We start from the raw sequence: 55,238 nt of genomic DNA, 5'->3' as shown, positions 1-55,238 counted from the left end.
GCTCGTCGCGCGTGTGCCACGCTCCGGCCCGGGGCTGCGGCCGTTGTGCGGGGGCCGGCTGCCGCGCGCGGTGACGGCGGCCGAGCACGACGGCGCCGACAAGGATCCCCACGACGATCACGCCCACGAGCAGCGGCACGATGCCGACCACGAGGTCGTGCGCGACGGCAAGCTGAAACTCGTTCATCGATCCCATCCGTCGCGGCTACCCGTCCCGCATCACTCAACGCCGTTTCCCCGAGGGGGGCTTGTGCTTAGCGAGCATGCTGTCGATGCCGGGGTCGCCGTGGGCCGGGGCGTCATGGACCATGGAAGCGGAGCCTCGTACGGGCCCCGGTGGGATCGCGGTACTCGCACCGGCCGACGAGGCGAGGCTCCGGACAGGACACGGACTCGGCAGACCCCCGGGAGCGCAGATGCCCACCCTTGACCGCCAGGACAACGTCTTCGTGCTCGACATCGGGGACGGCGAGAACCGCTTCCATCCCGACTGGCTGGCCGCCGTCGGTGCCGCTCTCGACGAGGTGGAGAAAGCGGAGGGGCCGCGCGCCCTGGTGACCGCCGCGACGGGCAAGTTCTTCTCCAACGGCCTGGACCTGGAGTGGCTCGGCGCCCATGCCGAGCAGCAGGAGGGCTACCGGAACTCCGTCCACGAGCTCTTCGCCCGCGTGCTGTCCCTGCCGATGGTCACCGTGGCCGCGCTGCAGGGGCACACCTTCGCCGCCGGCGCGATGCTCTCCCTCGCCCACGACTTCCGGGTGATGCGTGCCGACCGCGGCTTCTGGTGCCTGCCCGAGGCCGACATCAACATCCCGTTCACGCCCGGCATGTCCGCCCTGATCCGGTCCCGCCTGGCGCCGCAGACCGCGCACGAGGCCATGGTCACCGCCCGCCGGTACGGTGGCACGGACGCCGCGGCCGCCGGCATCGTGGACCGGGCGGTGGAGGAGGACGCCGTACGTTCCGCCGCCCTGGAGATCGCCGCGGCGCAGGCCGGCAAGGCGGGCGACACCCTCGGCACCATCAAGGAACGGATGTACGCCTCGGCACTGGCCGTCCTGCGCGGTGCGACCGGCTGAGCGCTCACGCGGCGGGCAGGCCCTGCTCCGCGTGCAGGACGAAGAACAGGAAGCACAGGAACCGCGGCTTGGCCGCGATGGCCTCGGGGAACAGTTCGCGGGCGGCGGGGTCGGGATCCGGCTCGCTGACGACCGTGATCCGGAAGCCCGCCGCGATGAAGGCGTCGGTCATCGCGTGCAGGGGTCGGTGCCAGAGACTCATCAGGGCGGTACGGCCGCCCATGGTCCATTCCTCGGTCCAGTTGGTGGTGTCGAAGTAGTTGTACTCGGCCTGGCGGCCGGCCTCGCGGTGCATGAGCGTGATCACGAAGGGGTGATCGACGGAGACGAGCAGCCGGCCGCCCGGCTTCAGCACGCGCCGTAGCTCGGCCAGCGGCGGGCCCCAGTCCTCCAGGTAGTGCAGCACCAGGGAGGCGACGACGACGTCGAAGGTGTCGTCGGCGTAGGGAAGGGGCCCGGCCAGGTCGGCGACCTTCAGGTCGGCCTCCGTACCGAGCCGGCGCCGGGCCAGCTCCAGCATCCCGGCGCTCGCGTCGAAACCGCTCATGACGGCACCGCGCTCGCGCAGCGCCGCGGACAGTGCTCCGGCGCCGCAGCCCGCGTCGAGGATCCGCCGGCCGGCCACGTCCCCGGCGAGAGCCAGCATCGCGGGCCGTTCGTAGTGGGCGTTGACGAGGTTGGTCTCGTTCTCGCTCGTGTACGCCTCGGCGAAGGCGGTGTAGTCGTTGACCGCGGCACGCCCCGCGTCGCCCGTGGGGGCCTGCTGATCGTCGGACGTCATGGAGCGAGGGACGTTCGCCGCGGCCGTTCGGTTCCCCGCCCCCATCGATGCGGCCGCGCACCCACGCATGCCCTCGACCGCGCGATCTTCCCGCAGTTCCGCGCGGCCGAGAACTTTCGGCGTCGCGGGTGCATCTGAACGGATCAACAGGTGCGCCAATGATCAACGGCGCCCCGCGGCTTGTACGGCGAAGGGCAGGGGGCGTGGCGTGCTGGGGGTCTTCCGCAGAAGACGAACGTGCCCGCTGCCCGGGGTCGGGGAGCCGCGTCGGGCCGGGCCGCACGGCCCGGCTTCAAGTGGAGAGGATTCATGGACGCGTGAGCAGATTCATGTCGCGGGACCGAATCGCGCGGATGCGGGGAACGTTGTCGAACCGCTTCGCCAAGGTCTCGCTGGTGGCGGTGGCCGCCGCGGCACTGACCGCCGCCACCCTGCACCCCGGGCTAGCCGCCGCGGCCTCGTCGCCGCCGCCGTCCCCGGTACCGGTGCCGACCGGAACGGCCGGCGTGCCGTCCAACGCCCGTGCCAACAGCGGGGAAAGCGTGACCGCGCTGCGCCAAGCGGTGGGCAGCGGCCGGCTGCTGGACTCGCACGGTGTGCGTTCGGTGTGCCCCCGGTGCCATGCCGAGGTGGTCACGGAGCACAAGGGCAGTGACGCGCCGCTGCGTTCCCCGCTGCCCGCCGGCTACGGTCCCGCCGACCTGGGCAAGGCGTACAAACTGCCCCGTACCTCGTCCGGCAGGGGCATCATCGCCGTCATCAACGCCGGCGTGGACCCGGCCCTGGAGAGCGACCTGGCCACCTACCGGCGGACGTACGGACTGCCGCCCTGCACGACGGCGTCCGGCTGCCTGCAACTGCTGGACTACACCGGCGGTCCGCAGCCCGCCCCGCAGACGGACGCCCACGGGGCCTTCGTGGAGGAGGAGGTGGCGCTGGAGACCTCGCTCGACCTCGACATGGCCTCGGCCGCCTGCCCGTCCTGCCGCCTGATGGAGATATCGGTGCCGTGGCAGGACGCCGAGGACGACAACGACGTGTCCACCGGTGACTTCGCCCGGGCGGTCAACACCGCGGTCGCCCACCACGCTTCGGCGGTCAGCATCAGCTACGGGTACTCCGCGGACGTGACGAACACCAGCGGCCGCACGCTCGCCGCGCTCCGCCACAAGGGGGTGGCGATCACCGCGTCCACCGGGGACTCCGGCTTCAACGGCGGCATCCACCAGTCGTGGCCGTCCAACCTCCCGTCGGTCATCAGCGTCGGCGGCGTCACCTTGCCGGCTTCCGGCCCGGCGACCGCCTGGTGGGCCGGCGGAAGCGGGTGCGAGACGCGGTTCCCCGCGGCCAGTGGACAGCCGTCCTCGGTGACCGCGGCCTGCGGCGGGCACCGAGCCGCGGCGGATGTGTCGGCGGACGCCGACGCCGCCACGGGCGTAGCGGTCTACGACACGTACGCCCCCAGCACGGGCGAGCCGTACACCTGGGTGATCGCCGGCGGGACGAGTGCCTCCGCGCCGTACATCGCGGGCCTGTTCACCCGGGCGGGCCACCTTGCCTCGGTCGACGGACCCCGGACCCTGTACCGCTCCCCGGCCGCCGCCTTCACCGACATCACCACCGGCAACAACGAGGCGTACCACACGTGCGCCGACTACCCCGGGCTCAGCGCGTCGGTCTGCAACGCGCGCGCCGGCTGGGACGGTCCGACCGGCCTCGGCATGCCGCACGGCCTCGGCGCCTTCTGAACACCCCTCTCCCACCCCTAGGAACTCCCATGCGTCGAATGACCCTTGCCGCAGCGGGCGCGGCGGCGATCGCCGCGGCCGTACTGACGGTTCCCGGCATCGCGAGCGCGAAAGTCACCGGTACGTCGGCGACACCGCGGCCCTGCCGCACCAGTGACGTCTCGTTCTATTTCGGCGGCCTCACCTCGGGCCTGAGCCGCCGCGCCTTCGACATCACCCTGCTGGCGCACGACGGCATCGCCTGCACGCTCAGCGACACCCCCCAGGTGACCTTGAGCGGACCTCCCGACCAGACCGCGGCAATCCCGCTGTACGTCAGCGGCCGGGGCGGCACGCTCGTCCTGCGCCCGGACTCCCCTCTGCACGCCACCGTCCGCTACAGCAAGCCGGACCTGCCGGAGCACACGCTCAAGGTCAACGCTCTGCATCTGTCGATGCCGGACCACAGCTCGTTCTCCACGTACTTCTCCGTCCCCGGGGAGACCGACATCAGCCAGGGCGGCGTGGTGATCACGTCCTGGACGACGGGCATCGGTCTGGGCCAGGGCGAGGAGTTCGAGTGACGGGGCCCCTCGACGGGCCGGCGTGACATGCCCGCGGACGCGGAGGGCGGCATCGGCCTCCGCGTCCGCGGGCGCCGGGGTCTCAGGCGGAGGCCTTGGCGACGACGCCCTCGATCTCGTCCCGCCCGAAGGCCCGCATCGTCGTGCTGCGGACGTTGCCCACCACCCCTAGGCGCAGCAGCGCGGCGGCGGCGGTCTCGTCGTCGGGCGCCTCGACGATGGCCACGAGGTCGTGCGGCCCCACCGTCCAGTAGATGGCGACGAGCCTCGCCCCGGCCCTCTGCAGCGCGGCACCGAAGGCGTCGGCGCGCTCCGCGGTGTCCGCAGAGGCGCGGATCCCCTGGTCGGTCCAGTTCAGCAGCGTGATGTAGGTCGGCACGGTCACTCACCCCGGAAAGAGAGACAAGTCCGGCAAAAGCCTATATGTGCCACCGGGCCGTCGCATCCGACGCGGGGGGGTCCTGCCTAGCACGCCGGCGGCCGGGACGGCGCCCATAGGATCTGCGCCATGGCGAAGGACAGCGGTCACGAGGGCAGACTCAGCAACTGGATGTACTGCACCGACGTGTACGACTTCCTCGACCAGATCCGCCGCCGTCCCGACATGTGGCTGCGCGACGGGTCACTGCACCATCTGGAGTCGATACTCCTCGGCTACCGCGTCGCGCTCGGCGTGCATGCCGCGGAAGAGCCTTTCGCGTTCTGGCCCGAGGACTCCTTCGTCTCCTGGCTGCGCGAGAACGGTGGACACCACAGCTCCCTCGGTTGGGCGACCGACATCGAGCACGGCACGCCCCGCGGCTCCACGCCCCTCACGGAGTTCTTCCGCCTGCTGGATGCCTACCGGGCCGAGGGCTCCCGTCCGGATGCGGGGACCGGGAACCCGGCGAGCGAGCGGACGACGGAGCACCCCGGTCTGCGCATCGTCCGCGTCGAGCTCGCCCGTCACGCCTGGGAACAGATGCGCTGCGGCTGCGGCGAGTCCGCGGGGCACATTCCGGCAGAACTCCTTCGCGTGATCACCGCGCGCACTCCGGGGGAGGCGACCATGGCCGGGTTCGACGGCCACGTGCTGATCCAGTCCAACCTCATGCCGCCGGCCCCGGCCGCCACCGCGGTCGTCCTCGCCGCCCTGGCCGACCCCACGCTCACGGCGCCTTTCGCCCGTGCCACCCTGCTCGGCCTGCTGCTGTCCTTCAGCGGCGGCGACACCGTCGAGCAGGAGGAGTGCGTCTCCCTCATCCGCGGTGGAGTCTGGACCCTCTACCGGGAGTTGGCCGATCATCCCTCCGTCGAGGTGCGCGAACTCGCCCATGACGTCCTCGCCAATCTCGGCACCGAGGACGACCGGCTCGCCGCCTTCCGCGAAGGCCTGCGCGACCGCTTGCCCGAGTACCTGGACTGACCCGCGCGGGCGTCCCGTGTCAGGCGGCCGGGCGTGGGGGGAAGCGGGTTCTGGCGTCCTTGGTGTGGGCGCGCATGACGCGCTGGGCGCGGGCGTCGTCGCGGGCGGCGATCGCGGCGATGAGCTCGCGGTGCTCGGCCCAGGCCTGGTGGACGATGGGCGTGTAGTAGCGGCGCACCCGGTTCTCGACACGGGCCGCCAGGTCCGCGAGGACCGCGTTCCCGGCCAGTTCCATGACGCACGCGTGGAACGTGGCGTTCGCGGCGACCGCGCCGTCCACGTCGTCCGCGGCCACCGCCGCCTCGCCCGTCGCGCACAGCTCGCCGAGTCGCTCGATGCCCTCGGCGGACGGGCCGGCCGCGGCCAGCCGCGCCCCCTCGGTCTCCAGCAGCGTGCGGACGACGAAGAGCTGGTCGGTCTCCTCCCCGGTCGGCTCGTGGACGAAGGCGCCCTGCGCGGGGCGGAGGTCCACCCAGCCTTCGCTGCTCAGCCGTTGCAGTGCCTCGTGCACGGGCTGCCGGGAGACCCCGAGCCGGGCCGCGAGCTCGCTCTCCACCAGGTGCTGGCCCGGACGCAGCGACCGTGAGCCGACGAGATCCAGCAGGGCCTGGTAGACCTGCTCGCGCAGCGGTCCGGGGCGCTCCAGCCTGGGCACGGATCCGTGCGGCAGCCCGTTGAACGGCATCGCGGCCTCCACTGTCCCTACTCCCCCGCCCTCACCCGGCGTTGGGCAACGTACCGACCCCTGGCACCTCAGCTCAAGCGCGGGGACGGCTGCGTGCGGTGCTCGTCCGCGGCCCGTGCCCGGGCCCACGTCACCAGCGCGTCGACGTCGACGCCGTGGGGTGCCGTGCCGGCGTAAGGACTGAGCCCGTCGGCCGCCCTGGACAGCAGGGCCGTGGCCCCCTTGGCGTTCCCGCGCGCGGCGTGCGTCAGGCCCACCGCGAGCTGGGCGAGTGCGCGCCACAGGGCCCGTTCCTCGCGCGGCGCGGCCTTCCACATGTCCTCCAGGACCTCGTGGGCGTGGAACGGCCGGCCGGCGTCGAGCAGCCGTTGCGCCTCCACGAGGGTCTCCTCCGGGGTGCGGGGCACTCCCTCCGGTTGCCGGGCGACCCCTTCGGCGCCGTACGGCAGGGGCCTGCCGAGACCGTCCCTCGGCCGGGCGTTGCGTGCCCGGCCGGCGCTGTCGCGGTCGCGGTCGGCCGCGTCCCCGAGGCGTACGCCGCAGTGCTCGCAGACGGCGCTGCCCGGCCGTTCACGGACCCGGCCGCACTCGGGGCACACCAGGTGCAGCATGCAGGCGGGCTCACCGCCCTGGCGCCACGGCTCATCACTCATGAGCCCATTGTCGCGCGGTCCGCCCGCAGTGCGGCACCCGGCCGGCGGGCCGGGCGCCGCGACCGCGTTCGTCAGGCGGGCGAGGGGACCGTCCGGCCGAAGTGCCGGGCGAAGAAGCGGACCGCGCTGTCGGCCTCGAAGCGGGGCAGTTCCTTGTGCCGTCCCGCGTTGGCGTGCAACGTCTTCTCCTTCGAGGCGAAGGCGTCGAACAGCGCGAGACCGGCCTCGCGCGGGATGTGCTCGTCGTCCCACTGCAGGGCGAACTCGACGGGGACGGTGATCCGCCTCGCGTGCGCGGCCAGGGCATCGGGCCAGTGCTGGCCGAAGACCGCGGCCGTGACACGGGGTTCGGCGGCCACGAACGGGACTCCGATCGCGGTGCCCATGTTGATCCCGTAGAAGCCGACGGGCCCGTCCGCGCCGATCTCGGGAAGTGCCTGGAGGGCGTCCAGGGTTGCCCGCCATTCGGGGACGGCGAGATCGGCCAGGTGGGCGTTGTAGCGGACGACGACCGGCCCTTCCGGTTCGCCCGCCGCCCTGGCCCGGTACAGCTCGGCGATCTCCGCCTCGTCGTGGGCCGTGCGCGGCCGGTCGCCGTGACCGGGCGCGTCGATGACGGCGACGTGGAAGCCGCAGCCGCGCACCAGGAGCCGGGCGCGGCCCGACATCGCCGCGTGCTTCTTGTGGGTGCCCCCGCCGTGGCCCATGAGGATCAAGGGTGCGCGGTCGGCGCCGGAAACCGGCGACCAGAGGACTCCGGGGACGTCGCCCACGGTGAAGTCCCGCTCGCGCATGCCGTCGGACAGGACGTCGGCGGTGAACTGGGGAGAATGCACAGGTGTTGCCTTTCGGGAGTGCCTTGGTGTCGAGGCGCTCCCGGCGACGCCTGCGTCAGTCGCCGGCCATGACGGGAAGGGGGAGCACCCATGCCGATACAGCGTTCACGGGTCTCACCTCCTCGGGCGGTGTCACGGTCAACTGCACGGTAGCAGGCCGGGCCTGGTCCGCTCCACCGCCTTTCCGGCAGCAAGTGCACTGCCCTTGCGGGGAATTCCGAGCCGCGGACGACCACGGAACGCTACCCTGGGGATCTCGTTCAGTGACCGGACGCAGTGCGGCAACGGGGGCCCTCGGTGGATGCAGACGTGACGCGACGCGTCGTCAACCGCTTACGGGCGCTCGACGACTGGTTCCTGTCGGCCGAGGGCTGGCTCGACGTGGGAAGATTGCTCGGGGAACTGGACGCGGCGGTCGCCGCCGACTCCGCGGGCGCGGTCGACGAGGCTCTCACCGGGTTGCAGGCGCTGGAGTCCGCCTACCGCGCCCAGGCCCTGCCGGGCGCGCGCAAGACCCTCATCCCGCCGGACCGGCGCGAGCAGCGCAACGTCCTGGTCGGCAGGCTCACCCTCGACCTGGACGGCCCCGGGCGGCGGGGCGGCACGACGGACACGACACCCTCCGCCGACTGAGCGTCTCCCGCCCCCGCCCGGAAGCAGGTAACGCCTGGTGCACGGCATCGTGAAACCGTCGCTGATCATCACCTGCTTCGTGCCGGCCGTCCCGGAGCCGGGGGAGGCCGCGCCCCTCGACCACCTCGCTCGCCTGTGGGACGCGTGCGGCCGGCTCGGGATGACCTCGGCGTTCGGCGGCCTGCCGCTGCCCGACCGGCCCTTCCCCGATCCGCCCGCCCCCGCGGCGGAGTTCACCGTCCTGGCCGCGGCGGCACGGGACGACGCCTCCTCCGGACTGCACGCCGCCTTCTTGTTCGCCGAGCACGACGTGCTCGGGCTGGTGGCCCTCCTCGCGCCCAACGACCTGGCTGCCGGACTGCCGCAGTGGACCACCCTGCTCGAAACGTGGACGGCCGCCGCCACCGGGGCAGGTGTCACCGGGCCGCCGCCCGACGGGATCCTGGGCGAGTTCCGGGTGTTCACCGCCCTGTACCGGAACGAATCGCCCCGCTCCCGCCAGTCGATGGCCGAACTGGTCCGCCGCCATGCGCCGTTGCCCGGCGCGAGCGATGACAGCTGGTGGCGTGGGCACGACGCGACGGAGCACGGGTTCTCGGTCTGGCGCACCGGCCGGGGAGATCCGCGGGACGCTCTGGCGCACTTCTGCGTGCTGGCCCCGATGCGGGCGGAGCGCGCACTGGACGAGTGGGCCTGGGCGGCGGAGGGCGAGAGCGGCCTGCGCCCGCTGACCCACTATCTGATGCACGCCTCCAAGGCGGGCTACGAGGCCCGCCGGTACGAGGAGTACGTCTCCGGCGAGCCCCTCCACGCGCGCCGCGCCCGCAGCGACCGGGAGGCGCTCGCGCTCCTGCGGGCCCTGGAACCCAGTGCGTCCGGCAAACCGGTGAGTCTGCGCGCCGTCCTGGCCGCGGCCGCCGTGCTCGACCGGACCCAGCTCGGGCCGCAGGGCGCGCTGTGGACGATCACCCGCCACCGGGAGCTGGCCCGCACGGTGGCCATCGCGATCGCGAACATGCGCCTTCACACGCCCCGGCTGCGCCGCGTCGGGGAGGGGAGTTCCTGGCCCGCGCGCGACCTGGCCGCCGCCGACGCTCTCATCACCCAGATCGAGAACGACCAGGAGTACCTCACGGCCGCCCGCGAACGGGCCGAGGCGGCACGCGCGGCGGCCACCGCGGTCACCGACCGGGCGCTCAACGAGTACCGGAACCGGCTGAGCCTGGTGCAGACCTCGGTCCTGGGCTCCGTGCTCACCGCGCTGACCGTGGTGCAGACCCTCGGCTACCGCCTCCCGCTCCCCCACGCCGCCCAGTCACCGACGATCCTCGTCCTCGCGGCCGTGGCGCTCTTCCTGCCGCTGGCCGTGCTCAGGCAGGCCGCGATCCCGGCGGTCGCCCTCCCCTACCGCTGGATCGACACGCTCGCCTCGGGCCTGCTCGGATCCTCCCTGTGCTGGCTGGCGCTGACGGCCTGGAGCATCCAGCACGGCGACGGCCTGCTGCCGGCCGTCGTGACGGCGCCCGTCTGCGTCGCGGTGGGGCTGGCCGCGGCCCTCGTCCACCGCCGGGCGGAGCGGCGCGGCTGAGCCCCCGGCCGTCCGCCCGCGCCGCCGACCACTGCCCGTCCTCAGACCCGTCCTCACAGAAACGGGAGCCGCAGACGCCATGACCCAGTCGACGAGCCCACAGCCGGAAGGCTCCTCCCCCACGGTCGCCGCGATCCTCTCCCTCATCGACGAACTGGACGTCGAGGACCTCGTCCTCCGTTTCGACGTCGACTTCGACGTCCCCATGCGCCAGGAGGACGCCTTGCGCCTCCTGCGGCTGACCGGGGTCCTCGACCGGTCGCGGCAGGGCGACGTCGGGGACACCGCGCGCCGGGTGGGCGCCCACTGGTGCGAGATGGTCCGCGCAGACGTGGCGTACCGGCTCTTCTCCGGCCTCCAGCTGATCAAGGCCTCGCGCGCCGACGCCCAGTGGCTCCACGATCTCCACCGCCGCGGCGGCCTGCCCGCCGACGACCCGTTCGCCCCCTACGCGCTCGCCCGGTGGTTCGACGCGGAGGGGCGGATCCGGTACCGGCTGGGCAGCTTCACCTCCGCCCGGATCTCCTTCGGCACCGCCGTCGACATCGCGCGGGAGGCGGGCCTGTGGTGGGCCCTGCCGGATCTGCGCGGCAACTGCGAGCGGGCCCGGTTCGAGGAGCAGGGGCAGCCCGCACGGGACGGCGGGAAGGGTTCGGCCGCCGCCGGGTTCGTCGCGGAACTGGAGGCGGCGGTCGGTGAGATCGAGGACCTGGCGCGGCAGCACGGCGTCGATGTCGCCGCACCTCCCGTGCCCGGCACTCCGGCCCGCCACCGCGAGTTCCTCCGGGGCTACTCCAACGCACTGCACAATCTGGCCGTCGCGCTACGGGAGGCCGGGCGACCGGACCGGTCGCTGGAGGTGACCGCGCGGTCCCTGGCGATCTCCCAGGGGCTCGGGGACGCCTACCGGATCGCGCAGTCGCGCACCAACCAGGTGCTGTGCGACCCGGACAACGCCCGGTCGCACTTCGAGGAACTGCTGACCCTGCCCTGGGAACGCGGGAAGGCCATCGCCCGGCAGAACCTCGCCCTCCGCGACGGCGGCGCCTCCGGGCTGGCGGAACTGGGACGGCTGCTCGACGAGGCGGAACGGTACGACTCCGTGGACGGGCACCACGCCGGTCTCGACGTCGACTTCTACGCCTACACCGTGCGGGGTTACCAGCGGACCGCCGCGTCCCTTCCACCCGGCAGCCGTCCGGACGACGTCCTGGCGCGACGGCTGCGCCTTGCGCGTTCGGTCCGGTCGGCCATCGCCCTGCCCGCCTACAAACGGGCGTACGCCCGCCACATGCGGCCGGCATTCCTCCACGCGATCGCCGACGCCGTCGTCCGCGGCGACGGCTCCCAGGCGGACCACGAGAAGATCCTCTCCCTGGTCGAGGAGTCCTCCGGCCGTGAACTGCTGGACCTGCTCGGCTCCTCGCGCCCCTCGTCCCCCGGGCCGCCCGCCCACCGCATCGCCGGAGCCCCGTCGCCCGCGCCCTCCGGCGGCGGACCGAGGGTGCGCGGCGCGCTCCAGCCCGCTTCGCCCGAGCTGGCGCGAGCATTGCGCGAGGTGCTGGCGGAACGCGAGCGGGAGTACGAAGAGCGCTTCCTGGAGGCCCCGTTGACGTCTGTCGCCCACGACGAGGATGTCGCGCACCGTCTCGTGCAGTACACACTGAACCACCCGGGCTCCTGCGTGGTGCGCTACTTCCGCTACGCCGCCCCCGACGTCACCGGGCCCAGCGCCGCGGCGGTGCCCGACTCGCTCGGCATCATGGTCTGCCGGGACGGACGCCTGACCACCGTGCCGGGCATCCCCTACGAGAACGTGACCGGCCTGGCCGGCCAGGTGTGGGCGGACATCTCCGATCCCGCGTCCCCGTGGCCCTCCGAACAGACCTGCCGCCGGATGTGGGACCTGCTCGTCGCGCCCGTGTGGGACCGCGTCGGCGACGGCGACGCCACGACCCACCTCACCCTGATCCCCACCGACCACCTCTTCGCCGTACCGCTGCACGTCGCGGTCGGCCCCGGCGACGCGCGGCCGCTGGCGGCGCGCGTCCCGCTCTCCCATTCCGTCAGCGTGGCCGCCTTCGTCACCCAGGGCAGGCATCTGCTCAAGCGACAGCTCATGGAGGACGACGACGACCTGGCGGCCCTGCTGTCCACCGACTCCGACGCCTCGGGCCGTGAACTCGTCGGCACCGGGTGGCGCCGCGAGCATGTCGTGGTGGCCGGAGTGCCTCCCGAGGGCCTGGAGTTCGCCCGGCCGGCGCACGCCGCGGACTGGGACGGTCTCGGCGCCCTCGTCGCCCGCGAGCCGGAGTTCTTCGTGTACGCGGGCCACGGCACCTACCTGGACGGGCCGGAGGCCGCCGGCCCGCTGCTCCACCTCGGCGGCCAGGACGTGCTCACCCAGTTCGACCTCGCCCTGCACCTGAACCTGCCCCGCAACAAGCTGACCGTCCTCGGTGCCTGCGTGGCGGGACAGGGCATGCGCTCCGACGGGGGCGACGTGCTGGGCTTCATGCGCTCCCTCGTCATCAGCGGCGCCGGAGCCGTGTACCTGCCGCTGTGGTACGTCCTGGACACCGCGATGGTCGGGACCGTCCGCGCGCTGCTCGCCGGGAGCCGACAGGCCCTGGGGGACGCGGATGCCGCACCCTTCGACGTCGTCCAGGCCCTCCACGAGCACTACGTCTCCGTCGCGCTCGACTATCCGGACCTGGCCGGCCGGATCCAGCACATGCCCCTGGCCCTGTATCTGTGAGACGTATCTGTGGGACCCCGACACGGCACGACGAGAGACGAGGCGGGCACATGACGGACACCGGCGGCGAGGACCAGCGGGCCCGGGAGCGCAGGGAAGCACGGCTGACCGCCTACGCCGCCCTGCGGGAGCTGCGGCCGGAGCTCTTCGTCAACCCTCCGGGAGCCGCGTACGAGATCCTGCTCGACCGAGGGGACCAGGACCGCGTGGCCCGCGAAGTGGGCGAACTGGCGGTCGCCTTCGGCTTCCCCGAGGAGTGCGCGGACATCGGCGTCGTCTACCGGGACCCGTACGTCTGCCTGGTCCGCGACGCCGTGCGCTTCCGCTCCGGGCGCGTCAACACCTACATCCGCTTCGTGTCCGGGGCGGAGGGAGGAGGCGCCGCCGTCCTGCCCGTCCTGGACGACGGCAGGATCGTCCTGCTCCACCACTTCCGGCACGCCGACCGGGACTGGCACTGGGAGATCCCGCGCGGTTTCGGCGAGCCGGGCGAGGGCGGTGCCACGACGGCGCGCCGCGAACTGCTGGAGGAACTGGGCGGCGACATCACGGAGATGGTCCGTCTGGGCGAGTACAGCGCCGACACGGGGTTGCACAGCGGCCGCGACCAGCTCTACCTGGCGCGGCTCGCCTCGTCCTCGTTCTCCGGCAGCCTCGGCCCCGACGCCCACGAGGAGGGGATCGACGCCCTGCGGGCGCTGTCCCCCGACGAGATGCGCGCCATGCTCGCCGAGGGCCGCATCCACGACGGCTTCACCCTGGCGGCCTGGAGCCTGGCCACCGCCCGCGGGCTGCTTGACGCGGCGGGCGGCGCCTGACCGGCACGGCGGTCTCCGGCGCTACGCCCGGGGCAGTCGGGTGACGGTGTCGAGGTAGAAGGCGTCGATGCTCTGCACGGCCCGTTCGAAGTCGTCGAGGTTGACGGGCTTGGTGACGTAGGCGTTCGCGTGCCGGCGGTAGGCGGCGGTGACGTCGTCGGGCGCCGCGGAGGTCGTCAGGACCACCACCGGGATGGTCCGCAGGTCCTCGTCGGCCTTGATGACGGACAGGAGTTCGCGGCCGTTCATGCGCGGCATGTTCAGATCCAGCACGATCAGGTCCGGCCGCGGGTTGGCCGGGTCGCGCAGGTACTCCAGTGCCGCGGCGCCGTCCTGGGCCTTGCCCAGACGGCGGGGGCCGCGCGCGGTGAGGGCGTCCTCGATGAGCATCACGTCGGCGATGTCGTCCTCGACCAGCAGTACGTCGTGGGGGCGAACGGGGGCGAGCGTCATCGGGGGCTCCGGGAGTCGGGCGTTGCCGTGTGCGAGGAGGTGTTCAGCCCCGGCCAGCGGCGACGGGCGCCCTGCCGGGTCATGTTGGACGCCCTGCCGATCTGCGGATAGCCGGCGCCCGCGTCGGCCGCCTCGTGGGCGGCGGTCTCCTCGAGACGCTCGACGGCCTGCCGCAGGTGGATGAGCATGTGCAGGTGCGCCAGGGCCTCCGCCTGGGCCGGCGCCTGCTCGCCCCGGCCGGGAAGCGGCTGAAAGGCACGACGGACCAGATCGCGGACGAGGTCGTCGACCGCGCTCGTGGCGAGAGCGGCGATCTCCTCCTCACTCATCCGCAGCGAGAAGTGAATGCCGGGCATGCCCACACAGTAGGCGACACCGGTATCGATGGACAACATCGGTTGTCAGGGGGCGCCGAGGGGCGTATACGCGGCAGCGCCGTCTGCATGGCGCTGACCGGGTGCCGTGCCGGTCGCCGTCGCTCCCCCGCCGTTCGGGACAATGAGCCCATGACCGAGATCCAGACCCCCCGCCTGCTCCTGCGCCGCTGGCACGACGACGACCTGGTCCCCATGGCCGAGATCAACTCCGACCCGGGCGTGATGCGCTGGGTCGGCGACGGCTCCGTGCGCGACCTGGAACAGACGGCGGAGGCCGTGGAGCGGTGGGAGGAGGAGTGGGACGAGGAGGGCTTCGGCCTCTTCGCGGTCGAGCTGCTCGCCTCGGGCGAACTGGCCGGGTTCACCGGCCTGACCCTGCCGGAGTTCCTGCCGGAGGTGATGCCCGAGGTGTCCGTCTGCTGGCGGCTGGGCCGGCAGTTCTGGGGTCAGGGCTATGCGTCGGAGGCCGCCCACGCCGCGGTGGAGTTCGCGCTCCAGGACCGGGGCCTGGAACGCCTCCTCGGCATCGCCCGGATCGGTGACACCGCCTCGGAGAACGTGATGGGCAAACTCGGCATGACGCCGCAACGCGAGACCACCCACCCCGAGTACGGCTTCCCCTTGCGTATCCACGCCATCGACCTCACCGAGTTCCAGGCCTGACACGCGGCGCCCGCGCCGACCCGGACCCGGGCAGGGGTCCGGGCCGGCGCGCCTTGCCGCCGTGGGCGCTCAGTCGAGCCGCGCGTCGAAGGCCAGCGCCCGCGCCAGTTCCCCGACACGCCGTTCCGCCAGCCCTCGGGAGACGAACCAGGCGCCGACATTGCGGACGTCCCGCTCCAGGAAGGAGCGGCCCCGCGGGTTGGCGACGACATCGACGATCTGAGGCACGTCGATGACGACCAGACGCCCCTGGTGGACCAGGATGTTGTAGGCGGAGAGGTCGCCGTGCGCGTAGCCGTCGCGCGCGAGCAGCGACAGGCTGCGGCCGAGCTGCTCCCACAGGTCGTCCAGATCGGCCTCCTGCGGGCGGATCTGGGCCAGGCGCGGAGCGGCCGTCCCCGACGGGTCCCCGATGAACTCCATCAGGATCTCGGTCCCGAGGATCTGCACGGGGTAGGGCACGGCCACCCCCGTCGACCACAGCCGGGACAGCGCCGCGAACTCGGCACCGGCCCACTGACCGGCGATGGCCTCCTTGCCGAAGGCCGTGCGCTTGGCCATGGCCCGGCTGACCCGGGACTCCTTGTGGCTGCGCCCCTCCAGGTATCCGGAGTCGCGGTGGAACATGCGGTGCTGCCCGTCGCGGTAGCGCTTGGCGGCCATCAGGGTGCGGCGGTCGGTTCCGGGCACCGACCGCTCGATCAGGAAGACGTCGGCCTCCTTGCCCGTCTTGACGATGCCGAGCTCGGTGTCGACGGCGGCCAGGTCCGTCACCACCCACGAGGGGCGCGGCTCGGGGCCTTTCTCGGTCGGGGTCGACTGGTCCCAGGTGGACCAGCGGTCGCCCTGGACAGGCCCGTCGGGGGACGCGGTGGCGTCATGGCCGTAGATGTCCTCGTCGCCCTCGGCGAAGGCGTCGGCGGTGCTGTCGGCACCCTCGGCTGCGACGGGCCACCGCTCCGCGTACTCGGGGAAGGCCCCCTCGAACGCGGCTTCGTCGTCACGGCCGTTGCGTCGGTTCTTGCCCTTGGGGCGGATACGGGCGAAGGACTCGCCGTCGGCAAAGCGCTCACGCACTGTGGTGATCTCCTGGGGGAAGGACCCACCGGAGAGCGCGTCAGCGAACGCGCGGTGTCAGCCGGTGGGAAGGCAACGAGGGAAGGCGTCTGGCGCGCACACGCGGGCGCGCCGCATCACGGCGGCAACCACGAGAACGCACCCCCTCTCTCTCGTCACGACCGGGCGGCTCTCCGCGCCCGGCACTCCAGGATCGTCAGGATCCTAGCGGCCACCTCACACCGCGCAACCGATTTATTTCCGGCCCGCATGTGTGCGCCCTTGACGTGCCCGACCCGATCGGGCCTCCTCCACGCTGCCGGCGGTGCGGCGGGGTTCGGGGGTACACGCAAGCCCGGAAGCACGTCACCGGTCGATGGGGAGGACACCGCATGGGCTCCGAAGGCACGAAGGGGCGCGACGAGACGCGGGAGGAGCGCGCCGACCGGCAGTGGGGCGAGCTCATCCAGGAGGTGCGTGTCGCGCAGACGGGGGTGCAGATCCTCTTCGGCTTCCTGCTGACCGTCGTGTTCACCCCGCACTACCCGCGGCTCGGGGACACAGAGAAGACGATCTACATCGTCACGGTCGTCCTGGGAGCCTGCGCGACGGGGGCGCTGATCGGCCCGGTGTCCTTCCACCGCCTGGTGTCGGGGCGGCGCATCAAGCCCGAAGCCGTCCGCTGGGCGGCGCGGCTCACGTTCGCCGGGCTGGTCCTGCTGCTGGCCACCATGACCTCGGCCCTTCTCCTCGTGCTGCGGGTGGCCACCCACGACGCGTTCGTGCCCTGGCTGGTGGCGGCGGTCCTGCTCTGGTACCTGCTGTGCTGGTTCGTGCTCCCGCTCTGGGCCCGGATCCGGCTCGCCGCGGACTGAGGCCCACGGCAGTGACGCACGCGTACCCGCCACGAGACCGGGCAGCCGACAGTGAGGAAGCCTTCGTCTCCGTCCGGAAAGGAGATCGTGATGGGACACGGCGGCAACGTCATCGCAGAGCTCACGGCGGACCACCGCGAAGTCGAGGAGTACTTCATCCGCCTCCGGGCCCTCCCCCTCGGCGACAAGCAGCGCCGCGACGTGCTCGACGACCTGACCATCGAGCTCGTGCGGCACTCGGTCGCCGAGGAGATGTACCTGTATCCGGCCGTCCGCGAGCACGTCCCCGGCGGCGGGCCGATGGCCGACAAGGAGATCCAGGAGCACGCCGAGGTCGAACGGGTCCTGAAGGACCTGGAGGACGTCGACGTGGACGACGCGCGGTTCGACGCCCTGGTGCTCAAGCTGATCACCGACGTCACGGAGCATGTGCGCGAGGAGGAGCAGCAGCTCTTCCCCGGTCTGGCCCGGGCCTGCACCTCCGAACGGCTCATGGAACTGGGAGACCAGGTCCGCCGGGCCAAGAAGGTCGCGCCCACCAGGCCGCACCCGAGCGCGCCGGACACCCCTCCGGCCAACAAGCTCCTCGCCCCCGGCGCGGGCCTCGTCGACCGGGTCCGGGACTTCGTCAGCGGGCGCGGCACGTCCTGACCGGCCCCGGTCGGACCGTCTGTCAGGACAGGCGGGCGGCCACGATCCGCAGGTCGGCCACCAGCCCCTGGAACATCGCCTCCCGGTCCTCGCCGGCGCGCAGTACCGCCGCCGGATGGACCGTCGCGAGGAGGCGCGCGCCGTCGAGCGGGACACCCGGCGTCAGCAGCTCGCCGCGTTGGCGGGTGACCCGGAACTCCGGTCCCATCAGCGCTTTGGCGGCGGTGGCGCCGAGGGCCACCACGATGTCGGGGGCGATCAGTTCGAGCTCGGCGGTCAGCCACGGACGGCATGCGGAGACCTCGCGCAGGGTCGGCTGCTTGTGGATGCGCCGCTTGCCGCGCTCCTGCACGGTGAACTTGAAGTGCTTGACGGCGCTGGTCACGTAGACCTCGCCGGGATCGATCCCGGCCTCCGCCAGCGCACGGTCCAGGACCTTCCCGGCGGGACCGACGAAGGGCCGCCCCTGACGGTCCTCCTGGTCCCCCGGCTGCTCCCCCACCAGCACCGCGCGCGCCGACGGCTCACCCCGTCCGAAGACGGTCTGCGTGGCGTCGGCGTACAACGGGCAGCCACGGCACCCCGCCGCCGCGCGCCGCAGTCCCGTCAGGTCGGCGCCGCGGGGAACATAGGGGCCCGCGTCGTATTCGGCCATGATGGGCGCCTACCCGGCACGACCCGCGCAAACTCCCTCGTCGGACCGGGCTCCAGCCCTGAGCCGGCGGGCCGTGAGGTGCCGCACCGTCACCCGTCGGGCCGATGACAAGGTGACACGCCGTGCGGGAACGGGACTGGGCCCTTATGGTCGAAGAGCAGGCAGGACTGGCACTGGAACACTGCATCCACGAACGGCCGCCCCTCGTCGGGGGCGGCCGTTCGTTGTGCGGGTCCGGCCGGGGCCGGACACGCGCGTGCGGGGCCGTCTCCCGGAGGAGGCGGCCCCGCACGAAGTTCTCGCCCGGAGGGGCAGGAGTCAGCCGCGGACGATGTTCTCCGCCTGCGGGCCCTTCTGTCCCTGCGTCACGTCGAAGGTGACCTGCTCACCCTCGACGAGCTCGCGATAGCCGTTGCCGGAGATGTTGGAGTAGTGGGCGAAGACGTCCGGCCCACCTCCGTCCTGAGCGATGAAGCCGAAGCCCTTCTCCGAGTTGAACCACTTCACGACGCCTGATGCCACTGTGTTCGTCCCTCACATCATGCTGATGCGACGCACCCGATGGGTACGCCGGCGGATCCCGTATGGGGTCCTGGTATCTACTTACCCGATGATCCAGTTCCTCCGCCACCAAATACGCCGCGTCGCGTCCCACACACGTAGGGAAACGGGCGAAACGGGTGGTCGTCCGCCGTCCCGGCGGGCGGTACGGGGGTCACGGCGGCCGCGGCCGGAGCCGGCCGGAGGCGGTCCACTAGCATGCCCTGGTCCGGCTTCCGAGTCCGGTGGCAGGGCGGGGGTGACCGGGTGGGGGTTGGCGTGGGGCGCGTTCTGGCGGGCCGGTACGAGTTGCGGGCCGAGTTGGGTCGGGGCGGGATGGGCGAGGTCTGGTCCGCCCGTGACCGGGTGATCGGCCGCGACGTCGCGGTGAAACTGCTCCGGTCGCACGCGACGGGTGACGACGCGGCGCAGCTGTTCTTCCGTGAGGCGCGGACGGCCGGCGCGCTCAACCATCCCGGTGTGGTCACCGTCTTCGATCTGGGCCAGGACGCGGACGGGACGCTGCTGCTGGTGATGGAGCTGGTCAAGGGGCGCAATCTCCGGCAGGTGCTGAACGAGGCCGGGACGCCTTCGATCGCCGAGGCCGTCGCATGGGCGGCGCTGATCGCCGACGCGCTGGCGGCCGCGCATGAGGCGGGCATCGTCCATCGCGATCTGAAGCCCGCCAATGTGATGCTGACCGCGTCCGGGGGCGTGAAAGTCCTGGACTTCGGCATCGCCCGCCACGTGGACACCGGCACGCTGTCCGGCACCCGGATCATGGGGACCTTGGCGTACATGCCGCCGGAGCGGTTCGACAAGGGCCGCCAGGACGCCCGGGGCGACCTGTACTCGCTCGGGTGCGTTCTGCACGAGCTCCTCACGGGCAGCAGCCCTTTCGGCGACCTGTCGACGAGTGCGCTGATGTTCGCCCAGGTGCACCGGGAGCCGGCGGCGCCCAGTGCCCGGCGGCCGGAGGTCCCCGCGGTCCTCGACGAGCTGATCGCGCGACTGCTGGCGAAGAAGCCCGAGGACAGGCCCGCTTCCGCCGCCGAGGTGCGTGACCGGCTTCGCGCCATGACGCCCTCCGGGGCCGCGGCATCGACGGCGGTGCCGGTGAAGGACCCCGCACGGACGGCGCCGGTGACCGAGGTGGACCGGGGCGCCGGCGCGGTGTCCGCCGACACGGAGGACCCGCCGGATCGCCCGTCGGGCCGTCGCGCGCGCCGGCTCGTGACGGCGTGTGCCGCGCTGCTCCTGACGGTGGGTGCGGGCGTGGGAGTGGCCGCCTGGGTCGCGGGAGGTGACCACGGCAGGGGCGACCGTCACGACACAGTGGGCACCGGGAAGAAGAAGCCGCAGGTGAAGCAGGTATGGGCCGTCAGCCTCGGGGAGAAGGTTTCGGCCAGACCCGTGGTGGCCGGCGGCACGGTCTACGCCGGGGGTGAGGACGGCACGGTGTACGCGCTGGACGCGGCCACCGGCCGGACGAAGTGGACGTACGGCGCCGGAAGCTGGAAGGACGCGTCCCCCGCGGTGGACGGCGGCACCGTGTACGCCGGCGGCAAGGACGGCAGCCTGTACGCGCTCGACGCGGCGACCGGCCGGCTGAGGTGGAAGTCCTTCACCCCCTTCGGGGTCCGGTCCACGCCGGCGGTGGCCGACGGTGCCGTGTACTTCGCGACCGACGACGGTGAGGTCCACGCGGTGGACGCCGTCACCGGCAAGGAGAAGTGGGCCTACCGGACCGGCGCGAAGATCATGTCCTCGCCAGCGGTGGCCGGCGGCGCCGTCTACATCGGCAGCTACGACTACCGCCTGTACGCGCTGGACGCGGCCACGGGCCGGAGGAAGTGGACGTACGACACCCGGAGTTACCTCGACGCCACCCCCACCGTCGCCGACGGCACCGTGTACATGTACAGCGATTTCCGCCACACCACGTACGCGCTCCGGGCCGACACCGGTCAGCCGAGGTGGACGAACAACGGCGTCCACGTACAGGCGGGCGCGGGCGGCGTGATGTTCGGCTGGGCCGCCGGAGCGGTCGACGACACGGGGACCGCCGGGAAGTTCACGGCGGTCGACGCGGCCGACGGCGGCAAGCGGTGGCTCGTCAGGCTCACGGACGACGCCTTCGCGACGGGCTCCGCGGCGGCCGGCGACACCGTGTACGCCGGCGACGGCAAGCTGTACGCGGTGGACGCGGCGTCGGGCAAGGTCCGCTGGTCCTACGCCGCGGGCAGCCAGGTCACTTCGGCACCGGCCGTGGCGGACGGTGTCGTCTACGTGGCGGGGGACGACGAGAAGATGTACGCGCTGACCGCCGGGGACTGACCCCGCGCTCCGTTCACGGCCGCTCGAAGGTGCCGTGCATCATGGCCCTGGCGATGGCGTGGTCGAACAGAAGGAAGTCCATGTAGGCGGGGGTCGTTGTCGCGGAGATCTCCAGCCGTTCGACGTCGACGGCGTGCACGACGAGGAAGTAGCGGTCCGGGCCGTTGCCCGGAGGCGTCGCCGGGCCGAGGTATCTCCGGTGTCCCGCGTCGTTCAGCAGCGTCATCGCGCCACCGGGCAGATCCCCGCCGTCACCGGCCCCGGCCGGGAGAGCGGTCACGGAGGCGGGCAGCCCGGCCACGGCCCAGTGCCAGAAGCCCGAGGCAGTGGGGACGTCGGGGTCGAACATCGCCACCGTGAAGCTGCGCGTCTCCTCGGGGAAGCCGGACCAGCTCAACTGGGGCGAGACATCCTCCCCGCCCGCTCCCAGGATGCCACTCACCTGCTCGCGGGCCAGGCGCCCGCCGTCGGCAACGGACTCGGAGGTCACGGTGAACTCCGGGATCGGCGGCAGGAAATCGTAGGGGCCGTACGGTTTGATCATGGCAATCCTTCGGGAACGCCGAATCGGGCAGTCCCGACCCCTGGAAGCGGGCGGCGAAACCTGGTCAAGAACCACTATTTTACCGCCCCCTCCCATCGCCGCACGTCACAAAGGGTGTCGACCGGACGGGAACGCGCACCCCTCAGGGGGCTTCGTGTCAATCTTCCATTGATGTGCACGGATTTTGCTGCACCTGCTCGGAACCTTGCAACCCCCGGTAAGGGTCGGTACGTTCGGGTCGCCGGTTCTCCACGTTCCTGAAGGAGCTTCAGATGCGGGCGATCCCCAGACCTTCGCGCGGCACACGCCGCGCCGGGCGCAGGTTGGTGGCGATCGCTCTCGCGGCGGCCGCCGGCCTGTGCGTTTCCGCCTCGCCCGCGGGCGCCGCCGCGCACCGGGCCGACCAGGCGGCGTCGAGCACGGCCGGCGCCACCGCAGCCGGCGCGACGACCGCGTTCAGGATCTACGAGGCCGAGGCCGGCACACCGGGCGGCGGCGCGACCGTCACCTCGCTGACGTCGCCACCCACCACGCAGTACTCCAGCGCCGCCCTGGAAGCGTCCGGCCACGCCTACGCGCACCTGAGCGGCACCGGGCACTCCGTCCAGTGGACGAACACCACCGGGGCGCCCATCAGCTTCCTCAACGTCCGCGCCGCCGTCCCCGACTCCCCCTCCGGCGGCGGTACGACCGCGACACTGAACCTGTACGTCGACGGCGTCTTCCGGCAGGCCCTCAGCCTCAACTCCAAGCAGACCTGGGTGTACGAGGGCAACAACAACTACAACACCAGCGACAACCAGAACCCGGCGGACGGCAGTCCCCGGGTCTTCTGGGACGAGTCGCACGCCTTCGTCACCGGCACGCCGATCCCGGCCGGCGCCACGTTCTCGCTCCGCAAGGACGCGGCGAACAGCGCCTCCTTCTACGACGTGGACTCCGTCGACGTGGAGAATCCGCCGGCGCCGCTCGCCCAGCCGGCGAACTCGATCTCGATCACCAGTTGCGGTGCGGTCCCCGACAACACCCCGACCAACGGCGCCGCCGACAGCCAGGCGGTGGACAGCCGGGCCGCGATCCAGAACTGCATCGACCAGGCCCAGTCGCAGGGCAGGGTCCTCTGGATCCCACAGGGCACCTTCTACGTGAAGGGCACCACCGGCCTCACCGCGCGGGGCATCACCATCGCGGGCGCGGGCCTGTGGTACAGCACCGTCTACCGCGACGTCCCGGTCCCCAACAGCACACCGCTGGCAGCGCTGTTCGACGTGACCTCCTGCACGGTGCAGAACTTCCACATCGACGCCAACGCGGTCAGCCGCAGCACCATCGGCGGCGACGGCGGTGCCATGGACACCACCGGCACCAACTGGGTCGCCGACGGCATCTGGACCCAGCACACCATGTCCGGCTTCTGGGCCTCGGGCACGGGCGGCACCGTCCGCAACAGTCGGCTGACCTCGATCTGGGCGGACGGCATCAACGTCAACAACGTCTCGCTCGGCGCCGACACCGGCAACAACCTCACCGTCACGAACAACTTCGTCCGCGGCACCGGGGACGACGCCATCGCCATCAACTCGGTCCACTACAACACCAACGGCGACGGTTCCCAGACGTTCTACCAGCCGATGACCAACGTCACCGTCAGCAACAACACCTCGATCGCGCCGTGGGGCGGCAAGGGCATCGGCATCTACGGCGGCAGCGGCCACCACGTCACCGGCAACTACGTCAGCGACACCGCCCGCTACATCGGCCTGGGCGCGGGCCGGTTCGGTGTCAACGGCAGCGACCTGCTGTCCGCGACGGTCTCCGGCAACACCGTGGTCCGCTCCGGCGGCAACGCCTACAGCCAGGGGCAGCCGGCCTTCCACATCGGCAACGGCGGCGACGGGCAGAACACCGGCGTCGTCGACCATGTCACCGCCACCGGCAACACGGTCGCCGACTCGCTCTACGACGGCATCGGCTTCTCCACGTCGGCCAACACCCTGCTGCAGGACAACACCGTGACCGGCCCCGGCCGCAACGGCATCGCCGTCTCACCGCCGTTCTACCCCGCGCCGACCGGATCCGCCGCCATCACCGGCAACACCGTCACGGGCCTGCGCGCCGGGGCAACGGCCTTCGTCAACAACTCCAGCGGCTTCACCGCCACACTGAATGGCAACAACTGGGAGCCCTCCGGACCGGAAGGCCCCTACGGCGGCACTCCCGCGGCGGTGCCCGGCACCGTCCAGGCGGAGAACTACGACACCGGCGGCCAGGGCGTCGCCTACAACGTCACCAGCGTCAACGGCACCGCCAACGGCTACCGCGCCGACGGCGTCGACCTGGAGGCGACCTCGGACACCGGCGGCGGCCACAACCTCGGCTGGACCGCGGGCGGGCAGTGGTTCCGCTACACCGTCGACGTCGCCGCGGCGGGAACGTACACGGTGGGCCTGCGCGTGGCGGCACCGTCGGCGGTGACCGGGGCCCTGCACCTGTCGAATGCCTCGGGTGCCGACCTCAGCGGTGCCGTCGGCATCCCCGCCACCGGCGACTGGCAGAACTGGGCCACCACCACCGCCAGGGTGACGCTTCCGGTGGGCCGCCAAGTCCTCACCGTCCAGCAGGACAAGGGCGGCTGGAATCTCAACTCCCTCACCTTCACCGCGGCAGACGGCTCCCCTCCAGCCACGCTGTCGGCCTCCCCCACCTCGCTCGCCTTCGGCGGCCAGGAGCTGAACTCCACCAGTGCCGCGCAGTCCGTCACCGTCACCAACACCGGTGGCACCGCGGCCTCGATCTCCTCGGTCACCGCCGGCGGTGACTTCGCGCGGAGCAGCACCTGCGGCACGTCCCTCGCCGCCGGGGCCTCCTGCACCATCGGCGTCACCTTCACCCCGACGGCCACCGGCACCCGCACCGGTACGGTCACCGTCACCAGCAACGCCGCCAACAGCCCCACCACCATCGCGCTGTCGGGCACCGGAACCGGCGGCACGGGCGGCAACCTGGCCGCGGGAAGGCCGACGAGCGAGTCCAGCCACACCGACGTCTATCCCTCGTCGAACGTGACCGACGGCTCCCGGTCGACCTACTGGGAGAGCGCCAACAACGCGTTCCCGCAGTGGGTGCAGGTCGACCTCGGGACCGCCCGCAGCGTGTCGAGGATCGTGCTGCAACTGCCCGCCGGCTGGGGCGCGCGGACCCAGACCCTGTCCGTGCTGGGCGGCACCGACCCGTCCAGCCCGACCACCGTCAAGCCGTCGGCCGCGTACACCTTCGACCCGGCCGCCGACAACACCGTCACGATCACCTTCCCGGCCACCACCCAGCGCTACATCCGCCTGAACATCGGCGCCAACACCGGCTGGCCGGCCGGTCAGCTCTCGGAGTTCCAGATCTGGTCCACCTGACCGGCCGCACAACGGCTCCCTGCCCCCGGACGCGGGCCGCGTTCGGGGGCGGGGCCGTCCCGGCGCGTCAGCGGTACGGATTCAGACGCCGGCCGCCGCGGGCACGAAGGACTCCCAGCGGTCGAGCTCGGCCAGACGGGAGCGCAGCGACGCACGGATCTGCTCGACGGCGTCCGCGCCCACGGCCAGGCGCAGGGGCGGCTCGTCCATCGACGCGACGGCCATGATCGCGTCCGCCACCTTCCCGGCGTCGCCGAACGCCGACGGGGGCAGCGCGGAGAAGTCGTCGAGGAACGTCCCGACGGTCGGCGCGTACACCTCGTGCGGGGGGACGACCAGGAGGCTGGTGGCGAACTCGGTCGCGAAGATGCCGGGTTCGACGATGGTCACCTTCGCACCCGTGGGGGCGAGTTCGTGCGCGAGCGCTTCGCTGGCGAGTTCCACGGCCGCCTTGGAGGCCGAGTACAGACCGGAGGAGGCCCAGGCGAGCTGGCCGTTGAGCGAGGAGATCTGGACGATCCGGCCGCGGGACGCGCGCAGCGCCGGGAGTGCGGCGCGCAGCACGGCGAGGTTGGCCAGCACGTTGGTGTCGAAGATCGCGCGCGCGTTGTCGGCGTCGATCTGCTCGACGGGGCCGAACAGCCCGTAACCGGCGTTGTTCACCAGGACGTCCAGCCCGCCCGCCGTCCGTACGGCGTCGGCCAGCGCCTGCTCCGCGCCGGGCGCGGTGATGTCCAGCGCGAGCGTGGTGACCCGTCCCCGCGGCGCCCGGTCCGCCAAGTCGTCGAGCCGGTCACTGCGCCGGCCGACGGCGATCACGAAGGCGCCGCCGGCGAGCGCGCGCTCGGCGACCATGCGGCCGAAGCCCGAGGTCGCGCCGGTGATGAGCCAGGTCGAAGTCATGTCGGAAGCTCCCTGCGAAGGGCCGTGCGACGGGCACGGCGGCGTTGGCTGCGGGACCGGAAGTGGCGTCCCGCGCCCCAGCAAAGCGCCGGCGGAGGCCGGTGGCGGGCGGGGAACCGGCCCGCTGCTTCCTGGGATCCGGAGGGCCAGGTTCGCCGGGGCACGCCGCCCCGGCAGGAGGGACCATGGGGGCATGGACCGGAACGAAGGGCTCGGCGACTTCCTGCGCGCCCGGCGCGCGGCGATGGATCCGGAGCGACTCGGTCTGCACGACGCGGCGCCGCGGCGGGTCCCCGGGCTGCGCCGGGAGGAACTGGCGGCGCTGGCCGGTGTCAGCGTGGACTACTACACGCGCCTGGAGCAGGGCCGGCCCATCACTCCCTCGGAGTCCGTCCTCGACGCCCTGGCCAACGCCTTCCAGCTGGACCCGGCGGAACGCAGCTACCTGCACGCGGTGGCGCGTCCCCAGGCCGCCGGCACGGTCCGCCGGGCCCCACGTGCCGTGCAGAAGGTACGTCCGGGGATCCACGCGCTGCTCGCCCGGCTCGAGGACACCCCGGCCCTGGTCCTGGGGCGCCGTACCGACATCCTGGTCAGCAACCGGATGGGCCGTGCCCTGCTCGCCGACTTCGACGCGATGCCCGCCAGGGACCGCAATGCCACGCGCTGGATGGTGCTCGACGAGACGGCGCGGTCGCTCTTCGGCGACCGGTGGGAGAAAGTCGCCTCCGAGTTCGTGGGAACGCTGCGCATGGACGCCGCCCGGCACCCCGACGACCCCCGCACCGCCGAGCTGGTGGGCGAACTGTCCATGAAGAGCGAGCGTTTCCGCCGGTGGTGGGCCGCACAGAAGGTGGTGCGGTTCAGCCACCACACCAAGTACCTGCACCACCCGGTCGTCGGCCCCCTCACGCTGCGCACCGAGGCGCTGGCCTTCCCCGGTGACCCGGACCAGACCCTGCTGACGTTCCTCGCCGATCCCGGGTCGCGCTCGGACGAGGCCCTGACGGTGCTGGCCTCGTGGGCCGCCGGCCGCAGCGGTGCGGACGGCGGCGCGCCGGCCCGCGGCGTGCCGCACGACTGAGTCGTACGGCCGCCCGCGGGCCCGGCGTCTCCGCCCTACCAGTCGATGGCGGCCGGCATGAACGGCTCGTTCTCGGGCGCCTCCTTGCGGGCCTTCAGGGCCCGTTCCGCGGGAGCGCCGGCGGGCACGCGCAGGGGAGGGTCGGGCTGCTCGATCGTGTCGGCCACGACGGCGGCGACCTCCTCGGAGGTGATGACCTCGCCGCGCAGGGTGGGGAGTTGCCGGTACAGCGGGGCGTACGGGCTGTCCTCCGGGACGAACGAGCGCGCCTGCGTGACGCCGGTCGTGGCCACGGCGCCCGGCTGCACGATGCTCACCTTGACGCCGAAGTGTCCGGTCTCGATGGCCAGGGTCTCGGCCATGGCCTCCAGGGCCCATTTGCTGGCGCCGTACGGTCCGATGATCGGCAGCACAAGGCGTCCCTGGATGCTGGAGACGAAGACGAGGCGGCCGGATCGCCGCTCCCGCATCGCCGGCAGCACCCCCTGGGCCACGCGCAGTGCTCCGAGGGCGTTGAGCTGGTAGAGCCGTTCGACCTCGGCGAGCGGGGCGGTCTCCAGCGGCGCGCGCACCGTCGCGCCGGCGTTGCTGACCAGCACGTCGATCTCACCGGCGGCCTCAAGGGCCCGGTCGACGCTGTCCTGATCGGTGACGTCGAGGCGCAGGCGTTCGGCCACGGGGAGGTCGGCCAGAACCTCCGGGCGGCGGGCGGTGGCGATCACCCGGTGGCCGCGGTGCGCCAGTTCGACGGCGATGGCCCGGCCGATTCCTTGGGAAGCGCCGGTGATCAGCACGGAAGACATGCGGTTCTCCTTGTTGGTGGGTGTTGACGGGTAGTTGCGCGCGGCGCCACGGGCGCCCGCGCGTCAGGAAGCGGGCACGTAGTGGGGGCCGCTGGTGTCGAAGTCGTGCTTGTGCTCGTTGACGAACTGCTCGACGGACAGCGGGGGTCGGCCGCCGATCCGCTCGACGTTGTCGTTCGTGCCGGAGAACACGCCGTTCCGGTAGTCGACGGCGGCGTTGCTCAGGTGCTGGACGCGGTGGGCGTCCATCCCGCGTGCCGCCATGGCCGAGGCGAACTCCTCGACGCTGATCGGTTCGTAGTGCACCGGGACACCGAGGGTCCTGGTCATGACGTCGGCGATGGCGTAGTGGTCCATTTCGGCCGGACCGTGGAGGGTGAGGACGGCGCGGTCGTACGGTTCGGGGTCGAGCAGCAGGGCGGCGATCACGTACGACTGGTCAGCCGCGGCGATCGGGGCGTGGCGGCCCTCGCCGAACGGAAGCCGCAGGTGTCCCTCACCGTCGCGTACCTCCCACCACAGCGGGAGCCACTCGGCGAAGAAGGTCGGCCGGAGGTGTGCGGTGAGCAGGTCGGTCGTGTCCAGCAACCGCTCGGACATCCAGTGCTGCCGGGCGGCGTCGCTGCCCGCCTCGGGGCGGGCGGAGATCTGCGACATGCCGACCACGGACCGTACACCCGCGTCGGTCGCCGCCTTGGCGAAGCAGGTGGTCGCCTCGATCAGGCCCGGGAGAATCGGGTAGCACAGGTAGGCCCCCGTGACGCCCCGCACGGCCTCGCTCACGGTGCCGACATCGCGCAGGTCCCCCACGGCGATCTCGGCGCCGGCCTTCGCGAGCGCCCGGGAGCGCTCGTCCTCGCGGTGCACGAGGGCGCGAACGCGGTGACCGCGCTCCAGCAGCAGTTCGACCGTCCCGACCCCGGTCTTGCCGGTCGCGCCGGTGATCAGGAACAGCCTGTCGTTGTTGATCATCAGAACACCTCTCCGGCGTACCCGCCACGTGCGCCTAACAGCGCAGTTCAGTCAGTGAACTACGGTCACCGTAACACCGGCCAGTTCAGTGAGCGAACCAGTGGAGGTAAAATGCGGGTATGACGCTTCCCAGCACCTACCCGGACAGCAATTGCTCGCTGGCACGAGCGATGGAGGTCATCGGCGAACGATGGACTCTCCTCATCGTCCGCGACGCCTTCTACGGGGTGCGCCGCTTCGGGGACCTCGCGACCCAGCTGCGGATCCCCCGCGCCGTCCTCACCAGCCGGCTGAAGCTGCTCGTCAGGGAGGGTGTGCTCACCAGGGACGACGACGGGGCGGGAACCGTCGAGTACCGGCTGACGGCCAAGGGCATCGCGCTGTGGCCGATCGTGCGCGCCATGATGGCCTGGGGCGATGCCTACTACTCCCCCGCCGGCGTGAAGCGCGCCTGGCACCACGACGCGGACGGCGGGCTCCTCGACGGCGAGGGACGCTGCCAGGCATGCGGCTCTGTCGCAACGGTCCCGGACATCCGGATGGAACCCGGCCCCGGCTTCGAGGTGGCGGCCGACGCGGACCTCGATCCCGTGTCCGCCCAACTCGTCCGCCCCCGGCGGCTTCTCGAGCCGCTCGCGGCCCCCCGTGCACGCCGGACCGACGACGGCGGCGCCGCCGGCTGAACCCTGCGCCGACAGGTCCGCCCCGTAGGGTCGGGGGCATGACGCCATCCCTTGTCACCAGCGCATTCGACTCGCTCCACCTCGACGCCGTGCGCGACCAGGAAGCACTGCGCCAGGCCTACGCGCTCCCCGGTGACGCCGCCGTGCGCAAGCAGATGACCGAACTCACCGAGCAGACCAGGCGGCTGATCGCGTGCGCGTCGCTGGTCCTGGTCGCCAGCACGGACGCGGAGGGCAACTGCGACGTCTCGCCGCGCGGCGGTCCCGCCGGGTTCGTCTCCGTCCTGGACGAACGAACGGTGGCGATACCGGACGCGACCGGCAACAAGCGCCTGGACACCCTGCAGAACGTCGTCGCCACCGGCCGGGCCGGGCTGCTGTTCGTCATCCCCGGGCGCACCACCACGCTCAGGGTGAACGGCCGTGCCTGCGTCTCCACCCGCCCGGAGCTGCTGTCCCAGCTGACCGCCGTGGGCAAGCCGCCGGCCAGCGCCCTGGTGGTGGGGATCGAGGAGGTCTACCCGCACTGCCCCAAGGCTCTCCTGCGCAGCGCGGCCTGGAAGCCGGACCAGTGGCTGCCGGCGGACGCCCAGCCGACCTCGGCCGAGGTGACACTGGCCCAGTTGCGGATGCCGGAGCTGACGATCGCCGACATCGAGCGGACGGAGGCGGAATCGCTGAAGTACCGGTACGAGTGACGGTCCGGCGAGGCGCCGGGGTGGCCCCCCATGGCCGGTGCCCGCGCGGTGGTCGCGCGGGTACCGGTACCTGCGTTCCTGATCCCGCCCGTCGCGACTACCCGGCGGCCCCGTGCAGGGCCTCACCCACGGGCTGCAGCCGCGCCGCCCCACCCGGTCCTTCCAGACGGGTCAGCGCGACCATCGCGAGATCGTCCTCCGGAAGCGTGCCGGAGTGGGCGACAAGATCCTGGAGAATCTCCCCGAGCACAGCGGGCAGGGATTCGTGGTGTGCCGCGTCCTGCCGGGTCCATCCCCAGTTACGTGCGCGCTCCAGCAGCGGATAGTGGCGCCCGGCGGCGTCGCGGGCCTCGATCAGTCCGTCCGTGTAGAGCAACAGCGTGTCTCCCACGGCCAGTTCGAAGGACTCCTCGATCGCGCCCAAGCCGGGCAGGCCGCGCAGGCCCAGCGGCGGCGACGGAAGGCCCGGCACCAGGTCGACGCACCCCTCGCGGGCCCGCACCGGCGGCGGATGTCCGTGATTGACCATGCGGGCGAACCGCTGTCCGTCCGGGATCTCCAACAGCAGCGCCGTCACAAAGCGTTCGTCCGTGTCGCGGGCGCCGCCGTCGGCCTCCGTCAGGTGGCGCAGGAAGCTCTCCTCCAGACGTGCCGACAACTCGGGCAGGCCCTCGGCCCGCGGGGCCCATTCACGGAAGGCCCCGAGCACGGCGGCGACGTCCTCGAATGTGGGGAGGCCCTTGCCGCACACGTCGCCGATGATCAACCGCGTCGCCCCACCCGTCCGCGCGACCGCGTACAGGTCGCCGCCGACCTGACCGCGACCGCCGCAGGCACGGTAGACGGACGCGAGCCCGAGAGCGCCGATGCGCCGGGGCAAGGGCCGCAGCAGGACCCGCTGCACGGTGTCGGACACGGCACACGCCTGCGCCGCCCGATGGCGGTAGCGGTCTTTCAGGCGGCCCAGGACAACGGCCACGGCCCCCGCGGTGAGAAGCGGCGCGATGCCGCACGCGAGGCTGGGGTGGCCCAGCGGCAGAATGGCGCACACCGCGCACGCCACACAGGCCACGAGGACGCTCGCCAGGAGACCCGCGACGGCCAGGCGATGAAGCGGCTGCCCCTCCTCCCCCGCTCCCTCGAACTGTTCGATCTCCGTCATCGATCTCACTCCCTCATGGTTGGTGCGCCGGGTCCGGGAACCGCGGGGGTCCGTGAGCGGCCGGCCCTGCGCATCGGGTCCCTTTCGTGGCGGGACACTTCGACCGTAGGTCCGGCCCTGGGGGCCCTCCTTGCCCCGTTGCGCACGGCGCATTGCCCGCCCGCGCAGTCCCCGGCAGTGGCCGCGTACACCCGCCGGAGACGCAACGGCCAACCGCGCATAACGGGCCCGTCGCACGGAATCCAGCCACAGGTGCCTAAGCTGCGCCGGCCATCCCGTTCAGCCCGACAGATCAGTCGCCACCTGCTAGGAAACCGTTGTCCCACCGCAAGCACGTCCACGTCGTCGGCACGCTCCTGTTCACCGCCGCACTCGCCGCCTGCAGCGGCTCCGCCACGCCCCCGGCCTCCGCGGGCGCGCCGCCCGCGACGCGGAGCGCCACCGGCTCCCCCGCGGCCGCCGGCGCACCCGCCGCGGCGCCGCCCGGCCCCGGTGCGCACTTCCTGGCGAAGGAGAAACTGGGCGCGGCCCTGCTGCCCCTGTCGGACATGCCCGCCGGCTGGACCGGCGGCACGGGCGACGGGCTCAGCGTGAACCAGAGCTTCTGCGACTACACGCAGCCCCACGAGGCGCAGATCACCGTCGACAGCACCTTCAGGAAGGGCAGCGGAGGCACCGCGGCGATCGCGACGGTCCAGGTGCGGCAGTACGCCACCCCGAGCGACGCCGCCGAGGTGCTGGACGCGATGGAGCAGGCCCTGCAGTCCTGCCGCAAGCAAACGCACAACGGCTCCGTCCTCACGTACGCGCGCACGGGCGTCGACAAGCTCGGCGAGCGTGCCCTCGGCGTACGCGTCGAGGACGGCGGCTCCACCACCGTCCAGCAGTTCGTCCTCGACGGACCCGCGCTCATCAACGCCGGCACCCGGACCACGTCGGACGCCGACGCGGACACCACCGCGCTGCTGCTCCGCAAGCAGGTCGACCGCTACGAGGCCGCGGCGCTGGGCTGACCGCCCGCCGGGCGGTACCAGATCGCCGATTCCGGCGAGCACGTCGTGGACGTGCGGCCGTACCAGGTTCTTGAGCTCATCGCTCCGCACAGGGGCGGTGACATGTCGACATGCGCATGGCATCCTCGCGATCACGTCAACTTGGAGATCCACACTGCGGCGGACCGCGCCCGTCTGGCTCGCCGCGCTCGCGCTCGCCACAGCCGGCGCCCTGTCCCCGGCTTCCGCGGCGACGACTAACTGGGAGTACCGGAATGGCTACGGCTCATGCCTCACCGTGAACGGGTGAGGCAAGGGTCAGCAAGTCTTCACCATCGACTGCTACGACGGCGACGACCAACGGTGGCACTGGGGCACGGAGTCCAACGCCTGGCAGGGCCACCCGATGCGCCGGCTGGTGCACATCTTCACGGGCAACTGCCTCACCACGGACAACAGAACCGAGCTGAACGCCGTCTGGATGAGCCCCGGAGGCGGCCGCTCCGGACAGTTCTGGACCGCTGACAACTCCCCCGTCCAGAACCGGAACGGGAACTTCCTCATCGGCGGCGAGATCGGCGACCTCCGTGACTCACGCCCCGCATTCCCGGTGGAGGCGGTGGCAATGTTCTCAATCCCGAGGTCCACGCCGACGAAGCCGTCCGGCGCGTACTCGACTATTGGGTCGTTCGCGCTGGTCATCTGGGATGGGGCTCTTGTCTCGCCCAGGAAGGATGGCCCGGCATACCGGGTGTCTCACCACAGACTGACATGGAGGTACCACCGAGCTCCGCAGCGACAGGGCCCGGCGCCGCCGTGGCGGGGAATGTCGCACGCGGCCCTGACTCCCCTGCTCGTCACGGAACGCCGACGAGGCTTTCCGCCCCCTGAGGCGGGTGGGCGGCCGCGACCGAGCAAGCGGCGCGTACGAATGCCGCGACCGCTGGCGAACGGGACTCCTGAGGCCACGCCAGATCGAGCCACACGGGTGACAGATCGGCGACGGCACGGTAGGCGACGCCCGGCCGGAGGTGGCGGCGGACGATGGAGACCGGAGGGAACCAGACGGTCCTGCCCAGTTCGATGAGGTTGAAGATCTGCGCCAGGTCGCAGCGCCCCGACGGCTGAGGCGTCGACGGGTCGGGGGCGTCACCTTCCCGGTCCGCGGGACGTCCGTAGGGGAGCACGCGTCCTGCCAGGTCGGCCAGATGGAGGGACTCCCGCGAGGCGAGCGGGTCGGTTGCCGCGACGGCGAGCAGGCGCGGTTCGGTCAGGAGCGGTTCGACGTCGAAACCGTGGTCGTCGAACGGCCTGGGCAGGAGCGCGATGTCCGCGCGTCCGTCTCGGAGGGCGGGTTCTTGTTCGCCGCGTCCGCCGAGGACGAGTTCCACCCGAAGCGCGGCGGGCTCACGCTCATAAGCAGCGAAGATCAGGGGCAGCAGTCCGCCGTCGTAGTCGGCTTTGAGCGCCAGTCGCAGCACGGGTTCGGCCTGGCCGGCTTGTCGGGTCCGGCGGACAGCGGCCGTGACCGCGTCGAGTGCGGTGCGGGCGTCACGCAGCAGGACCTCGCCGGCGGGGGTGAGGGAGACATGACGCGTGGTGCGCTCCAGGAGTGGTACGCCGATCTGCCGCTCCATCTCACGGATGGCCCGGGAGAGGTGTGGCTGCGCCATGCCGAGCCGTTTTGCCGCCCTGCCGAAGTGCAGTTCCTCGGCCACGGCCACGAAGTAGCGCAGGTGGCGCACTTCTATGTCATTCATACCGCGACAGTATCAGTGGTGCCCATATCGGTCCTTCAGTCAGCCTTGGGAGCGGTGTTCACTGGAGACCGACCAGCGAACCGACCTTCCGTACATCCCTTCTTTCGCGGTCCCACCACCCTTGCTACTCAGGAGTTGCTGTGATCGTTGTCACCGCGCCGACAGGACAGATCGGCAGCCGAACCCTCGAGCGCCTTGTGGCAGCCGGCGCCCGCGTCCGTGTGATCGTGCGTGATGCCTCCCGGCTGCGGGCCTCGGTACGCGAAGCCGTGGAGGTCGTCGAGGGCAGCCACGGCGACGTGGACGTGCTCATGAAGGCGTTCGCCGGGGCGGAGTCCGTCTTCTGGCTGGCCCCTCCGAATCCGCGTGCCGAAAGCGTCGAGGACGCTTACAGCGGGTTCAGCCGCCCGGCTGCGCAGGCTCTGGCCGCACAGGGCGTCCAGCGGGTCGTTGCCGTCTCGGTTCTCGGGCGTGGAACACCGATGGCCGAGAACGCGGGGTACATCACCGCCTCACTGGCCATGGACGACCTCCTGATCAGCAGCGGCGTCGGCTACCGGGCGCTGGCCATGCCGTCCTTCATGGAGAACGTGCTGCGCCAGACCGACCTCATCAGGGATCAGGGGGTGATCACTTCTCCGATCGCCGGTGGTCGCCGGATGCCTTTCTGCGCGGTGCGGGACATCGCCGCGGCGGCTGCCGAGCTGCTGCTCGACGGCACTTGGAGCGGCGTCGAGGAAGTGCCCTTGCTCGGAGCCGAGGATCTTTCCTTTGAGGACATGGCACAGATCATGTCCGAGGTGCTGGAGCGCCCGGTGCGCTTCCGGCAGGTTTCGGGCGAGGAGTTCACCGCACGCATGACGCGGTCAGGCGCCTCGGCCGCCATGGCGCGGGGTGCTCTTGACATGGCGATTGCCAAGGAAGCGGGAATGGACAACGCGGTGCCCCGCACCGTACGGACCACCACGCCCACCTCGTTCCGGCAGTGGTGCCAAGAGGTGCTGAAACCTGCGGTCCTTGGCTGAACCGACGGCCGGCAGTGCCTGGAGTGTCGGCGGGCACAGGGGCGGCAGCCGGCACCGCAGCCGGGAAGGAGTCCCGTACGGGGCAGCCCCTCGTTCGCGCTCGGACCCGGACTCCGCTCGCACCCCTTTTTCCCTCCGGAGACAGGGTGGCGCCCGGCACCTGGGTGGGCCTTCCCCCGGGACGCCCACACCACGATTTTTTTCAGCACCCCGATATGAGGATGTCTCCCATGCCCGAACAAACCCCCAACCGTGTCGCGCTGATCACCGGCGGAGCGGGCGGGATCGGCCAGGCCACCGCCAGGCGACTGGTCGCCGACGGCTACGCGGTCGCGATCAACTACATCAACAATCGGGAGAGGGCCGGTCAGGCCGTCAAGGAGATCACCGAGCAGGGCGCACACGCGATCGCGGTGCGCGCCGACGTGGCGGACGAGCGGGAGACCGTCTCCATGCTGGAGACCGTCGAGCAGACGCTGGGCGGTGTCGATGTCATCGTCAACGCGGCCGGGATGATGCCGGTGTCCACCGTCGTCGATCTCGACATGGACCTCTTCGACCGGATGGTCCGGGTCAACCTGAGGGGCGCTTTCGTCGTCGCCAAGCACGGGGCCCACCGGCTGCGGCCCGGCGGAGCCTTCTTGTCGGTGTCCACCTCGCAGGTCGGCATGCGATTCCCGACCTACGGCCCTTACGCCGCCACAAAAGGCGCAACCGAGATCCTCGTCAGTGTCCTCAGCAAGGAGTTGCGCGGTCGGAACATCACCGCCAACGTCGTGGCACCCGGACCGATCGCGACGAGTTCCTTCTACGAGGGCAAGGACGAGGCGACGGTCGATCGACTCACGAACCTCGCCCCGCTGGAACGGCTCGGCGCTCCTGAAGACGTGGCCGAGGTCATCGCCTACCTGGCGGGACCGGCCGGCCGCTGGATCAACGGGCAGGTCATCCGCCCCAACGGCGGCGTGGTCTGACATCCGTCAGTACCTCGGACCGCCACCGGACGACAGGCGTTCCGCCGACGCGGCGGCAGGGCGATCACGAGTGCCACCGCCCTGACCCCCTCACCGGCCCGTCCCGGCCCACCCGCTGTTCGACCTGCCGGAACGCGGCGAGGTCGTCGCAGTGGTCCGACCGCGACGGACCGGCGTCCACGGGGACGACAGTGGGCCGAGGTCGCCGGAATCCGCGGCCGCACCGCCAAGGCCCCGTCCCTTCCCACATCACCATCCCCCATCAACCTCCAGGAGACGACATGCCGTTCGCCAACTACAAGATCCCCCAGGGCACACTCACCGCCGAGCAGAAGGAGGAGATCATCCATCGAACCACCGCGCTCGTCTGCGAGTACTTCGGTGATGGTGCGCGTCCGCACACCATGGTTCTGGTCGAGGAGGTCACCGACGGCGGGTGGGGCCGTGCCGATGAGACACTGACTCAGGCCAAGATGGCTGAACGCGCCGCCGCCCGCCGTCAGCACTGACGACCGAGGAGTTGCCGGGCACCGGAGGGTCCGCCGTCCGCCCCAGCGGGCATCCGCACCGCCGGTGCTCTGCACTGCGGCTCCCAGGAACACCCGGCACCTGGTCCCGCCCCGTGCCGCTCCGGCCGGCCACCCGCTCGACCCCGGGTCGCCGGCCCGCGGCCCGGGATCCCCGGATCCCGGAGGGGGCGGGCCGCGGCTCAGCAGGCATGTCCCACCGATCAAGACATCCTGCCCACGGTAGTCATCTCAGCGCTGTCACAGGACCTGCCCCATGGGCGAGGGGCGCACGGCTTGCGGGAGAACAGACGGGTGTTCATGGCAGGAGGATCACCGCGGGGGTGGTGGTACGCACGGAACGCATCTCGCCGCACATGGTGCGCGTCGTCCTCGGCGGTGACGGCCTGTCCGGCCTGGCTGCGGGGAGATTCACGGACGAGTACGTGAAGTTGCGGTTCCCCCGCGAAGACGTGGCAGGTCCCGAACCGTTCGGCACCTCGCTGCCGTCGGGGGTGGCGGCGATACCCGAACCACGGCCGGTGAGCAGGACTGACACGATCCGCCGCCGGCTCCCCGAGCTTCCGGAGTTGTGGCTGGACTTTGTGATACACGGGGAATCCGGTGTCGCCGCCCAGTGGGCACCGCGTGCGCGACCAGGAGACCGGCTGCAATTCCCCGCTCTCGGGGGCGATTACGCGCCGGGCCCTGATGCTGACTGGCAGGGTGCGTCGCGGGACCGGACGCGTGGGCGCGGCACTCGTCGCCGCTGTGCGCGACCTCGACCTCCCGACCGGCGACGTGCACGCCTTCGTTCACGGCGAGGCGGCGTTCGTGAAGGAACCGCGCCGATTCCTCCGGTACGAGCGAGAGGTCTCGATGGCGCGTCTGTCGATATCCGGCTACTGGCGTCCGGACATGGACGAGGAAGCCTGGCAGGCGTCCCAGAGTGCCTGGAACCAGCAGATCACTGCCGACGAGAACGCCGCGACGCCGTGAAGCGCGTCGGCAGGTCTCCGTGCTCCTGGACGAGCACCACGGGAGGAGAGAAGCGATGAGTGAATTCGCGGTCGAGCGGGCTCGTCGGATCATCCAGGGGCGCCGGGCGGCGGCCAAGCACCCGCCTGGGCCGCCTGGCGGCCCAGGCGGCCGCAGCAGCGAATCCGGTGCCGGGCTGCCGGGCGAGACCACCGAGTTCGTCGTGGCCCTGCACATCATGTATGCCCGGATCCGGCAGTTCGACGAGTGGCTGCGCAGCGAGTACCAGCTCAACCTCACCGAACTGCACGTCCTGTCGGCTCTCTCCACCGTGCCGCGGCCGGTTCCCCGAGGGGCCGCGTCGCGGTTGGCCGAGGAGGTCGAGCTGTCCCCGAGCGGCCTGACCCGCCTGGTCGACCGCCTGGTCGAGCGCGAGCTGCTCCTGCGGGTGCCGGACCCCTGGGACAAGCGCGTCACCCGGCTCGCACTGACCGAGCGGGGTCGGCAGGTGCGGGACACGGTCGTTCCGCGGGCCGCCGAGCACATCCGGGCCGCCTGCCAGGGTCACATGGGGTTGCTGGACAGACTGCGGCGGATCACCGAGACAGCCCGGCCGATGGATGAGCGGCATCCCGGGGACAGCTCCGAGAAGGCGCCGACGGACCCCCGTGGCCATGTCAACTATACGGCCCCCGGGGGTGGTTGACGTCTGCGCGGGCGCGCGGGCTACCTGGGCTCCACCGCGCCGTGAGGCCGCTCTGCGGAGCTGGGGCAGACAGCCCGTAGTGCCCTGACGAGGGTGAAGGGGCGGTGCGTTCGAGCGCGGGCGCCGCACAGCCTGCGCCGACTCTTTGTGCGGTCAAGGACTCCGAACAAAGTTCCTTCGGAGGTGCTTGTACCCGGTGCGCTTCTCCACTCCTCATGGCGCCGCTGACAACACGAAGGACGCGACATGACCGACAATCTCAGGATTCTGCTGGATCGGCAGGCAATTGCCGATGCCTTGTACCGCTACACCGCCGGCCTCGACCAAGGCGACACCGATCTGCTCACTTCGGCGCTCACGGAGGACGCGAAGGTCGACCTCTCTGCGGCGACGTCGAAGATCGGCTTCGAGATCCCGGCCCTCAGCCCCCGCGAGGTTGTGGTGACCGCTCTGGCAGCGGCGGTGGGACCGCTGGACACCACCCATGCAGTTCACAATCTGCGGATCTTCTTGGACGGTGACAGCGCGACAGCCCACTGCTACATACAGGCCCAGCACTATCTTTCCGGCGACGGGCCGCTGCCCGAGCGCACCAGGCATGCCCTGCTGATGAACAACTGCACGGCGAAACTCGATCGGGACGGCGACCAGTGGCGGATCAGCCACCTGGCCATCGACCTCGTGTGGTTCGAGGGGGATCCCACGGTTCTGCTGCCCGCGTCCTGATCCCAGGGAAGTGAATGCTCGCAGCTGATCGGCCGACCCGCCCATCACGGGCCGCCCTCGGACTCGGAGCGGCCGTCTTCACGCTTCGTAGGATTCATCCCCCGTCGCGTGAGGCAACGGCCGCCCGAGCCGTGCGACATCCAGCGCCGGTCGACGAGGCGCCTGACGCTGCCGGAAATGCGGGCCCTTCAAGGCCCGAGCGAACGGGGACAGCCGCTTCGCTCCGATCGCCGGCCGTGACATCGCGCTGACCGCCGCCAACGTCCTTGCCTCGCCCGGGAAGCACGGTGGCCGGATATGCACACTCACGGGCCTGGTGGAGTACAGCCACCAGGAACTCGCAGCCGAGGTGGGCCGGGTGCTGGGCAAGAACCTCCCCTTCGAGCAGGTCACCGTGTCCACGTTCCTCGACGTGATCGGTCGTGCGGACGACACCGCCAAGCTCAAGCACTTCGAGGCGGTCACCCTCGACCAGCAAGAAGGGCGTCTGGCAGGCGTCAGCGACGCGGCCCCGAGAATCACCGGGCAGCCGCTGGCGACAGTCGAGGAATTCATCGACGAGAACCGTTCTCTCTTCGAACTCGACCACACCAAGTCTGCGAGTTGACCACCCCTTGCAGGCCGAACGCGGGCACTTGGGGCCCCGCGGGCGGGAAAACCAGGTGCGTCCCACCGCGGGGACCTCCTACCGTTCCCGGTATGCGCGTCGTTTTCACCAAGGGCCCCGGCACGAGCTACGACATCGCGGTGCACCGCGAGACCGGGGCCGAACTCGCCCCGCGCAACGGGCCCGGTGGGCACCGGTATCTGCCGCACGACCTCGTGCACTTCCTGGTGGAGGCGGAGGCGGGCATCAAGCTCGGGGTCTACGGGCGCCTGGCCGCGGGGGACAACGGCCTGTTCTGGCCCGCCGATCCCGCGGAGCGCGCCAAGGCGGCCCGGCGCCGCAAGTCGAAGCCGCTGAAGTCGTCCCCCGAGGCGCAGGCCGACATGGCCCGGTCGGAGCACCTGGCGGGCATCGCCGTGCCCGTGTGGGAGGTCCGGAACGGGCACGCGCAGTCGCTGCCCGCGTATGTGCCGGCGGGCGGGATCCCCGCGGAAGTCGAACGGATCGTGGCCCGATTCGCGGAATACGCCGACCGCTGGCAGGCGCTGCCTGTAGGGGGTTCGCTGACCCTGACCTGGTGAGGTCGGCCCGGCGTCCCCTCTTCCCGGGCGACCGCCCCCTTGTCGGTGGCAGCGCGTACGCTCGGTGGACGGCCGGCGGCGATCAGGAGGTGGGCGGTGCGGCGGACGTACCTGCTGTGGACGATTGCGGCGGCCGGATTCGCCGTGGACCAGGTCACGAAAGCGATTGCCGCGGTCGCCGTCGAGGGCCACGAACCCAGGCACGCACTGGGCGGTGCGGTGACCTTCACCGCGTTCCGGAACCCCGGGGCGGCCGGCTCCTTCGCGCCCCGCGCGACCCTGGTGTTCGCGCTCCTCGCGGCCGTCGTGCTCGTCCTCATCGCACGGGTCGCGCCCTCCGTCCGGTCCGCCGGCTGGGCGGTCGGTCTCGGGCTGATCTTCGCGGGCGCCGGAGGCAACCTCGCCGACCGCCTGTTCCGCACACCCGGTTTCGGCCGCGGCGCCGTGCTGGACTTCATCCAGGTCGGCTCGTCCGGCATCTTCAACCTCGCCGACCAGTGCGTGACCGCCGGTGCGGCGATCGTCCTCATCCAGACCTTCCGCGGTGTTCCGCTGCGCACCGTCGCGGCGCGCTCCCCCGCGAAGGCGAGCCTGCCGCTGGAGCAGTGAGCACGCCCCGCCACCGTCAGGTGTCGAGGCCCTCGAGCGTGGTGCGCAGCAGGGGCAGCAGGTCCTCCAGCTCCGCTGTTGCCAGCTCGTCGAGCGTTCCCGCGCCGCGGGCCAGCAGCACCCCCAGGAACGCGGCGACCGCCGTCTCGGCCCGCAGTCGCGGCCGGTCCAGCCCGTCGGCGGCGAACCGCTCCCGCAGGGGGTCGACCAGCCGCAGATAGAGCTGCGCGCGGGCGGCGTCCTGGACGACGGGGTCGCCTTCGGCCTGGACGGCCGACCGGAAGACGGGGCCCGCGCCGCGCCGGTCCGCCCGCTCGAGGAGTGCGCGGAGCCGATCGGGTCGCAGCAGGTCCGGCGGGGCCACGTCGCCCAGTTCGGCGCGCAGCACCTCGGTGTACAGGCCGCTCTTGTTGTTGAAGTACCGGGCGATCATTGCCGGGTCGACACCCGCGCGCTCGCCGATGTCGCGGATGGTGGTCCGGTCGAAGCCCCGCTCGCTGAAGAGCTCGCCCGCTGCCTGGAGCAGCAGTTCGCGGCTGCGCGCGGAGTCCCGCCTGCGCGACGGCGTACGGTCGTTCACCGCCTCGCCTCCTTCAGGGGCGCGGCCGCCGCCGCGGGTGCGGCATCGGTGGCCGCCGCGCGCCGGTGCCGCGGCGGCAGCACGGCGGTCACCAGGATCATCGCCGCCCACACGCCGCAGGCCAGCAGTGCGGCCGTCCGGTAGCCGTCGCCGGTGGGCAGGATGCGGCCCGCGACGGTGTGCGCCTCCAGAACGGTGGCGCTCAGCACGCTTCCGGTCGAGTAGCCGACGTAGCGCAGCACCTGGTTGAAGCTCATCGCGCTGCCTGTCTCGTGCGCGGGGACGGATCCCACGATCATGCCCGGCATGACGGCGAACATCCAGCCGATCCCGAACCCGGCCACCGCCATGATCGCGAACAGTTCCCACAGCTGTCCGCGCACGAGGGCGAAGGCCAGCACGGCGGCCAGGGAGACCGCGCACCCGAGCGGCAGCACCAGGGCGGTGCCGAAGCGCCGGGCCACCAGCGGCACCACCCGGCCCGCGGCCATGCTGGCGAGGGAGAAGGGCAGCAGCACCAGCCCGGTGAGGGCCACCGAGGCCCCAAATCCGTAACCCGCCTCGCGTGGCGTCTGCACGAACCGGGTGACCAGCGACAGCAGCAGGTACATCCCGAGTCCGGCCACCAGGGCGGTCGCATTGGCGGTCAGCACGGTGCGGTCCCTGGTCAGCCGCAGGTCGACCAGCGGCCGCGCGGTGCGCAGTTCGTGCACGACCCAGACCGCCAGCAGCAGTACGCAGACACCGGCCAGGACGAGCAGCCGCGGCGAGTCCCAGCCCCAGACCTCGGCCTCGCTCAGGGCGAGCAGCAGCCCGGCGAGCCCGGCGCCGAGCAGCAGCGCACCGGGAACGTCCAGCCGGGGTGCGGCACGGCGCGGGGCCGGCGGCAGCACCACGACGGCGGCCACCAGCGCGGCGGCGCTCACCGCCGCCCCGAACCAGAAGCCGGCGTACAGCCCGAAGGACTCCGTGATCACGCCGGTGAGCGGGTAGCCCAGGCCGACCCCGGCGACGGTGGTGATCGACAGCAGGGCCACCGCGGGCCGCGACCGCTGCGGCGGCAGGGCGTCCCGGGCGGTCGCGATGGCCAGGGGGACGAGGCCCAGACCGATTCCCTGCAGCGCCCGTCCGGTCACGAGGCAGCCGAAGCCCAGCGGCAGCGCGGCGAGGAAGCAGCCGGTCAGTACCGCGACCAGGGCGCCGAGGATCACCGGGCGGCGGCGCGGGCCGTCGCCGAGGCGGCCCATGAACGGTGTGACGACGGCTCCGACGAGCAGCGTGACGGTCAGCGACCACTGGGCGTCATTGAGGGAGACGTGCTCCTCTGCGGCGATCGTCGGCACCAGCGGGGCGCCGAGGCTGCTCACCACGGCGACCAGCATGCCGAGTGAGACCAGCACCGGCACCAGCGCTCGCTGCCGCCCGGTCCGCGGGTCCCCGGTCACGGGACTGTTCACGTCACTCCTCGTTGTCATCAGCCGAAGTCATCAACTGAAGTCATCGAGTGATGACATTTATTCCCGGGCGACGAGCGAGCAGCCGGCTAGCGGGGGCCGAGCCCGAGCCGGCACGTCGGACAGGTCGCCGCCCGCCTCGCGCGGCTACCCGCCCAGGCCGACACGAGCACGCAGACGGCCAGAACGGAGACGGCGGCCAGCAGACCGAGCCACGCGGGCCTGACGGCCGCCGGCCACGCGAGGTAGAAGATCAAGCCCGCCGTCAGGTGGACGGGCGGCGGGAACGACATCGGGTGGAACAGCGCCAGGACGGCGACGACCACCGCGCCCACCTGTGACACGGCGAGCGTGCCGAAGAACGTGCCGACGCGATTGCGCACCACCGGCGGGACCCACTGCTCGCAGTTGCGGCAGTACCGCTCGCCGACATCGACCACCATCCCGGCTGCCATGCCCCACCCCCAGTGCCTTTGAGTCGACGGGATCGTCCCAGCGCCCATCCCGGCGGTCAATGCGCGGGACCCGTCACAACACCGCGGAGCGCGCGGGTGCTAGCGTCCCGCCATGCCCGAACTGAGCGCCCCCACAAGCCGGTTGCATTCCTCATGGCTCGCCGCGCGTGACGAGTGGCCTCCCGGCGCCCACCAGGACGGATCGGGCCTGCGCCTGGCTCCCGACGGCGACCTCGGCAGCCCCGAGGTCTTCTCGGAGTGGGTCGCACGGCTGCAGCGGCAGGCGGACAGGTCCGCGCCCGTCGGGGAAGGCCGCGTGCATGCCACCCATTGGTGGATCACGGAGGGCGAGACCTACCTGGGCGCGGTTGATCTGCGCCACTACCTGAACGACCTCCTGCTCGACGTCGGCGGGCACATCGGCTACAGCATCCGGCCCTCCGCGCGCCGGAGCGGCGTGGCGACATGGGCCCTGGGGGCGGTGCTCCCGCAGGCCCGTGCGATCGGCCTGGACCGGGTCCTCGTCACCTGTGACGACGGCAACGTGGGGTCGGCACTCACCATCGAGCGCAACGGTGGCGTCCTGGAGGACGTCCGCACCGCCGGCACGGGCCTCAAGCGCCGTTACTGGATCACCCTGTAGCCACCGGTCCGGGTTGGACGGCGAGGGCGCGCCACCCGGAGGCCGCGCAGTGCGGCTTCCGGATGGCTGCCCCCTGCCCCGGTCAGTGGTGCGCGTGCTGCCCCGCGGAGGCGTCCGCGTCCTGCGCGGCGCCCGCGGCGTGGTCGGCGTGGTGCGGCTCGTAGCCCGGGATGGTCCCGTCGGGTTTCGCGACGAGGAACAGGCCGGCCATCCCCATGTCCGAGTGGCTCTGGACGTGGCAGTGGTACATCCACGCGCCGGCGCCCACGTGTTCGCCCGCGATGATCTGGAAGCCGAAGGAGTCGGCGGGTCCGGTGATCTTGTTGTCGACGACCCGGCTGGGGTCGTCCGGGCCGGTCAGGAGGCCCGTCCGGTTGTCGGCCCAGCGATGACCGTGCATGTGGAACGTGTGGTAGTACTCGCCGTGCGTGATCATGACGATCTCGACCCGGTCGCCCACCGTCGCCTCGAAGTTCGGGGTCTCGTGCGCGGCCCTGTTGTTGATCGTCATGTCGTTGAAGACGATCGTGAACTGCTTGTCCGGCAGGATGTCGCCCTTCCTGCGCACCACGACCGGGCCGTAGAGGCCCTTGCGGATCCCGCCCGTTCCGTGATCGGTGCCGACGACATGGTCGTGGTAGTGCCAGTAACCCGCGCTGCCCGCCTGCCATGTGCCGTCCTTGCGGCGGCCGGGTGCGTGGGTGCGCCAGGTGTACGTCCGCGTGCCGCCGGGCTCCACGTGGCCGCGGTTCATCCGGGTGCCGTCGCTGGCGACGTCGTAGTCCACACCGTGGACGTGGAGGCTGGCGTCCACGTCCGTGGTGTTCTCGAACTCGATGTGCAGCGTGTCGCCCTCGACGAGTTCGATCAGCGGGCCCGGCACGGTGGCCTTGCCCTTCTCCAGGCCGTATCCCATCTGACCGTTCGGCAGGGTCTCGGCGTAGAGCCTGAGATGGCGGACCTGGCCGCCGGCCGGTGCGGTGGGCGGCGGTGACTCCGCCGAGGAGGCGGGTGGTGCCGACACCACCGACAACGAGGCCGTCCCGGCGGCGGCGACCACGCCGCCCGCCAGCAGTCGCCGGCTGAAACTCCTTCTGTCCATGGCCATTCCGGACACTCCAGTGCCGTGAGGGGACGGACGGGGCGCGAGGACCCCCAGGGACGGCCACACCGTAGAGCAGTGACCCTCGTTTATCCACACCCAGGACAAAGATGGTGAGATTCCGCCTATTGCTGTTGGCGAACCGTCGAAAGCCGTCTAGCTTCATGCGCTGTTGCTGTGCCACAGAAGTGACCACAGAGGAGTGCGAACCATGCGGAGCACACCACATCACCGGTCGAGATCGCGGCGCGCCGCGGCCACGGTCCTGGTGGTCGGCACCATGGCGGCGTCCCTGATCGGCGGCAACGCCGCCACGGCCAGGCCGTATCCAGAGCCGGCACCGGCATCGTTATCCCTGCCGTCCCCACCGGGCGGCAAGAACGTCAAGGTCCTGGTGTTCCACGCGTCGGCCACCGAGGAGTCGCCGACCGTCGACGCGGGCATCGAGGCCATCGAGGCGATCGGCCTGTCGGGCCCCGCCGCACAGCGGTTCAAGATCGTGGCGACCGACGACGCCTCGGTCTTCACCAGCCCGAAGCGGTTGGGGACCTTCAACGCGGTGGTCTTCCTGACCGGGGGCGGCGACGTCCTCGACCCCGAGCAGGAGGCCGGCCTGGAGTCCTACATGGAGGCCGGCGGCGGCTTCCTCGGCATCCACGACGCGGCCAGGACCGAGCCGTACTCGGACTGGTTCACCGGGCTGATCGGCGCCCGGCCGGCCGCCACGAGTCCGGACGGGGTCCAGCGCGCCACGGTCGAGGTCCCCGACCGGGTCCATCCCGCCACCAGGGACCTGCCGGTGGAGTGGAAGCGGCCCGACAAGTGGATCAACTGGGCGGGCAACCCGACCGGCAAGGTGCACACCGTCGCCAAGGTCAGGGAAGCGAGCTACCGGCCGGGGACCGGCGCCAACGGCGCCGACCACCCCGTCTCCTGGTGCCGTGACTACGACGGCGGCCGGTCCTTCTACACCGGCATGGGCGGCACGGCGGAGTCCTTCGCCGAGACCGACTTCCGCGACCACCTGCGGGGCGCCCTGCTGTGGACGACACGGCTCTCGCGCGCCGACTGCAAGGCCACCATCGACGCCAACTACGCGGCGGTGCGGGTCACCCAGCCCAACCAGTCCGGTCAGCAGGACCAGATCGGCGAGCCGCACGGCATGGTCGTGGCGCCCGACGGGCGGGTGCTGTACATCGGCCGGGGCGGCGGTGCGAACGGCGCGCCGGTCGTGACCGACTGGAACAGCCCCGACATGGGGAAGGGTCTCGGCCAGATCCACGTGTACGACCCGGCGACGAAGAAGGTGACGCTCGCCGGAGCGCTGACCGTCTTCGGCAACAAGGGCGGCGGCGACGAACTGATCAAGGTCGAGGAGGGGCTGCTCGGCATCGAGCTCGACCCCGCCTTCCAGAGCAACGGCTGGGTGTACCTGCACTACACCCCGCACTCCGGCCTCGACCGCGACCGTCATGTCGCCGAACGCCGGGTCTCCCGCTTCACGCTGGACCTCGCGAGCAACAAGCTGGACCTCGCGTCGGAGAAGGTCCTGCTCAAGTGGCCCGTCCAGGTGCACAGTTGCTGCCACGCGGGCGGCGGGATGGCCTGGGACTCCAAGGGCAACCTGTACATCGCGACCGGCGACAACAACTCGTCCGGATTCAGTGACGGTTACTCGGGCAACAACCCGCAGCCCAACTTCAAGGGCCTGTCCTTCGCCGACGCCCGGCGTACGGCGGGCAACACCAACAACCTCAACGGCAAGATCCTGCGCATCCACCCGGAGCCGGACGGCACGTACACGCTGCCCGAGGGCAACCTCTTCACCGGCAAGGAGCAGGACGAAGGCGGCGGCAAGACCCGTGGCGAGATCTACGTCATGGGTGTGCGCAATCCCGCCCGCATCTCGGTCGACAAGAAGACCGACATCCTCTACGCGGGATGGGTCGGCCCGGACGCGGGCGCGCCCAGCACCACCTGGGGACCGGCGAAGTACGACACGTTCGCGGCGATCACCAAGGCGGGCAACCACGGCTGGCCCTTCTGCATGGGCAACAAGCAGCCCTACCGCGACCGCAATCTGCCGGATCCGTCCAGGCCGCTGGGCTGGTACGCCTGCGACGCCCCGAAGAACGAGTCGCCGAACAACGACGGCCTGGTGAACCTCCCGCCGGTCACGGGCAACACCATCTGGTACTCCCCGCAGGGCGGCGCGCCCGACTTCCCGCGGAATGCCAGCGGGGTGCCCAGTTACAAGAACGAGGAGGCCACCTACCTGCTGCCGTGGCTCAAGGGCGGCGGTCAGGCGACCATGGACGGCCCGGTCTACCGCTACGACGCCAAGACCGCCGGCGCCGACGCGTGGCCGCAGTACTGGGACGGCAAGTGGTTCGTCGGTGACTTCTACGACGCGGACAACCCGCGGCACGCGGTGCTGACCGACCCCAAGACCGTCGGCAAGGGCGGACTTCCGGTCACGGCCGAGTCGCTGAAGAAGATCGTCCCGGTCGGGCAGGGCGGCATCCGCAACCTGATGGACTGGAAGTTCGCGCCGGACGGTTCGCTGTACGTCCTCGACTACGGACGCGGCTTCTTCACCTCCGACTCCCAGTCCGCGCTGTGGCGTGTGACGTACAAGGGCGGCGACGCGACCCCCGCCGCCGCGGATCTGGCCAGGAAGGCGGCCGAACAGTGAGACGGCGACCTCTACGCCTGTGGACGGCCCTGCTGGGCACACTGCTGATGATCATGGGGCTGACCTCGACGACCGCGTACGGGCGCAGCGACGACCGTGCGGCGGCCGGCGGGACAGCGGCCGCGGCCCAGGTGCTCACCTGGACGGCGAGCTCGCGCACCGACCGGTACGCGAGCTTCCCGACCACCGCGGTGGCAGGCCCCACGACGCTCGTCTTCGAGAACAGCGCGGCCACCGGCAATGACATCGGCATGCCGCACACGCTCACCTTCGACGTGTCGGACCCCGAGTACAACCACGACGTCCCGGTCAACATCCTGGCCAACCCCAACGACGACAGCGACGGCCGGCACACCGTCGACGTGACCCTCACCCCCGGCCGCTACCGCTTCTTCTGCAGCATCCCCGGCCACGGGCAGATGCAGGGCATCCTCACGGTGACCGAGCCGGGCGACGAGGACACCACCGCGCCCACGACGGCGGCCGAGGTCGCGGGCCAGAAGAACGCCGACGGCGCCTACGTCGGTTCGGCCACGGTCACCGTGACCGCGACCGACGACGCGTCGGGCGTGCGGACGGTGGAGTACGCGATAGGCGACGACGGCCCGTGGCAGCCCTACACCACGCCGGTCGTGGTGGACCAGGTCGGCTCGCACACCGTCCGCTACCGCGCCACCGACCAGGCGGGCAACGCGGCGGCCGAGAAGTCCGTCGACTTCACCGTCGTCGCGCCGCCCACCGACGACACGACCGCTCCGGAGACCTCGGCGACCGTGAGCGGGGAGAAGGACGCGCAGGGCAATTACCTCACGATGGCGACGGTCACCGTCACGGCCTCGGACACCGGGTCGGGCGTCAACACCATCGAGTACGCGCTCGGGGCCGGCGGTGCCTGGCAGGCGTACACCGGCCCGGTGATGGTGCATCAGCTCGGGTCGCAGACCGTCCGCTACCGGGCGACCGACAAGGCGGGGAACGCGGCGGCCGAGAAGTCGGTCTCCTTCACCGTCGTGGCACCGCCCACGCAGGACACGACCGCGCCGGAGACCTCGGCGGCGGTGGCCGGCACCCAGAACTCCAACGGCGCGTACGTCACGAGCGCCAAGGTCACCGTCACCGCGACCGACGCGGGATCCGGCGTCGACCGGACCGAGTACTCGCTGGACGGCGGCCCGTACCTCGCGTACACCGCTCCCGTCATCGTCGACCGGATCGGTTACCACACGTTCTCCTACCGGGCGACGGACAAGGCGGGCAACACCTCCGCGGCCCGGCAGGAGGCCTTCACCATCGCGCAGGGCGGCGGCGTTCCGGCGCCCAACTGCCCCGAGTACGACGAGCGGCTGACCGTGATCGTGGGCACGGTGGACTCCGGGGTGCCGAACCGGCTCACCCGCAGCCGCTGCACGATCAACGAGCTGATCGAGGACGAGAAGGACTGGTCCTCGCAGGCGCTGTTCCTCAAGCACGTCGACGGTGTGCTGGACAAGCTGCTGGCCGACAACGTCGTCGACCAGCGGGAGTTCAACAAGATCACCAAGGCGGCCAAGCAGTCGAAGATCGGCAAGCCCGGCCAGACACAGGGCTACCGCGATCTGTTCGACGGCACGGAGGCCTCCCTGGTGAAGTGGGAGCAGGTCGGCGGCGGGCGGTTCACCCTGTCCGGCGACCGCGCCATCACCAGCAGCACGACGGTGCCGGGCATGGGCATGCTGTGGTTCCCGCAGCGCACGTACGGCGACTTCTCGCTGAAGCTCCAGTTCCGCGACGACGCCCCGGGCACGGGCAACGCCAACGGCGGTGTCTTCGTGCGCTTCCCGAACGTCCACGGCCACCCGGAGGAGTCCCGCCCCGAGTGGGTCGCCATCAACTACGGGCACGAGATCCAGATCCTCGACCGCCCGGACGGCGACATGTACAAGACCGGCTCGGTCTACGGCTTCGACCGCGTGGGCCTGGGCGGTGCCGGCGTGACCGAGAAGGGCACCTGGAACGACTACGAGATCCGCGCGGAGGGCCAGCACTTCACGGTCCTGCGCAACGGCGTCGTGATCAACGAGTTCGACAACGTCGGCGGCCAGGTCTTCAGCCCGCCGCGCGCGGGTGACCCGGGCACCGACGGCCGGCGGTACGCCACCGGCTACATCGGCCTCCAGGTCCACAGCACGACGGACGTGATCTCCTACCGCGACATCCGCATCAAGGAGCTGTAACCCAAAGCCCCCTCGGGGGCGGGCACCGTTGACGGACACCGCGCGGGCGGTGTCCGTCAACGGTGCGAACGGGGTTGCCGGCCTTGCGCGCCAGGTCCCGTCAATGCGGCGTCGACGGCCGGGTCGGCTCCTCATCCCCGTGGCCGGGTGAGGAGCTCTCGGCCCGACTCCGGCAAGCCGGCCGGTCGCGCGCAGTGGCTGATCAGTCCTTGCCGGCCCCAACGGGTTCGGCGGCGACGGGAGCCGTTCGATGGTCCGCGTGGCGCGGGGGCAGGGAGTCGCCCTCGATGTCCACGTTCGGCACGGCGCGGTCCAGCCACGTGGGCAGGGCCCAGGCGTGGCGGCCGAGCAGGGTCAGTACCGCGGGGACGATGGTGAGGCGGACCACGAAGGCGTCGATGAGGACGCCGACGGTCAGCGCGAAGCCGATCGTCTTGACGGTCGGGTCATGGTTGAAGATGAAGCCGCCGAACACGGCCGCCATGATGAGGGCGGCCGCCGTGACGACCCGGCCGCTGCGCTCCACGCCGTGCTCGACGGCTGCCCGCGCGTCCCGGTGGTGGTGGAAGTGCTCCCGCATCCGGCTGACCAGGAACACCTCGTAGTCCATCGCCAGGCCGAACAGGACGCCGATCAGCAGGACCGGCACGAAGCACGCGATCGGGGCCGCCGCCGCGACCTGGAACAGGCCGGTGAGGTGGCCGTCCTGGAACACCCACACGACCGTGCCGATACCGGCCGCGATGGACAGCAGGAAGCCGAGAACGGCCTTGAGGGGCACCAGGACCGAGCGGAAGGCCAGCATCAGCAGGAGCAGCGCGAGCACCACGATGATGGTGACGAACAGCGGCAGCGCCGAGGACAGCTTCGCCGACACGTCGATTCCGGCAGCGGTCGCACCGGCGACGTAGGCCGTGCCGCCCGCGTCGGTCACCGGGCTCACCGCATGGTCGCGCAGTCGGTGCACCAGGTCGGTGGTCCTCTGGTCGTCGGGACCGGTCTTCGGTACGACGCCCAGCACGGTGATCGCGCCGTCCTCGGTGACCCTGGCCGGGGCCACGGTCGCGATGTCCGGATCCTTGCCGACGGTGTCGGCGACCTCCTTGACGGCCGTCCGACGCTGCGCGGCGGGTATGCGGGTGCCGTCGACGACGACCGCGAGGGTCGCGTTGAAGCCGGGACCGAAGCCCTTGCTGAGGAGTTGGTAGCTCTTGTGCTGGGTGCTCGCGGCGGGCTGGGTCTCATTGCTCGGCAGTCCGAGGCGCAGTCCGGCGGCCGGCAGGGCGAGGGCGAGCAGCCCGAGGACGCTCACGACCAGGACCGGGATGGGGAAGCGCGTCATGAGGCGGCCCCAGGCCAGACCCCAGGACCCGGGCTTGTGCTCGCGGCCGGGCGTCCGAGTCTGCGGGGAGTTCGCCCCCGGCCGCGCGTTCTTGGGGCGCAGCCGTTCGCCGAGGAAACCCAGCAGGGCCGGTACGAGGGTGAGGGCCACCAGGACCGCCAGGAGTACGGTGCCGGCGGCGGCCAGACCCATCACGGTGAGGAAGGGGATGCCGGTGGTGGCAAGCGCGGCGAGCGCGATGACGACCGTCACGCCGGCGAAGGTCACGGCGCTGCCCGCCGTCGCGGTGGCGCGGGCGATCGAGTCGGGCACGTCCTGCTCGGGATCAGCGAGCTGTTCGCGGTGGCGGGAGACGATGAACAGGGCGTAGTCGATGCCGACCGCCAGGCCGATCATCAGCGCGAGGACGGTCGCGGTGTTCGTCATCTCGATGAAGCGCGACAGGAACTGGACGGTGAGCACGCCGACCCCGACGCCGACGAGTGCCGTCACCAGGGGCAGCCCGGCCGCCACGAGTGAGCTGAGCGCGAGCGCGAGGACCACGAAGGCGACGACCACGCCGACGACCTCGGCGGGGCCGCCGACCTCGGCCGGCGGGGTGGACACGGTGCCGCCCAGCTCGACCTCCAGACCGGCCTTCTTCGCCGGGTCCAAGGCGTCGTCGAGCCGGTCCTTGGCGGACTGGGGCACATTGTTGGCCGGCTCGCCGAACAGCGCGTCGGCGTATCCGATGGTGCCGTCCTTCGACAGGGCGCCGGTCTTCGCGGGGTCGGTGACGTTGATGACCCCCGGAACCGCGGCGACCTCCTTGAGGGTCGCGGCGATGGCACCCCGCTCCTTCTCGCCGGAGAGATTCGCGCCCCCGGGTGCGGCGAACACGACCCGGGCCGTGCCGCCCGCGGCTTGCGGGAACTTCTCCTTCAGCAGGTCCTGGGCCTGCTGGGACTCGACGCCCGGCACCGAGAACTCCGTCGTCGCCTTTCCACCGAGGGCGGTCCCCAGTCCGGCGGCCACCGCGAGGAGCAGGACCCACATCATGAGCACCCGGGACCGGCGGCGTGCCGCCCAACGTCCCAATGCGTACAAGCGTTTCGCCACGGCAGATCTCTTTCGTCTCAAGGGTCGCCGGCTGTCGGTCCAGCAGATTTTTACAGCGTAGTGTATTTTTACCGCACGATGTAAAAATGCAGGCCCGCCGCTATGCTGGACGGCATGGACAGGGTTGCCACGGCGGACGGCCTGCGCGAACGCGGTAAGGCGAAGCGGCGGGCCGCGGTCACACGCGCGGCCTTCGAGCTCTTCGCCGCGCAGGGCTACGACGCCACGACGATCGCGGAGATCGCCGCCGCGGCCGAGGTGTCCCCACGCACGGTGACGCTGTACTTCCGCTCCAAACAGGACATCGCCTTCGCGTCCTTCGACGCCACGGTGCTCCACCTGACGGAGGTGCTGCGCGCCCGCGCCACCGGGCAGAGCGTCATGCACGCCCTGGAGGGCTGGTTGCGCAAGGAGGCGGTCTGCCACGACGAGGCCGACGAACTCGAACAGCGGATGTTCCAGGCCAACCCGGAACTGCGGGCGGTGCGCACCGCGCGGATGGCGGCGGCCATCGAGGAGGGCGCCCGCATCATCGCCGAGGACACCGGTCAGGCCCCGGACGGGATCGCCCCCCGCCTCGCCGCCGCAGCGGCCGCGGCTGTGGTCGCCGAGATCTTCCAGCGCCCCGAGGGAAGCGACCGTGACCAGGCCATCAGCGCGGCCATGGCCTTCCTCACCGCCGGCATCGAGGCCATGACCTCGAGCGCAAGGAACTGACTCCTGCATCCGTGGGAGTGCCCTGGGGTGGAGGGGTGGTTCCAGCAGAGAACCACCGGGCCGCGCCGGCATGCATGCCGAACAGCGGGATCCACGCGCCCGGTCAGGTCCTCCCGTCGGCCGCACAGCCGCACAGGATGCACGCGATCACCGCGTCCGACCGCACTCCGCGATGTCCGCGGCGAGCAGGCCGGCGGCGACCAGGCCGGCGGAACCGCGCAGCGTCGCGAACACGGGGAGGCCGATCCGCTCAAGGGACCCCTCGCGCACCTCACCCTGACACTGCCCCTCAAGCATCAGCTCGTCGATGCGCCCGGACCAGCGCCTGGCGGCCTCCGGCAGGGCAGCGGAGGTCTGCGGATCACGCCCGGTCGAGCACATCGAGGTCGAGCGGAGCGGCATCGTCCGGGCTGAAGCCCGCATACGCGCGGATCGCCGCCTCCCGCCTCGCGCGGCACGGCTCCCCGGCGCCGGCCTGCGACCCCGGCGTGGCCTCGGCCATCCGCTCATGGCTGCCCAGTACGAGCGCGTCCAGCAGTGCCTGCCGGGACAGCGGACGACCCCTAGAGGGGTGAAAACACGTTCGGCGTACAGAGGTCTCAAGCTTTCCCATTCGGCCACCGATACAGCCGGTAGCTAGGGGGGATACGAGGAAGGTTGGTTCCTGTGACGTCAGCATCGACGCCGCAGTCAGTCGCACGCCTGGACTCATTGCCGGCCGCTATCAAGGACCTGCAGGCGGGCCGGCCCGTCATCGTGGTCGACGACGCGGACCGTGAGAACGAGGGCGATCTCGTCATGGCCGCGCAGTTCGCGACCCCGGAGACCATGGGGTTCTTCGTCCGGTTCACCGGCGGCCTGATCTGCGCGCCCATGGCGCCGGAGATCGCCGACGCCCTGAAACTGCCGCTGATGGTCCCGCCCGGGCCAGGCAGCGGCGCCCAGACCCCGGCGTTCACGGTGTCCGTGGACGCCGCCGGTGTCGGGTCGGGGATCTCCGCCGCGGACCGGGCACTCACCGCGCGGACGCTGGCCGCGCCCACCACCCACCCCGACCAGCTGATCCGGCCCGGGCACGTGTTCCCGCTGCGCGCCCGGCCCAAGGGCATCGCCGAACGGCGCGGCCACACCGAGGCCACCGTCGACCTGCTGCGGCTGGCCGGGCTGTCACCGGTCGGCATGATCAGCGAGGTGTGCGCGGACGACGGCTCGGTCGCCGCGCCGGACCGCCTCCGCACCTTCGCCGACGAGCACGGCCTGACCATCGTCTCCATCGAGCAGTTGTCGACCCGGCTGCGGCCCGCCGGCGCCACGACGGCGTGACCGGATGCACCGCGCGACGGTCTTCGACCTGGACGACACGCTGATCGACAGCGGCGACGCGTGGGCCCGTGTCTGCGCGGCGTTCGCCGCCCGCCACGGCCACCGCTGGGGGCCGGCGGACGACGTCGCCCTGCACGGCAACGGCGGGTGGCCTGCGTACGTCGCGGGCCTGTGCGGCGGGGCAGCCGGCCCCGCCGAGGTCGTCGAGACCTGCACCACCGCGATGGCCTGCGAGATCGCGGCCGGCCGGGTCCGGGCCCTGCCCGGGGCGGTCGACCTGGTCCTCGAGGCCGAACGCCACGGCCCCGTCGGGCTGGCCAGCGCCAGCCCGCGCCGCTACGTCCTGGCGGTCCTCGGCAAGCTGGGGCTGGCGGGGCGGCTGCGTGCCGTCGTGTGCGGCGAGGAGGTGACCCGGGGCAAGCCGGCCCCGGACGCCTATCTGCTCGCCGCCGCCGACATCGGCGTCCCGGCGTCCGACTGCCTGGCTGTCGAGGACTCCCCCAACGGCATCCGCTCGGCGGCCGCGGCCGGCATGTCGGTCCTCGCCATCCCACGCGGCGGCGCCCCGCTCCCCGCCGCCGTCGCCCACCTGCCCGCCGCACAGGCCCCCGACGCGGCGGCGGCCCTGCCCCTCCTGACCCGCCTCCTCACCCCCCGGCCCGGACCACTGGTCCGGGAAGCCGGTCCCTGAGCCGGCACCCGGCGCGGGGGGGGGGGGGGCCCCCCCCCCCCCCCCCCCCGC

Annotated in this window: 56 protein-coding genes and 1 pseudogene (1 of these 57 running past the window's edge); 32 read left to right on the top strand and 25 right to left on the bottom strand. The window is 71.7% G+C overall.

The genetic code is table 11. The features are described 5' to 3' along the window. Nucleotides 1-187 carry the beginning of a DUF6479 family protein gene (locus ABZ883_RS33625; protein WP_360913006.1) on the bottom strand. It extends 209 nt beyond the left edge of the window, so the window shows 187 of its 396 coding nt (coding positions 1-187); the start codon lies at nt 185-187; its stop codon lies off the left edge, out of view. 229 nt (nt 188-416) lie between these two features. Here ABZ883_RS33625 and ABZ883_RS33620 point away from each other — a divergent pair, with 229 nt between their 5' ends. Continuing rightward, complete coding sequence (locus tag ABZ883_RS33620) at nt 417-1,079, top strand: enoyl-CoA hydratase-related protein (protein WP_360913004.1); 663 nt, start codon at nt 417-419, stop codon at nt 1,077-1,079. A 4-nt stretch (nt 1,080-1,083) separates the two neighbouring features. On the opposite strand, the gene ABZ883_RS33615 is transcribed toward ABZ883_RS33620, so the two are convergent. After that, nucleotides 1,084-1,860: a class I SAM-dependent methyltransferase gene (locus ABZ883_RS33615; protein WP_360913002.1), complete on the bottom strand. Its 777-nt coding sequence runs from the start codon at nt 1,858-1,860 to the stop codon at nt 1,084-1,086. A gap of 317 nt (nt 1,861-2,177) precedes the next feature. Between ABZ883_RS33615 and ABZ883_RS33610 the strand changes: the two genes are divergently transcribed. Beyond that, nucleotides 2,178-3,608 (top strand): peptidase S8, encoded by a 1,431-nt coding sequence (locus tag ABZ883_RS33610; protein ID WP_360913000.1) that lies wholly within the window; start codon nt 2,178-2,180, stop codon nt 3,606-3,608. Nucleotides 3,609-3,646: 38 nt separating this feature from the next. Further along, on the top strand, nt 3,647-4,171 hold the full coding sequence (locus ABZ883_RS33605; protein WP_360912998.1) for a DUF4232 domain-containing protein: 525 nt from the start codon (nt 3,647-3,649) through the stop codon (nt 4,169-4,171). 82 nt (nt 4,172-4,253) lie between these two features. Here the strand turns inward: ABZ883_RS33605 and ABZ883_RS33600 are convergent, their stop codons facing one another. Next, nucleotides 4,254-4,550, bottom strand: a complete 297-nt coding sequence (locus ABZ883_RS33600; RefSeq protein WP_360912996.1) for a GYD domain-containing protein — start codon at nt 4,548-4,550, stop codon at nt 4,254-4,256. 129 nt (nt 4,551-4,679) lie between these two features. Here ABZ883_RS33600 and ABZ883_RS33595 point away from each other — a divergent pair, with 129 nt between their 5' ends. Further along, a complete protein-coding gene (locus ABZ883_RS33595; RefSeq protein WP_360912994.1) occupies nt 4,680-5,576 on the top strand; it encodes a hypothetical protein in 897 nt (298 codons plus the stop codon). Between the two features lie 19 nt (nt 5,577-5,595). Here ABZ883_RS33595 and ABZ883_RS33590 read toward each other — a convergent pair whose 3' ends face one another. The 3 genes from ABZ883_RS33590 to ABZ883_RS33580 all read right to left on the bottom strand — a co-directional run bounded on the left by ABZ883_RS33590 (nt 5,596) and on the right by ABZ883_RS33580 (nt 7,750). Beyond that, nucleotides 5,596-6,261: a GntR family transcriptional regulator gene (locus ABZ883_RS33590; RefSeq protein ID WP_360912992.1), complete on the bottom strand. Its 666-nt coding sequence runs from the start codon at nt 6,259-6,261 to the stop codon at nt 5,596-5,598. 68 nt (nt 6,262-6,329) lie between these two features. Next, entirely contained in the window at nt 6,330-6,914 is a 585-nt protein-coding gene (locus ABZ883_RS33585; protein WP_360912990.1) for a DUF309 domain-containing protein, read from the bottom strand. Between the two features lie 71 nt (nt 6,915-6,985). Then, nucleotides 6,986-7,750, bottom strand: a complete 765-nt coding sequence (locus ABZ883_RS33580; protein ID WP_360912988.1) for an alpha/beta hydrolase — start codon at nt 7,748-7,750, stop codon at nt 6,986-6,988. Nucleotides 7,751-8,059: 309 nt separating this feature from the next. Here ABZ883_RS33580 and ABZ883_RS33575 point away from each other — a divergent pair, with 309 nt between their 5' ends. The 4 genes from ABZ883_RS33575 (at nt 8,060) to ABZ883_RS33560 (ending at nt 13,547) form a co-directional block, all read left to right on the top strand. Then, entirely contained in the window at nt 8,060-8,383 is a 324-nt protein-coding gene (locus ABZ883_RS33575; protein ID WP_360912986.1) for a CATRA system-associated protein, read from the top strand. 37 nt (nt 8,384-8,420) lie between these two features. Continuing rightward, nucleotides 8,421-9,971, top strand: coding sequence for a CATRA conflict system CASPASE/TPR repeat-associated protein (locus ABZ883_RS33570; RefSeq protein ID WP_360912984.1), 1,551 nt, complete (start codon nt 8,421-8,423; stop codon nt 9,969-9,971). A gap of 79 nt (nt 9,972-10,050) precedes the next feature. After that, nucleotides 10,051-12,729 (top strand): CHAT domain-containing protein, encoded by a 2,679-nt coding sequence (locus ABZ883_RS33565; protein WP_360912982.1) that lies wholly within the window; start codon nt 10,051-10,053, stop codon nt 12,727-12,729. 50 nt (nt 12,730-12,779) lie between these two features. Next, on the top strand, nt 12,780-13,547 hold the full coding sequence (locus tag ABZ883_RS33560; RefSeq protein WP_360912980.1) for an NUDIX hydrolase: 768 nt from the start codon (nt 12,780-12,782) through the stop codon (nt 13,545-13,547). Between the two features lie 21 nt (nt 13,548-13,568). Here the strand turns inward: ABZ883_RS33560 and ABZ883_RS33555 are convergent, their stop codons facing one another. Together ABZ883_RS33555 and ABZ883_RS33550 are read right to left on the bottom strand one after the other, a co-directional pair. Continuing rightward, nucleotides 13,569-14,000, bottom strand: a complete 432-nt coding sequence (locus ABZ883_RS33555; RefSeq protein ID WP_360912979.1) for a response regulator — start codon at nt 13,998-14,000, stop codon at nt 13,569-13,571. Then, a complete protein-coding gene (locus ABZ883_RS33550; protein WP_360912977.1) occupies nt 13,997-14,356 on the bottom strand; it encodes a hypothetical protein in 360 nt (119 codons plus the stop codon). The genes ABZ883_RS33555 and ABZ883_RS33550 overlap by 4 nt, the downstream gene beginning before the upstream one ends. A 150-nt stretch (nt 14,357-14,506) precedes the next feature. On the opposite strand from ABZ883_RS33550, the gene ABZ883_RS33545 reads away from it, so the two are divergent. Beyond that, nucleotides 14,507-15,040 (top strand): GNAT family N-acetyltransferase, encoded by a 534-nt coding sequence (locus ABZ883_RS33545; protein ID WP_360912975.1) that lies wholly within the window; start codon nt 14,507-14,509, stop codon nt 15,038-15,040. A gap of 69 nt (nt 15,041-15,109) precedes the next feature. Here the strand turns inward: ABZ883_RS33545 and ABZ883_RS33540 are convergent, their stop codons facing one another. Next, the gene (locus ABZ883_RS33540; RefSeq protein WP_360912974.1) at nt 15,110-16,117 is read right to left on the bottom strand and encodes an RIO1 family regulatory kinase/ATPase; all 1,008 of its coding nucleotides are present in this window, start codon (nt 16,115-16,117) and stop codon (nt 15,110-15,112) included. 371 nt (nt 16,118-16,488) lie between these two features. On the opposite strand from ABZ883_RS33540, the gene ABZ883_RS33535 reads away from it, so the two are divergent. After that, nucleotides 16,489-16,971 carry a DUF6328 family protein gene (locus ABZ883_RS33535; protein ID WP_360912971.1) on the top strand — a complete coding sequence of 161 codons (483 nt, stop codon included), beginning with the start codon at nt 16,489-16,491 and terminating at the stop codon, nt 16,969-16,971. Nucleotides 16,972-17,061: 90 nt separating this feature from the next. Beyond that, nucleotides 17,062-17,622, top strand: coding sequence for a hemerythrin domain-containing protein (locus tag ABZ883_RS33530; protein WP_360912970.1), 561 nt, complete (start codon nt 17,062-17,064; stop codon nt 17,620-17,622). A gap of 22 nt (nt 17,623-17,644) precedes the next feature. Here ABZ883_RS33530 and ABZ883_RS33525 read toward each other — a convergent pair whose 3' ends face one another. Further along, complete coding sequence (locus ABZ883_RS33525) at nt 17,645-18,277, bottom strand: UdgX family uracil-DNA binding protein (RefSeq protein ID WP_360912968.1); 633 nt, start codon at nt 18,275-18,277, stop codon at nt 17,645-17,647. 318 nt (nt 18,278-18,595) lie between these two features. Then, nucleotides 18,596-18,799 (bottom strand): cold-shock protein, encoded by a 204-nt coding sequence (locus ABZ883_RS33520; RefSeq protein ID WP_319662387.1) that lies wholly within the window; start codon nt 18,797-18,799, stop codon nt 18,596-18,598. Between the two features lie 297 nt (nt 18,800-19,096). Between ABZ883_RS33520 and ABZ883_RS33515 the strand changes: the two genes are divergently transcribed. Continuing rightward, a complete protein-coding gene (locus ABZ883_RS33515; RefSeq protein WP_360912966.1) occupies nt 19,097-21,154 on the top strand; it encodes a serine/threonine-protein kinase in 2,058 nt (685 codons plus the stop codon). Between the two features lie 13 nt (nt 21,155-21,167). Here ABZ883_RS33515 and ABZ883_RS33510 read toward each other — a convergent pair whose 3' ends face one another. Further along, entirely contained in the window at nt 21,168-21,698 is a 531-nt protein-coding gene (locus ABZ883_RS33510) for a YbhB/YbcL family Raf kinase inhibitor-like protein (protein ID WP_360912964.1), read from the bottom strand. 272 nt (nt 21,699-21,970) lie between these two features. Between ABZ883_RS33510 and ABZ883_RS33505 the strand changes: the two genes are divergently transcribed. Beyond that, nucleotides 21,971-25,105, top strand: a complete 3,135-nt coding sequence (locus ABZ883_RS33505) for a carbohydrate-binding protein (protein WP_360912962.1) — start codon at nt 21,971-21,973, stop codon at nt 25,103-25,105. An 81-nt stretch (nt 25,106-25,186) separates the two neighbouring features. Here the strand turns inward: ABZ883_RS33505 and ABZ883_RS33500 are convergent, their stop codons facing one another. Then, nucleotides 25,187-26,008, bottom strand: coding sequence for an SDR family NAD(P)-dependent oxidoreductase (locus ABZ883_RS33500; protein WP_360912960.1), 822 nt, complete (start codon nt 26,006-26,008; stop codon nt 25,187-25,189). A 193-nt stretch (nt 26,009-26,201) separates the two neighbouring features. On the opposite strand from ABZ883_RS33500, the gene ABZ883_RS33495 reads away from it, so the two are divergent. Then, nucleotides 26,202-27,092, top strand: a complete 891-nt coding sequence (locus tag ABZ883_RS33495; protein ID WP_360912958.1) for a helix-turn-helix transcriptional regulator — start codon at nt 26,202-26,204, stop codon at nt 27,090-27,092. 35 nt (nt 27,093-27,127) lie between these two features. Here ABZ883_RS33495 and ABZ883_RS33490 read toward each other — a convergent pair whose 3' ends face one another. Together ABZ883_RS33490 and ABZ883_RS33485 are read right to left on the bottom strand one after the other, a co-directional pair. Continuing rightward, nucleotides 27,128-27,895 (bottom strand): SDR family oxidoreductase, encoded by a 768-nt coding sequence (locus tag ABZ883_RS33490; protein WP_360912956.1) that lies wholly within the window; start codon nt 27,893-27,895, stop codon nt 27,128-27,130. A gap of 63 nt (nt 27,896-27,958) precedes the next feature. Further along, entirely contained in the window at nt 27,959-28,867 is a 909-nt protein-coding gene (locus ABZ883_RS33485) for an NmrA family NAD(P)-binding protein (protein ID WP_360912955.1), read from the bottom strand. Between the two features lie 119 nt (nt 28,868-28,986). Here ABZ883_RS33485 and ABZ883_RS33480 point away from each other — a divergent pair, with 119 nt between their 5' ends. Both ABZ883_RS33480 and ABZ883_RS33475 read left to right on the top strand, forming a co-directional pair. After that, nucleotides 28,987-29,550 carry a helix-turn-helix domain-containing protein gene (locus ABZ883_RS33480; RefSeq protein WP_360912953.1) on the top strand — a complete coding sequence of 188 codons (564 nt, stop codon included), beginning with the start codon at nt 28,987-28,989 and terminating at the stop codon, nt 29,548-29,550. A 38-nt stretch (nt 29,551-29,588) separates the two neighbouring features. Then, nucleotides 29,589-30,248 (top strand): MSMEG_1061 family FMN-dependent PPOX-type flavoprotein, encoded by a 660-nt coding sequence (locus ABZ883_RS33475; protein ID WP_360912951.1) that lies wholly within the window; start codon nt 29,589-29,591, stop codon nt 30,246-30,248. Nucleotides 30,249-30,345: 97 nt separating this feature from the next. On the opposite strand, the gene ABZ883_RS33470 is transcribed toward ABZ883_RS33475, so the two are convergent. Continuing rightward, nucleotides 30,346-31,410 (bottom strand): PP2C family protein-serine/threonine phosphatase, encoded by a 1,065-nt coding sequence (locus ABZ883_RS33470; protein ID WP_360912949.1) that lies wholly within the window; start codon nt 31,408-31,410, stop codon nt 30,346-30,348. A 317-nt stretch (nt 31,411-31,727) separates the two neighbouring features. Between ABZ883_RS33470 and ABZ883_RS33465 the strand changes: the two genes are divergently transcribed. Continuing rightward, complete coding sequence (locus tag ABZ883_RS33465) at nt 31,728-32,423, top strand: hypothetical protein (RefSeq protein ID WP_360912947.1); 696 nt, start codon at nt 31,728-31,730, stop codon at nt 32,421-32,423. A gap of 321 nt (nt 32,424-32,744) precedes the next feature. On the opposite strand, the gene ABZ883_RS33460 is transcribed toward ABZ883_RS33465, so the two are convergent. Next, nucleotides 32,745-33,104, bottom strand: a complete 360-nt coding sequence (locus tag ABZ883_RS33460; protein ID WP_360912945.1) for a hypothetical protein — start codon at nt 33,102-33,104, stop codon at nt 32,745-32,747. A gap of 155 nt (nt 33,105-33,259) precedes the next feature. Then, nucleotides 33,260-34,162 (bottom strand): LysR family transcriptional regulator, encoded by a 903-nt coding sequence (locus tag ABZ883_RS33455; RefSeq protein ID WP_360912943.1) that lies wholly within the window; start codon nt 34,160-34,162, stop codon nt 33,260-33,262. A 140-nt stretch (nt 34,163-34,302) separates the two neighbouring features. Here ABZ883_RS33455 and ABZ883_RS33450 point away from each other — a divergent pair, with 140 nt between their 5' ends. From ABZ883_RS33450 to ABZ883_RS33410, 9 genes and pseudogenes are all read left to right on the top strand, one after another. Next, complete coding sequence (locus tag ABZ883_RS33450) at nt 34,303-35,187, top strand: NAD(P)H-binding protein (RefSeq protein WP_360912941.1); 885 nt, start codon at nt 34,303-34,305, stop codon at nt 35,185-35,187. Nucleotides 35,188-35,417: 230 nt separating this feature from the next. Further along, nucleotides 35,418-36,161 carry an SDR family oxidoreductase gene (locus tag ABZ883_RS33445; protein WP_360912939.1) on the top strand — a complete coding sequence of 248 codons (744 nt, stop codon included), beginning with the start codon at nt 35,418-35,420 and terminating at the stop codon, nt 36,159-36,161. A 281-nt stretch (nt 36,162-36,442) separates the two neighbouring features. Next, on the top strand, nt 36,443-36,670 hold the full coding sequence (locus ABZ883_RS33440) for a 4-oxalocrotonate tautomerase family protein (protein ID WP_360912937.1): 228 nt from the start codon (nt 36,443-36,445) through the stop codon (nt 36,668-36,670). Between the two features lie 329 nt (nt 36,671-36,999). Beyond that, a pseudogene (locus ABZ883_RS33435) lies at nt 37,000-37,666 on the top strand (siderophore-interacting protein). Nucleotides 37,667-37,721: 55 nt separating this feature from the next. Further along, a complete protein-coding gene (locus ABZ883_RS33430) occupies nt 37,722-38,351 on the top strand; it encodes a MarR family transcriptional regulator (protein WP_360912934.1) in 630 nt (209 codons plus the stop codon). A 246-nt stretch (nt 38,352-38,597) separates the two neighbouring features. Further along, the gene (locus ABZ883_RS33425) at nt 38,598-39,077 is read left to right on the top strand and encodes a nuclear transport factor 2 family protein (RefSeq protein ID WP_360912932.1); all 480 of its coding nucleotides are present in this window, start codon (nt 38,598-38,600) and stop codon (nt 39,075-39,077) included. Nucleotides 39,078-39,393: 316 nt separating this feature from the next. Next, a complete protein-coding gene (locus ABZ883_RS33420; RefSeq protein WP_360912930.1) occupies nt 39,394-39,684 on the top strand; it encodes a hypothetical protein in 291 nt (96 codons plus the stop codon). A gap of 92 nt (nt 39,685-39,776) precedes the next feature. After that, the gene (locus ABZ883_RS33415; protein ID WP_360912928.1) at nt 39,777-40,265 is read left to right on the top strand and encodes a hypothetical protein; all 489 of its coding nucleotides are present in this window, start codon (nt 39,777-39,779) and stop codon (nt 40,263-40,265) included. Nucleotides 40,266-40,361: 96 nt separating this feature from the next. Then, nucleotides 40,362-40,874 carry a signal peptidase II gene (locus ABZ883_RS33410; protein WP_360912926.1) on the top strand — a complete coding sequence of 171 codons (513 nt, stop codon included), beginning with the start codon at nt 40,362-40,364 and terminating at the stop codon, nt 40,872-40,874. Nucleotides 40,875-40,890: 16 nt separating this feature from the next. On the opposite strand, the gene ABZ883_RS33405 is transcribed toward ABZ883_RS33410, so the two are convergent. From ABZ883_RS33405 to ABZ883_RS33395, 3 genes are all read right to left on the bottom strand, one after another. Next, nucleotides 40,891-41,454 (bottom strand): TetR family transcriptional regulator, encoded by a 564-nt coding sequence (locus ABZ883_RS33405; protein WP_360912924.1) that lies wholly within the window; start codon nt 41,452-41,454, stop codon nt 40,891-40,893. Then, on the bottom strand, nt 41,451-42,911 hold the full coding sequence (locus ABZ883_RS33400; protein ID WP_360912922.1) for an MFS transporter: 1,461 nt from the start codon (nt 42,909-42,911) through the stop codon (nt 41,451-41,453). Before ABZ883_RS33400 ends, ABZ883_RS33405 begins: the two co-directional genes overlap by 4 nt. Before the next feature lie 86 nt (nt 42,912-42,997). Further along, on the bottom strand, nt 42,998-43,363 hold the full coding sequence (locus ABZ883_RS33395) for a hypothetical protein (RefSeq protein WP_360912920.1): 366 nt from the start codon (nt 43,361-43,363) through the stop codon (nt 42,998-43,000). Nucleotides 43,364-43,475: 112 nt separating this feature from the next. On the opposite strand from ABZ883_RS33395, the gene ABZ883_RS33390 reads away from it, so the two are divergent. After that, entirely contained in the window at nt 43,476-44,006 is a 531-nt protein-coding gene (locus ABZ883_RS33390; protein WP_360912918.1) for a GNAT family N-acetyltransferase, read from the top strand. An 82-nt stretch (nt 44,007-44,088) separates the two neighbouring features. Here ABZ883_RS33390 and ABZ883_RS33385 read toward each other — a convergent pair whose 3' ends face one another. After that, the gene (locus tag ABZ883_RS33385) at nt 44,089-45,108 is read right to left on the bottom strand and encodes a multicopper oxidase domain-containing protein (protein ID WP_360912916.1); all 1,020 of its coding nucleotides are present in this window, start codon (nt 45,106-45,108) and stop codon (nt 44,089-44,091) included. Nucleotides 45,109-45,388: 280 nt separating this feature from the next. On the opposite strand from ABZ883_RS33385, the gene ABZ883_RS33380 reads away from it, so the two are divergent. Together ABZ883_RS33380 and ABZ883_RS33375 are read left to right on the top strand one after the other, a co-directional pair. Continuing rightward, on the top strand, nt 45,389-47,803 hold the full coding sequence (locus tag ABZ883_RS33380; RefSeq protein WP_360913129.1) for a ThuA domain-containing protein: 2,415 nt from the start codon (nt 45,389-45,391) through the stop codon (nt 47,801-47,803). A gap of 47 nt (nt 47,804-47,850) precedes the next feature. Further along, nucleotides 47,851-50,016 (top strand): family 16 glycoside hydrolase, encoded by a 2,166-nt coding sequence (locus tag ABZ883_RS33375; RefSeq protein ID WP_360913127.1) that lies wholly within the window; start codon nt 47,851-47,853, stop codon nt 50,014-50,016. Nucleotides 50,017-50,218: 202 nt separating this feature from the next. Here ABZ883_RS33375 and ABZ883_RS33370 read toward each other — a convergent pair whose 3' ends face one another. Further along, a complete protein-coding gene (locus ABZ883_RS33370) occupies nt 50,219-52,456 on the bottom strand; it encodes an MMPL family transporter (protein WP_360912914.1) in 2,238 nt (745 codons plus the stop codon). Between the two features lie 114 nt (nt 52,457-52,570). Here ABZ883_RS33370 and ABZ883_RS33365 point away from each other — a divergent pair, with 114 nt between their 5' ends. Then, a complete protein-coding gene (locus tag ABZ883_RS33365; RefSeq protein WP_360912912.1) occupies nt 52,571-53,173 on the top strand; it encodes a TetR family transcriptional regulator in 603 nt (200 codons plus the stop codon). A 147-nt stretch (nt 53,174-53,320) separates the two neighbouring features. Here ABZ883_RS33365 and ABZ883_RS33360 read toward each other — a convergent pair whose 3' ends face one another. Next, complete coding sequence (locus ABZ883_RS33360; RefSeq protein WP_360912910.1) at nt 53,321-53,554, bottom strand: hypothetical protein; 234 nt, start codon at nt 53,552-53,554, stop codon at nt 53,321-53,323. Continuing rightward, on the bottom strand, nt 53,535-53,675 hold the full coding sequence (locus ABZ883_RS33355) for a hypothetical protein (protein WP_360912908.1): 141 nt from the start codon (nt 53,673-53,675) through the stop codon (nt 53,535-53,537). The genes ABZ883_RS33360 and ABZ883_RS33355 overlap by 20 nt, the downstream gene beginning before the upstream one ends. 164 nt (nt 53,676-53,839) lie before the next feature. Between ABZ883_RS33355 and ribB the strand changes: the two genes are divergently transcribed. Both ribB and ABZ883_RS33345 read left to right on the top strand, forming a co-directional pair. Beyond that, on the top strand, nt 53,840-54,496 hold the full coding sequence (gene ribB / locus ABZ883_RS33350) for a 3,4-dihydroxy-2-butanone-4-phosphate synthase (RefSeq protein ID WP_360912906.1): 657 nt from the start codon (nt 53,840-53,842) through the stop codon (nt 54,494-54,496). A 4-nt stretch (nt 54,497-54,500) separates the two neighbouring features. Further along, the gene (locus ABZ883_RS33345) at nt 54,501-55,187 is read left to right on the top strand and encodes an HAD family phosphatase (RefSeq protein ID WP_360912904.1); all 687 of its coding nucleotides are present in this window, start codon (nt 54,501-54,503) and stop codon (nt 55,185-55,187) included. The last annotated feature ends 51 nt before the right edge of the window (nt 55,188-55,238 follow it).

The organism is Streptomyces sp. NPDC046977 (assembly GCF_040644455.1).
GTDB lineage: Bacteria > Actinomycetota > Actinomycetes > Streptomycetales > Streptomycetaceae > Actinacidiphila.
The sequence above is the reverse complement of the archived record's forward strand: the minus strand, read 5'-3'. Positions and strand labels throughout refer to the sequence as shown.

Excerpts from the sequence above, each read along its gene's own strand:
- ABZ883_RS33380 (WP_360913129.1), top strand. The coding sequence starts at position 45,389 with ATGGCGGCGTCCCTGATCGGCGGCAACGCCGCCACGGCCAGGCCGTAT.
- ABZ883_RS33495 (WP_360912958.1), top strand. The coding sequence starts at position 26,202 with ATGGACCGGAACGAAGGGCTCGGCGACTTCCTGCGCGCCCGGCGCGCG.
- ABZ883_RS33360 (WP_360912910.1), bottom strand. The coding sequence starts at position 53,554 with ATGTGCTCGACCGGGCGTGATCCGCAGACCTCCGCTGCCCTGCCGGAG.
- ABZ883_RS33455 (WP_360912943.1), bottom strand. The coding sequence starts at position 34,162 with ATGAATGACATAGAAGTGCGCCACCTGCGCTACTTCGTGGCCGTGGCC.
- ABZ883_RS33555 (WP_360912979.1), bottom strand. The coding sequence starts at position 14,000 with ATGACGCTCGCCCCCGTTCGCCCCCACGACGTACTGCTGGTCGAGGAC.
- ABZ883_RS33470 (WP_360912949.1), bottom strand. The coding sequence starts at position 31,410 with ATGACGGAGATCGAACAGTTCGAGGGAGCGGGGGAGGAGGGGCAGCCG.
- ABZ883_RS33565 (WP_360912982.1), top strand. The coding sequence starts at position 10,051 with ATGACCCAGTCGACGAGCCCACAGCCGGAAGGCTCCTCCCCCACGGTC.
- ABZ883_RS33530 (WP_360912970.1), top strand. The coding sequence starts at position 17,062 with ATGGGACACGGCGGCAACGTCATCGCAGAGCTCACGGCGGACCACCGC.
- ABZ883_RS33620 (WP_360913004.1), top strand. The coding sequence starts at position 417 with ATGCCCACCCTTGACCGCCAGGACAACGTCTTCGTGCTCGACATCGGG.
- ABZ883_RS33345 (WP_360912904.1), top strand. The coding sequence starts at position 54,501 with ATGCACCGCGCGACGGTCTTCGACCTGGACGACACGCTGATCGACAGC.
- ABZ883_RS33590 (WP_360912992.1), bottom strand. The coding sequence starts at position 6,261 with ATGCCGTTCAACGGGCTGCCGCACGGATCCGTGCCCAGGCTGGAGCGC.
- ABZ883_RS33485 (WP_360912955.1), bottom strand. The coding sequence starts at position 28,867 with ATGATCAACAACGACAGGCTGTTCCTGATCACCGGCGCGACCGGCAAG.
- ABZ883_RS33500 (WP_360912960.1), bottom strand. The coding sequence starts at position 26,008 with ATGACTTCGACCTGGCTCATCACCGGCGCGACCTCGGGCTTCGGCCGC.
- ABZ883_RS33615 (WP_360913002.1), bottom strand. The coding sequence starts at position 1,860 with ATGACGTCCGACGATCAGCAGGCCCCCACGGGCGACGCGGGGCGTGCC.
- ABZ883_RS33390 (WP_360912918.1), top strand. The coding sequence starts at position 43,476 with ATGCCCGAACTGAGCGCCCCCACAAGCCGGTTGCATTCCTCATGGCTC.
- ABZ883_RS33510 (WP_360912964.1), bottom strand. The coding sequence starts at position 21,698 with ATGATCAAACCGTACGGCCCCTACGATTTCCTGCCGCCGATCCCGGAG.
- ABZ883_RS33430 (WP_360912934.1), top strand. The coding sequence starts at position 37,722 with ATGAGTGAATTCGCGGTCGAGCGGGCTCGTCGGATCATCCAGGGGCGC.
- ABZ883_RS33425 (WP_360912932.1), top strand. The coding sequence starts at position 38,598 with ATGACCGACAATCTCAGGATTCTGCTGGATCGGCAGGCAATTGCCGAT.
- ABZ883_RS33535 (WP_360912971.1), top strand. The coding sequence starts at position 16,489 with ATGGGCTCCGAAGGCACGAAGGGGCGCGACGAGACGCGGGAGGAGCGC.
- ABZ883_RS33480 (WP_360912953.1), top strand. The coding sequence starts at position 28,987 with ATGACGCTTCCCAGCACCTACCCGGACAGCAATTGCTCGCTGGCACGA.
- ABZ883_RS33605 (WP_360912998.1), top strand. The coding sequence starts at position 3,647 with ATGACCCTTGCCGCAGCGGGCGCGGCGGCGATCGCCGCGGCCGTACTG.
- ABZ883_RS33445 (WP_360912939.1), top strand. The coding sequence starts at position 35,418 with ATGCCCGAACAAACCCCCAACCGTGTCGCGCTGATCACCGGCGGAGCG.
- ABZ883_RS33595 (WP_360912994.1), top strand. The coding sequence starts at position 4,680 with ATGGCGAAGGACAGCGGTCACGAGGGCAGACTCAGCAACTGGATGTAC.
- ABZ883_RS33415 (WP_360912928.1), top strand. The coding sequence starts at position 39,777 with ATGCGCGTCGTTTTCACCAAGGGCCCCGGCACGAGCTACGACATCGCG.
- ABZ883_RS33525 (WP_360912968.1), bottom strand. The coding sequence starts at position 18,277 with ATGGCCGAATACGACGCGGGCCCCTATGTTCCCCGCGGCGCCGACCTG.
- ABZ883_RS33475 (WP_360912951.1), top strand. The coding sequence starts at position 29,589 with ATGACGCCATCCCTTGTCACCAGCGCATTCGACTCGCTCCACCTCGAC.
- ABZ883_RS33385 (WP_360912916.1), bottom strand. The coding sequence starts at position 45,108 with ATGGACAGAAGGAGTTTCAGCCGGCGACTGCTGGCGGGCGGCGTGGTC.
- ABZ883_RS33505 (WP_360912962.1), top strand. The coding sequence starts at position 21,971 with ATGCGGGCGATCCCCAGACCTTCGCGCGGCACACGCCGCGCCGGGCGC.
- ABZ883_RS33355 (WP_360912908.1), bottom strand. The coding sequence starts at position 53,675 with ATGGCCGAGGCCACGCCGGGGTCGCAGGCCGGCGCCGGGGAGCCGTGC.
- ABZ883_RS33560 (WP_360912980.1), top strand. The coding sequence starts at position 12,780 with ATGACGGACACCGGCGGCGAGGACCAGCGGGCCCGGGAGCGCAGGGAA.
- ABZ883_RS33490 (WP_360912956.1), bottom strand. The coding sequence starts at position 27,895 with ATGTCTTCCGTGCTGATCACCGGCGCTTCCCAAGGAATCGGCCGGGCC.
- ABZ883_RS33395 (WP_360912920.1), bottom strand. The coding sequence starts at position 43,363 with ATGGCAGCCGGGATGGTGGTCGATGTCGGCGAGCGGTACTGCCGCAAC.
- ABZ883_RS33365 (WP_360912912.1), top strand. The coding sequence starts at position 52,571 with ATGGACAGGGTTGCCACGGCGGACGGCCTGCGCGAACGCGGTAAGGCG.
- ABZ883_RS33375 (WP_360913127.1), top strand. The coding sequence starts at position 47,851 with ATGATCATGGGGCTGACCTCGACGACCGCGTACGGGCGCAGCGACGAC.
- ABZ883_RS33585 (WP_360912990.1), bottom strand. The coding sequence starts at position 6,914 with ATGAGTGATGAGCCGTGGCGCCAGGGCGGTGAGCCCGCCTGCATGCTG.
- ABZ883_RS33440 (WP_360912937.1), top strand. The coding sequence starts at position 36,443 with ATGCCGTTCGCCAACTACAAGATCCCCCAGGGCACACTCACCGCCGAG.
- ABZ883_RS33550 (WP_360912977.1), bottom strand. The coding sequence starts at position 14,356 with ATGCCCGGCATTCACTTCTCGCTGCGGATGAGTGAGGAGGAGATCGCC.
- ABZ883_RS33460 (WP_360912945.1), bottom strand. The coding sequence starts at position 33,104 with ATGACCAGCGCGAACGACCCAATAGTCGAGTACGCGCCGGACGGCTTC.
- ABZ883_RS33545 (WP_360912975.1), top strand. The coding sequence starts at position 14,507 with ATGACCGAGATCCAGACCCCCCGCCTGCTCCTGCGCCGCTGGCACGAC.